The organism is Sphingomonas sp. Leaf67, from assembly GCF_001421965.1.
Taxonomy (GTDB): Bacteria; Pseudomonadota; Alphaproteobacteria; order Sphingomonadales; family Sphingomonadaceae; genus Sphingomonas.
This window is the reverse complement of the sequence record NZ_LMLP01000021.1, coordinates 228,960-285,689: the sequence shown is the minus strand read 5'-3', so window position 1 is coordinate 285,689 and position 56,730 is coordinate 228,960. Positions and strand designations below refer to the sequence as shown.

Here is a 56,730-nt window from a genome sequence, read left to right as displayed (position 1 = left end):
AATGTTCACCCCCTCCTGCCAGTTATTCGGCAACACTACCCTTTTGATTTCATGCTAGATTCCGCCAATTCGCAGCAGCTATTACTAAATGTTACACGGTCCTATCACAGTCGTAAAACTTATACGTTCAACTTGTATACCGGGTACAACATCGGCATTACAGCCTGCCTTACAGCGAAAGTTTTTGGGGAACCTGCGGTGTTTTACAGGTAACATAAGTTTTAATTAAGTCACCTTTCTGGCTAGTCAATCTCCAAGCGACCGAAGAAATGGCAGGGATGGCATAAAAAAGTACTCGCCGCCCTTCATTGTCACTGCCTGCGCAATCGGATCTACCGACTTGAAGTGTTCCGACATGCCCTGCTTCGCATCCCATAGTGTCGGACACGATATGGACGGGCGCTTACCTTGGCCGATGACCAGGTCGAGCCCGGGCGCGTGAGATCCGATATGAAGGGGAAAAGCAGCATTGTTGGCCCAGTTTTTTTGCACGAACTCGAATTGCTCGACAAGGTTAGCATTGAAGGCCATGAATAGGAGACCAACGCCGCTAGTCGGCTTCCTGTCGGGATCCTCGTCATTCAGGTCGTCGGAACGTTCGCCATACGTTTGACCCCGCCGTGCCATGACGTGAAGCCGTTCGTCCTCGTGCGTCTCGAAGCCGCCACTGCCGCGCGGATTCATCTTCCGGATGTGACCAAAAAACGGGCATTTACCTCCGTCCAGGTCGGCAGCGTAGTCAAAGTCGTTAAGTACCGGATCGCTGCCGCACGGTGGCAGCGCGACCGGCCTGCCGTCTTCGAAGCGGCCTACGATCATGGCTCCGGCCAAGGCGCGAGCCGTCGGCTTCAGACCGAGCGCGGTTGCGAGAACGTTCTCTTGCTGCTTGAAGAGTTTGACGTTCTGTTCAAGCTTTCGGAATACGAAATAGCTTCCGAAATGGACCGACGGATCAGGCGCCGCAGGGTCTGGAACGATCGCACGTCCGGGTCCGAAAGCCGGATCCCACACCTCGATAGATTCCTCCGCCTGGACATCCTCCTTAAAGAACAGTGGCTGACTACGCCCATCGACGTAGCCGAAATGCTCGATACCCTCGCCCACCAAGTTAAGCTGTTCCTTACCCGTCTGGTCGCCAAGCAACACGAGTAGCGGATGTGCGGCGATCATCATCTTGACCCTTCTCACGGTGACGTCGTGCACATTCTGATCGGCATCGCCTACGAGGATTACGGCATCGACGATCTGGCGAAAGTGCCCGTCCCACCCGTCAACGTCCGCGTCCTTAAGCTCCTCTTGAGTTATATGGCTGGTCATGCCGCGCTGAAACGCTTCGTCGTCCGGTTGCGACGCCTTGGGTATGCCCAAAGCCTCGTAACCTGCCGCGCTGAGGCCGACCCCGACGTACGGTGTGCCGCCGGGCCCCCCTGCCTTGAACGACGCTATTTCAGCAAGATGGTCCTTGGCTGATTTCATCAAAGCGGCGACGATGCCGTCGCGTGCGAGCTCAGCGAGCAAGCTTTGAGCTTGCTCTCGATTAGACAGTTTCAAAAATAAGGCCGTGAAGGCTTTGCGCGCATGGGCCTTCAGGATATTCGGCTGGAGGGCGTCGAGCATAGACGCGTCGTCGCCGCTGGCGGCTTTCCAAGAGATCGGCTTATCCAACGTTACAGTCATACCACCCCCAATATAGTTGCGAACTAACTTCGCCCCGTTAGTGGGGTCACCACTTTGGGTTTTTACAGGGCAAACGTTTGTTGTAAGACACGAAATTTTGCGATAATCACGTAATACGAATTATACTCGCAACAAAACGTGCGCATACATCGAAGATCCTATTTTGTGTGATATACTTCAATATAGCGCTATATTACCTTGTGAATATCGAGATGTAAACATTTTTTCCAAGTATTTTGTAATACTACGTTTGAAGTATAACCATCTATCGCCCGTTTAATCAATAATACCTCATTTGAAGTATCGATTCTGGCGGCGAGATCGAAGGTCGTGAACAAGCCCCTAATTTGACAAGTCGATTCTGAGCCGAGGGTCAGGTCTCGTTGATCACAGTCAGAAGTTGACGGTTGCGGCGAGCGCGACGGCAGAGAAGGAACGGTCGGGCAGCGGTCGTAGGGGGTGGCGACGCGGCGCCAGTCCTTTACCCTAAGGCTGCCGAACATGATCTCCATGCGACCGCAACGCCGGTAGCGGCGCTTCGCCGAGCTAGTATCGGGCGAGACGCCCGAAATGGTGCCGAGCCGGGCGGATCAGGCGTTTCACGCCGCTAAACACGCAGGTCGAAACACCGAACGATAGGCGAACTACGAGCGCGACGAATACGTGACCCAGTTGCGGCCACTCAAAGCCCCGTATCGGCTTCCGAACTTCTGCCACTCGTTCATCACATCAGCAGCATGCGGGCACAGGCCCACCGGAAGTGGATGACCTGCATAAAATCGGTAGTTGGAAGTTGGTCCGCTTCACCGACGTTTACTCTAGCCTGCCGTCGTCCAGGCTGTTCGTCGTAACCGAACAATCAACATTGATTACGCTCAAGCGTCTAGCTTCAGCAGCAGCTACCGGGTAAACAGGAAGCCTACGCCGATCAGGAACACTGTGCCTTCAACAAGGCCGAGAAGAACGTTTCCGGCGGCACGCAGCACGCCGACATCGAGCGCGCTTGCGAACCATCGGACACCCACCAGCCAGTAGTTCACTATAGCAATGGCGACTAGCCAATGGCCTATCAGGCGTGCGGTTGGATGTGTGTCGATGCCGAGACTGGTGCCGATGCTGATGCCGAGAGCGAACACGGCGGCGGGGTAGCATTGCTCGTAGAAAGGCTGCTGGAGCGAGACGCGGTCGAGCTTGTCGCCTCTACGCCTTACGAGGCGCGCTGCGAGGAAAAGCGGGAAGGCCGCAAAGACGATCACGCGGAGCACCAGCGCGCTGGCATTGTCATTGATCAGGTCCGCGAGCCCGTGGTGGCTCGCGATGATCTCGTCAGTCTGCCCCAGCGCCGTGGCGACGGCATGCCCGAGCAACAATGCCAGGGACAGGAAGAGCGGCGGGCTCAGCACGGCACCATAGCGTTGATCGTCCGGGAGAACTGCCTCGCGCTGGATCTGCTTCATCGTGCTGACGGGACGGAAGGCAGCGCGCCACAACGTCAGTGGAAAAAACAGCAGCCAACTCATGACCTCGTAGAGAAGCTCGTCCAGCGAGTTGAGCCACTTCATAAAGTCCATATCGCATCATGAGCGACTGTCCGGGACGGCGCAATATCGGCTTGCAAGGCGACGTCAAACCGTCTCAGACTGATGCCGTTAAAGGGGATAGCGAGATGCCACACCCTGTGTGCAAGGCGATGCTAGCTGGCACTGCTCTGGCGTTCGCGCTCCCGGCGTGCGCTCAAGGCGCCCGCGCGAGTTCGCCAACCGAGTTCGTGCACATGGCCGAGCGGCTCAAGCCCGGCGAGTGGGTGTGGGCGCCGGGTGTCGCGCCCGACGGCCAGGTCGTCGTCTACGTCGACCTCTCACACCAACTGGCGACCGTCTATCGCAACGGCGTCCGCATCGGAGTAAGCTCGGTCTCGTCCGGAAAACCGGGGCACGAGACACCGACCGGCGTCTTCACGATCCTCCAGAAAGACGCGCGACACCGGTCGAGCAAGTACAACAACGCGCCAATGCCGTTCCAGCAGCGGCTCACCTGGGACGGTGTCGCGCTACATGCTGGCGGGCTGCCCGGCTATCCGGAGAGCCACGGCTGCGTTCACCTCCCGTACGGCTTCTCGCGCGAATTGTTCGGCATCACCTCACTCGGCGCAACCGTGGTGATCGACGGCAACGCCGCGAGCCACATCCGCAGCACCGAGACTAGCCTGCTCGCTCCCGTCGATGGGAAGGGCCGCCGGGTAGAGCGCACGCTGCTCGACCAGCAGCAGTTCAGCTGGCAACCCGAACGATCCACGACTGGTCCGATGACGATCATCGTTTCCAAGTCGGACCGGCAGGTGGTCGTGATGCGTGGTGGGGTCGAGATCGGGCGCAGCGTCGCGGCGGTGAACGACGACGATCCCGGCAGCCACGTCATAACGCTGACGAGCGCACCCGATGGAACGCCGCGCTGGGCGTACATCGGTCTCCCCGGACACGAGGAAGAGGCAGGACGCCCGCTCGACGAGGGGGTGATCAACCGGCTGCGCTTGCCGCGCACCTTCTACGAGCAGGTACGCGCTGCGCTCCGGCCTGGCACGACGATCCTCATCACTCAGTCGCGGGTAGGCTCGAGCGGCGGGGAGCCGCTGACCGTGATGGACGCGGTGGTGCCGCAGCCGTGACGTGCGATGAACCGGTCGAGACCAGGCCGGCAAACAGGGGAAATGCCATGTCGATGACCAACGTCTCACCGCTTCTTGCCGCCGCACTGCTGCTACCCGCGCTGCCGAGCGCCTCCGCGGCGCAGACGACCGGACTTGAAGACATGGTCGGTACTCGGGCGGGCCAAGGCGAGTTAGAAGTACGGCGCCGCGGTTACGTCGATGTGCGCACAGAGCAAGGCGATGATCGCGCCTATACCAACTGGTGGAACGCCGAGCGCCGACAGTGCGTCACCATCGCTACCATGGACGGGCGGTACAGCTCGATCCAACCGACGTTGCCGCCCGACTGCGGCAAGTCCGCGAAGGTTCGTCCAAACGCCAGTTACACTGGGCAACCCGCCAGTCGGCCGCCTGCGGGCTACGAGCCAGATCGTGGCTACTCGCGCCCTCCTGAACGCCAGCAGGCGGCCCCGAGCTACGTCGGGAATGATGCACCGGTGGTCGATGGCCGCAATGTCGCGCTCGGCCTCGTCTGCTTCGGCGACGGGAGCAAGGCGGGTATCGCCAGCGGCACCACCTGGACGTGGAACCGCGACAAGAACCGCTACGACTACGGCCGCTACAACGAGACGACCACCGAGGTATTCGACGCCTCCCTTATGGTTCAGACATGGGAAGGCGGGGGTCGCATTCGGCTGCCCAAGTCCCTCATCCCGCCGATCAACTCGCGCGGCAATAACGGATGGTGGGACCTTTACGATGTCGTGGAGGGACCGGACATCATTCGTGCGAGCTACCGCCTTAACGGCCTGAACAAGCCCAAGCTGGTGATCGATCGCCGCACCGGACGGATCACCGTGGATGGCGCTGCTTCTTACAGCTTCCGCGGGACATGCGACACGATCGGTCACGAGGCACGACGGTTCTAGCGGGCTGCTCGTGTCACCGTCTTTGTGGGTCGAACTGGCGCTAGCGACCATTCTTGTTCTCGCGACCGCGCTCTTCCACGGTTTCGGCCTGCTCGTGATCGGGCGTGCCCTGAGCGCGCTTGACCGCGGCACGACCGAGTTCGAATTGAACCCGCTCTCGCTTCGCGGCGCTGCCTACACGAGCGCGGTCGTGCTCGGCTTATTGACGCTGTCCGGTCTCGAAATCTGGTTCTATGCCTTCGTGTATCTCCTGATCGGCGCGACTGCCACGCTTCAGGACTCGCTGTACTTCTCTACGATCACCTTCGGCGCCATCGGCTTCTCCGATGCGCCGCTCGCGGTGCCGTGGCGGATCGTGGGGGCGATCGAGGGCATCAACGGTGTCCTGCTTCTAGGATGGTCCGTGGCGTTCCTCGTCGCCGAGCTGCAGCGTGTTCGGCACCGGTGAAACCCTTCGCATGTCCGTGACATTGAGGCGTTTGGAACCGGGGCGCGGGTCAACAAGAGGCGGAGGTCGGCAGCGCGGTACCTCCTGAAATCGTCCAGTTGATGGGTAAGGTAGGGCCCTCCCGCCCGTGGTGAAGACCCAATTCCGGTCATTCGCGGCCCCTTTAAAGCCCCCCAACTTCTGCCGTCCATTCATGTTGGTAGCGGAGGAGTGCTGAACCAATGACAACTCGATGTCCGGCCGGCTTTCTCAATGGGGACGGTATTCTGGGAGTATTTTAGAGTTAGCTGGCCGGCGTTGAGCGGTAACCCGGACGAAAGGCGGAACGGCGCGCGGCCAGCGCGATGAGGAAGGCGATCAGGGTCAGCGCGACGACAGCGGGCGGCAGCAGCTTAGTCCCTCCCGTCGTGAGGAGCACCCCGCCCAGCGCCCCGCCGACCGCGATCGCCAGGTTCCAGGCCGTGGTCACCATCGCCTGCGCCAGATCTACGCCGTCCCCTGCTGCGTCCGCCGACGCCGTCTGCATCATCGCCCCGGCACCACCGAAGCCAAGGCCCCAGACGATGGCTGCTGCATAGACGGCAAGGCCTTGGCCACCGGCAAACGTCAGAAGAAAAGCAATGGCCGCAAACGATCCGATCGCGAGCAATACCAGCATGCGCAGCATCCGATCGATTAGTTGCCCGATGATCCAGATGCCGACGAGCGAACTGATGCCGAACGCCAGCAGGACGAGATCGACCCGCGCGGACGCAGCGGTCGCGAACGGCGCGATGTAGGTGTAGAGGATGTTGTGGCCCGTCATCCAAGCAAGGATGACGAGCAGGATCGGCATGATACCCGGTGTCCCGACGACGCGGCGCAGAGAAGGACGATCGTCACCCTTCCGCCCGGGGGCATCGGGCACCTTGACGATAATCCAGCCGATCAGCACGACACTCAGTGCCGAGAGGATTAGGAACGATCCGCGCCACCCAACCAAACCGCCTAGGAAGGTGCCTATGGGAACACCGAGTGAAAGCGCCAGCGGCACGCCGACCATGGCGAGGGCCATTGCCGGGCCGGTCTGATCGGCACGCACGATGCTGCGCGCGTAACCCGCAACGATACCCCAGGCGAGACCTGCCGCGCATCCGGCGACGAACCGCGCGACCAGCACGACCGTGATCGATCCGGCCAAAGCGGTCAGCGTGTTGCCCACAACGAAGCAGATGATGGTGACAAGCAGTACCGGTCGTCTGCGACGGCCTTGGGTCAGGCTCGTGAGCGGGATCGCTGCGAGCAAGGACCCAAGCGCATAGACGGCAACGAGTTGTCCCGCGATCGCCTCGGAGATTCGCAGGCCGGATGCGATCTGCGGAAGTAGGCCAGCGGGCAGCGTCTCGGTGACGATGCACAGGAAGCCACTGGCGGCGAGGCCAGCAAGGGCCGCGATCGGGAGTGCGGCGCGTTCCGCTGAGCCCGCTTGAATGCCAATTTTGTTGGAGGAGGGCGACATGGGTGTCCTTGTTCGTCGATGTGATGCCCGCCTCTGCACCGTGACAATCCTGAGGCATCGCTATTTCCGTTAATACCCACTATATAAACACGACTCTCAGAGGCAAGTGGTTTGTGTAATGGACGTTAACGTAAATAAGCGATCACGCGGGCGCCCCCGTGGTTTCGCGCTTGAGGCTGCGATCGAGGCCGGGCAGCATCTGTTTCATGAGCACGGCTATGAGAACGTCAGCGTGGCCGCGCTGACCGAGGCGATCGGGATTTCCCCGCCGAGCTTTTATGCAGCGTTCGGCAGCAAGGCCGCATTCTTCAAAGAGAGCCTAAGGCTTTACTCGGCCACCGTGGTGCCGCTGGACCACTTCCTGATGCCGGGTGCAGCGCCGATGGCGGCGCTTGGCAACATGCTGCGTGCTGCGGCGCACGCTTATACCACTAGTCCGCAGCGGCGTGGTTGCCTGATCCTTGAGCACGCAAAAGCGGGCACAACGGATTGGGGCATCGCAGCCAAACAAATTGCGGGAGAAAACCGCAGCAGGGTGACAGAATTTCTCAACAATGCGGGAATTGAAGCTTCCGGACGTGTCGGAGATTACGTTGCTACGACAATGCTCGGCCTATCGGCTGCAGCGCGAGAGGGATGGGACGAGCCAAGACTGCTTGCCGTCGCCGACGCGGCAGCCGAGGCTCTACTTTGTCGCTCAGCCCTTGGGGAGTAAACAGGTTTCTGCTTGAGCCGGCTTTCCTAGGTGGGGACCTGTGACCCACAATCGGTCGTTCCCGCCGCCAATGCAGCTTACCAGCTTCGGCCGCCCGTTCATCTAAGCCAAGTGTGAGATTGGAATACCGGGGCATTTCGCCAGATCACGCGCGAATACGTACTCCTTGGCGCAGTCGAACATGCTGCGGTTCAGGTCGGCGAGGTCGTCCCTCATGATCCGACCTGATGGTGAGCCGACCCTCAGCGCCAGCGAGGGTGTCAACGGCAGAACGCCATGCGTTGGCTTATCCGGCACGCAGAACTCGCCATCGCAGGCCTTGATCAGCCCCCATGACACCGCCGGAAGCTCCGCCTTGGGTGCTGTCAGTCTAACGCGAACCGCTCTCTACACGATGCAGGTCGGTCTATGAGGGCAGGGAGCTAGCTCGCGAGGACCTGCCACTCCGCCAGCGCGGCGGAGCGTCGTTCACGGTAGGTCTGACGATCGGTAAGATGACGCTCGAGGCTGAAATGGTTGTGGACGTTGGCGTGGACCGAAGCGAACTTCTGCAGGGTATGCATCCGCCTGAATCTGAGCATTGCCCGCTCCCTTCGTCGGAACGGCAGATGACTGTTCTCGACCCGGTTGTTCGCCCAGCGGCCGACCTCCTGTTTGTCAGCGTTGCCAAGCTCTTTCATCGCTGCGCGGTAGGAGCGCAGGCCATCGGTCGTGATCGCTTCGGGTTTGCCATGGCGTCTGAGCGCCTTCTTCATGAAGGTTAGTGCAGCGTCCTTGTCGCGGGTTCTCGTGATATAACTCTCGAGGATCTCGCCTTCGTGATCGACCGCGCGCCACAGATAGACCATCTCGCCGTTCAGTTTCACGTACATTTCATCGAGATGCCAGCGCCAGTGCCGGAAGCCGCGCATCCGTGAAACGCGCTGCCGGCGGATGTCGCCGGCGAACATGGGACCGAACCGGTTCCACCACATCCGCACCGTCTCGTGACAGATGTCGATACCCCGCTCGAACAGCAGGTCCTCGACGTTGCGCAGCGACAGCGGAAACCGCACGTACATCATCACCACCAGCCGGATTACCTCCGGCGACGAGTTGAACCGACGGAAGGGGCTGGGCGGCTTGGCTCGCGAACGTCGGCTCATCGGCGCGCCGTAACCCACGCCACACTGGCATGCCACATTAGTCTGACAGAGCCGGTGCAAGGCTCTGGCATTGTCGCAGCTCAACTGCGGTGATGCAGATCAGCGTTCCACGACGTCGCGGTGCATGGGGGCGAGCTTCGACAAGAAACGGTTTTGTGCGGCGAATGGCACATGCTCGGCGCGCATGACGGCCTGCAGATTCTCGACCAGAGCGGCCATGTCGGCGCGCTGGATACCCATATCTTTATGCGCCGACTTCATTTCGCGGCCGGTATAGGTACATCCGCCGCCAAGAACGAAGCAAAATTGCTCTTTCAAGGTCCGGCGCAGACGAACCATATCTTGGTTCCGGAAGATATCGCTGATCCGTGCATCCTTTTCGCTGCGCGCGACGAGGTCGTCGACGATCCGCGAGACACCAGCACTGCCGTGGAACGCCTGCCACAGGCGGTCGTCCGGGAACGGCTTCGCGCCTGCGTTCGCGTCGGATTGCACATAAGGCGCGACCGGCTCCTCGCCGGCCCGCACAGCGGCGACCACGTGTAGCAGCATGACGGCGACGGTCAGCATGTCAGAACGATCCTTGTACTGATAGAAAAGCACCGCGCTGACGGCGGACGGTAGCGATGTCGCCAAGGTCCACAAAGGCGGCGGTGAGCGATAGCTTGCGGGCAGGCGCCCAGATTGCGAACGCGTCCACCGCCTTCTGCTCGCGCGCGAAACCGAGATTGTTCGGTTTCGTCCGGCCCTCTACACCAATTACGAAACGCGGCGAGATCATCAGTCCAGCGGAACCCTCGAACTGCGGGCGGTAGCGATTCTGGCGGTCGCCGCCGAACCCCAGCAAGCCGAACTGGTTCGCTTTGGTCGCGCGCATCGTGGCGTTGAGTACCAGGCTGCGTGACAGCACCACCTTGGTCGCCGCCACATAGAAGTCGGTTCCGCTGTCATGCCGGCCCCCGATCGCACGGATGATCGCGCCATGGTTCGCGCGCTTGTGCTGCACGCCGATCGCGATCTGCGGCAGCCAGCTATCCTGTTCCCACACCGCATCGCCCATCAGACGCATCTTTACGCCATAGATGCTCTGTCGAAAGGTGAAGCCGCGACCTAGGCCGAGCGCCGCGCCCTTGGTTCGCGTGTCGAAACTCTGTTTGGTATAGGACAGTTCGATGCGGTCGTTCACCCCGATCGCCGCGCCATAACTTTCGAGGTCGAAGTCCGGAAGTGCAACGAGCGTCGCATTCGCCTTGCCACCGATACCGTCGCGCGTCTCGTTTCCGGCGACCACCGCCCAAGTCGCCAGCCCGCCGCCAGCGGCACCCTCGACGGAAGTGACACCATTGGTAAGCAGGAGTTTGCCGCCTGCGCGACGGCCCCCCGCCGACGCAGGCTGGGCGGCGAACAGCAGCGCGATCGCCGCAACCAAACAATAGCGGATCATGCACGAATAGTACCGATCCAACCGACAATAGTTTATTAACGCCGACGTTCACAGGTTCGAAACCATCGCACGCATACGTCTCTGTAATGCGAATTTTCTGTGCTCTCGCGCTTGCCGGTGTCGCCATATCGACCGCCGCCATGGCCGCCCCGGTCAACATTCAGGTGATGGGTGTCGACGGACGTCCGCTTGCCGGCGCAGTCGTCGTCGTCACCATGCCCGGTGAGAAACCGCCGGCTCCGAAGGGCCCCTATACAGTGGCACAGCGCAACATACAGTTCGATCCGCAGGTGCTGATCGTCCCCGTTGGCGGAACCGTAATCTTTCCGAATCTCGACCGGGTACGGCACCATGTCTATTCCTTCTCGAAGACGAAAAAATTCGAACTGAAACTGTTCGGCCGTGAAGAGAGCCGCAAGGTAACCTTCGACAAGCCGGGTGCCGTTGCGCTAGGCTGCAACATCCACGACGGCATGAATGGCGTGATCTATGTGACCGCCAGCCCCAACACCGCGATGACCGACGCCAGCGGTCGGGTGCGGATGAATGTTGCCGCCGGTACCGGCCGGGTCGCGGTGTGGCATCCGACCATCCGCTCACCCGGCAATACGCTCGAGCAACCGGCGTCGATCACGGCGGCGGGGCTGGAGACTGTTTTGCAGCTGCGTCGATGAAACCCTTTTTGCCGTCATTCCGTACTCTGCGTACCCGCATGACGGTCCTCTACGCCGGGCTGTTCACCATCGGCCTGATCGCGCTCTCGATCTTCGCGCAGGTGATGATCGAGCGGAGCGCGCGCAACTCGGCGACCGATGAGCTTGCCACCAGCGCCTCGGTCTATGATCGGTTGTGGCAGGAGCGGGAACGCTCGCTAGCGGGTGCGGCCGACGTCGTCGCCCGCGACTTCGGATTCCGCAGTGCGGTCGCCAGCAACGATAACGGCACGATCGAATCCTCGCTCGAAAGCCTGCGAACGCGCGCCGGGGTGCCGCATGCCTTGCTCGTTACCAACGAGGGCGCGGTGATCGGCGATGCGGGGAAAATGGGAAGCGGGCTGACGGGCATCGTGGGCGGGTTGCAGAGCGACCGGCGCGACGCCGTGGTCGCGGTGGGGAACAGGGTCTATCGCATCGTTACCGCGCCAATCATGGCCCCGAACGAAATCGGGCGTATCGTGTTCGCGGTCCCGCTCGACGCATCCGAGATGCGCGGCCTTGAAAAACTGTTCGCGATCCCGCTGACCGCGGAGATACTGACCCGGACCCGTACCGGCGCCTGGAGCAACGGGCGCCTCACCCTGCCGGCCGATATCGGGCCAGCGGTGACGAACATCACCACCCCTGCCGGGCCGAGCTTCGCGATCGTCCGCCCGCTCGCCGCACCCAATGGGGCCGCGCAAGCGGCGCTGGTGCTGCGCTATCCGATGGCCCGCGCGATGCAGTCCTACCGTTCGATCCAGCTGGGGCTGGTCGTGGCCGGGCTCGCCTGGCTGGTGATGATTGTCATCGGCACCGGGCGACTGGCCAGCGGTATTGCCAGACCCATCGCCGCCCTCGACGACGCGGCGCGGCGTCTGGAACAGGGTGACCGCTACGAAGTACCGATCGAAAGCCAGGATGAGGTCGGGCGGCTCGCGTTGTCGTTCAACCGCATGTCGCTCGGCATCAAGCAACGCGAGCAACGCATCTCGCACCTGGCCTTTCACGACGGGCTGACCGATCTGCCCAACCGCGTCTTCTTCCAACAATCGCTGGATCAGGCGGTGGCCCGTGGCCGGCGGCTTCACGAGCAGGTCGGCGTGCTGTGTCTCGACCTCGACGGTTTCAAAAGCATCAACGATACCTTCGGACACCCGGTCGGCGACGCGTTGCTCCGCCATGTCGCGCAGCGCCTGTTGCAGATCGCGGATGGTGCGATGGTCGCTCGCCTCGGCGGCGATGAATTTGCGATCATCGTGCCCGAAGCGGGCGACCTCTGCCGCTCGCGCCGTCTGGCGCAAGCGATCGTCGACATATTTTCCCAACCGTTGCAGGCCGAGGATCAAACGATCGCGACCGGTAGCAGCATCGGCATCTCGATGTATCCGGCGGACGGGCGCGACGCGGCGACATTGCTGAAGAACGCCGACCTCGCGCTGTACCGCGCCAAGCAGGACGGACGCGGCAAGTTCCGCTTTTTCGAACAGTCGCTCGACGAGGCAGCGCGCAAACGGCGCCAGATCGAGACCGACCTGCGCGTCGCGATACACAATGGACAACTTCAGCTCGCCTTTCAGCCGATCGTCACCAGCCAAGGTGAAATCATCAAGGGGTTCGAGGCGTTGCTGCGTTGGCCACACCCCGAACGCGGGATGATTCCACCGGTCGAATTCATTCCCGTTGCGGAAGAGACGGGGCTGATCATCCAGGTCGGCGAATGGGTCATGCATGAGGCCTGCCGCGTCGCGGCGACATGGCCCGAACACGTGCGGGTCGCGGTCAACGTATCACCGCTGCAATTCCGCGCGCAGGGTTTCGGCTCGATCGTGCTTCAGGCGCTGTCAGCCAGTGGGCTTGCCCCCAACCGGCTAGAGATCGAAATCACTGAGTCGGTGTTCCTAGAAGGCGAGACGGGTGTCCTGCAAATCCTGCATATGCTGCGCGCGCTGGGCGTACGCGTGGCGCTCGACGATTTCGGCACGGGCTATTCGTCGCTCAGCTATTTGCGATCGTTCCCCTTCGACAAGATCAAGATCGATCGATCGTTCGTCACCAATGTGGCAAGCGACGTCAGCGCGGCCGCGATCGTCAAGGCCATTGTCGACCTTGCCACGGCGCTGAGCATGGAAACGACCGCCGAAGGGGTAGAAGACGAAAGCCAGTATGCGCAGCTGCAAGCACATGGATGCAGCACGCTACAGGGTTATCTGTTCAGCCGACCGATCGATGCAATGGCGGCGGCGCATATGCTAGCCTCAAACAAGATCGCGCGTGCGGCCTGATAATTAGTCGGAGATTGTCAAATAAGTCGGCAAACTCGACCCAGTTGCGGACGTTTACACCCCATCCATCGCTTCCCAACTTCTGCCACTCGTTCATACCAAAAGCGGCAGATAGGCTACCTCAGCCCGGTGGACATCTAGATGCAAGCGCAGGTAGCTTAACCTGGTGTCTACGAAACCGGCAGTAGCTCAGATCAATGCTGTGTCTCCTGGTTGGATTATGACCGAAGCCACGGGCGACTTCCTCGCCATGCTACAGGCAGCTAATGGTGGCACGGTCGAAGACGCCCGTCAGTCCGTTCTTGATGCTTTGGGTGGAATTCCAATCGGCCGCGGAGCTGAACCCGTAGAGGTTGCCGACCTGATTGCCTATCTCGCCGCCGACCGCGCCGCCGCGATCCATGGCGCTGAGTTTGTGATCGACGGCGGGACGATCCGCACCGTCTGACCGCTCGGTTGCTCGCCCTTCATGGCGAGCGACTTCCTACACTTTTGCCGCTTTGACCCAGAAGCGGTTACTCAGCCCCCTTTGGCGTCTGCCAGAGACCCGACCATCGTTCACCGCGGGGATTTGGCATAAGCGCCTTCCTCTCGTTTGCACGATCCGAGCGTGAGTAACAGGATGCTAAAACCTGACGGGTACGGCCAAAAGCATGTTGTCGTCACTTTCAGCACGGATCGCCGCGATCGGCCTCGTTGTCCTAATCGCACTGGCTTCGTTAGCAGGGCTCCTCGTGGATGCCTCACGACAGACCAGCCAAAGTTTTGAATGGGCTGGACACTCGGTAGAGGTGATCGAGACGACGGAAGCAGCGTTAGGGGATTTACGCGAGGCGGAGTCGGGTCAGCGGGGCTTCATCATCACCCGCAATCCAGCGTACGCTCGGTCGTTTGCCGAGCGGGTGGAAAGCTCAGCGCGCAATATGGCCGTTGCGGTCCGGCAGACGAGCGATAACCCTATGCAACATGCAAGAGCTCGTGAGATCGCGGTTCTGATGGCGCAGCGGGCAACCTTCCTTCGGCAGCCCTTGCTCCTCGCGCGTCATGGCGATTTTACTGGCGCGGTAGCCATCGTCGCCAGTGGTCGCGGACGTGAGCTGATGGATGCGATCAGCGCCCGGGCTAGTGGCTTTCTCGACGAAGAGCGGGCTTTGCAGACTAGCCGTCAAGACGCTGCGGACAAGCGGCTCGCCAGCGGGCGGAGGCTCGCCATTATCGGAGGGGTCGTGGTTGCGCTGCTGGTTGTCTGCAGCTTCGCACTATTGATCCGCGGAATCCGCCGGCCGTTGGCGACGATGATGCGTGCCATGACGGCGTTGGGTGACGGTGAGCAGGATGCGCGCATTGATACGGCAATGGGATCCGAGGAGTTTAACCGACTTGCTGAAGGCTATAACGCCATGGCGGAGAGGCTGAGGAACGCCGTCTCCGATCAGGCGAACAGCGAGCGTCAGCTGCAAACCGCCAACGCCGAGTTGCAGCGTAACAGCGAGACCCTGCGCGAACGCAGCTCTGTAATTGGGCTTCTGGGCGGCATGTCGCACCGCATGCAAGCGGCTCGCACCGACGATGAGCTAGCGCAGATCATCAAGGTCTTCGTACCGCGCGTACTTCCGAACGTTCCCGGCGCCCTCTACGCGCACAATAACTCGCGCAACTGCCTCGTGCCCATCGCAAGCTGGGGCGGCACGGACGTTCCGATTGAGGGCTTCGCGCCAGATCGGTGTTGGGCGTTGCGCCGCGGGCAAAGCCATTACGTGTCTGGGCCTGGCGGTGACATCGTTTGCGGTCATGTCGGCGAGGACGAGATCTATCACTGCGAACCCTTGCTCGCCGGCGGTGAGGTTATCGGTGTCCTCTACCTTCAAGGCAAGATTGAAAGCGAGAACCGCTTCCGCATGAACGTGCTGACCGAGAACATCGCTTCAGCATTGGTGAACCATCGCCTCCAGCGCTCCCTGCGTGAGCAAACGATCCGCGACCCGCTGACCGGCCTGTTCAATCGCCGTTACATGGAGGAGACGCTGAAACTGGAGATCGCGCGTGCCTCCCGCGCTGGCACGCCGCTGAGCCTCGTCATGTGTGACGTGGACCACTTCAAACGGTTCAATGACGAATTCGGCCATGATGCTGGCGACGCGGTTTTGCAGGTCGTCGCAGCGGAAATGCGCAGCCGTTTTCGCGACGGCGACGTGGTTTGCCGCTTCGGCGGTGAGGAGTTCACTATCATCGCCCCGGGCACGACCGCGGACGCTCTGGCAGGACGCGTGGAAGTCGTTCGACGCGCTATCGCCGAGCTGACCGTTCGGCATGGCAGCCGCAGCCTTGGATCAACCAGCATGTCATTTGGCATCGCGACGTGGTCAAATACGATGGCCCGCGACGGCTCAACCCTCATTCAGGCAGCCGACATGGCTCTCTACCAGTCCAAGCGTGAGGGTAGAAACCGTGCCACGATCAGTCTCATCGCAGCCTGACTGCCAACAACGTAATTCTGGCCGCGCCCAAGGACTCTTGTCGGTTACCGTCTGGTGGCGAGCGGGCGATCAATACCTCACCTGCAAAACTGATGACCCACATGCGGTCATCGGACGCACCTTATCCGCTTTCGACTTCTTCCGTTCGTTCATATTCCAAAAGGCCGGTCGGTTGCTATCACACGGGAGTAAGCGGTCGTTTGGCAGGACGGGAAGCGGAACGGTCGCATTCAGGAACGCCGGCGTACCCTCGCTGCAGCTCGCGCTACTCTCGTGTTAGTTGGGTTGTCATTTTCGGCATTAGGCTTCGAAATGGCGCGCCTCACCTGATCACGGTACAGCGCGGCCACGACATCGCCCCTGGCGAGCTGTTGATTAAACCTGCTCTCGATCAAGCGAAGCGCTGTGCGGTCATATTTGGTTATTCTATGAGAAAATGGCATCGTGTTGGGTGTCGGGCGGCCTGTCGGATTGGGAGTTCGGGGCGCGCCCTAACTGTGTAGGCGGTCGCGTAAAAAGAGGCGGGCGGGCAACAGGGTGGTTAGTCGTATGTTCTCACCACCATGCCTATTGATCCAGCTCACACCGCTACCGTCGTCACTAGCCGGGCAATCCGGGCGGGCCACGAACAGGATTTCGAACAATGGGTGACGGAACTGAATCGCCTTGCCCGCGTGGCGCCGGGATATCGGGCTGCAATCCGGCTCGGCCAGACCGCGGGGTTTCAGCATCTCCTTTTTCGGTTCGATGACCGTGCCGCGGTCGAGGCATGGCATGACGATGCGCAGGTACGCGCACACGTTGCCATCGCTGATGGATTTTCTACTTCGCTCCGCCAGATCGATGTTGGCGAAGGCGTCGCCTTCGAACTGCCGAGCGATGCGAGCGCCAGCAAGTGGAAACGGTTCGTGACGACCTGGCTGACGGTATTTCCCATCCTGCTAACGATCAGCTTAGTGATCCGCACGGCGCTCAAAGATGCACCGCTGCCCCTGCAACTCCTGCCTTCATCACTTCTGCTCACCGCGACGCTGCAATGGATCATCCTACCGCGCCTGCAACGATATACCCGATTCTGGCTGCTGCAGGACGGTTCCGGCCGGCTACAGACGTGAGGGCTTGAAACATGGCTACGAAGTAAAACGGGGTGCGAATAACGTACCTATTACATTTTTCTCCACCTTAGCTGTCGTAGCAGGCGCAGGATCAGACCCGATAACCCACTTGGGGTAGCCTTCCGCTGTCATGATAATGTCCGGATGGCCGACACGATCGTTTCCAGTTTCGATGCAGCCTGCACCATAGCACCGTTCGCAAATGGCCCGCTTGCAGCGGAAACTCACAAGGTCGATTTCGGCATTCCATTGCCCATGCCCGCGACAGACTGGACAGAGTGCATCAAGAGCGCCGTTTCTTGGCTGAAGCGGAATAATGTCAAACGCGTGGGGTTTATCCGGCCCTGCGCAAAGGACAACATGCGTGGCGTGCGGTATATCAGTTCTACAGAAGATCAGGCCGGTCGGTAACTGTCGTACGACTACGTACTCGTTTTTTTGTGTCCTTGCCTCACCTAGCTGATCGCTTTCGCCAGCATGGGCGGCTCTGCGACCTACACAGCTGTCTGATGCGGAGCTTTGATCCTGATCGGGTCCTTTTCGGTGGGGGATCGTTGTGCCACCTTCACCACTGGAGCCTTCCATTGACGTGACCCCAGTCTTTCATCCAACGGCAACCAGAGACCGACCGGTGTTGTCGCGCATGAGCGCGGGTGAAGCAACGGGCGGGGTTAACCCCGCCCGTTGCTTTTCAAGCCCGGCAGCGAATGCGGCCGGGGTAGCGTAGCCCAACGACGAGTGCGGCCGCTCGGTGTTGTAGTCATCGACCCATCGCGCGAGGATCGAGCGGGCCTGGCCGATGGTAAAGAACAGCGTCTCGTTGAGCAGCTCGTCGCGCATGCGACCGTTGAAGCTCTCGACGAACCCGTTCTGGGTCGGCTTGCCCGGCGCGATGTAATGCCACTCGACGCCCACATCGCCGGACCAGGCCAGCACCGCGTTCGACGTCAGCTCGGTGCCGTTATCGCTGACGATCATCTTCGGCGCACCACGTCTGGCAATCAGATCACCTAGTTCGCGCACCACCCGACGGCCCGAGATCGACGTATCGACCACCGCCGCCAGGCACTCGCGGGTCACATCATCAACGACGTTCAGCACCCGAAACCGGCGGCCGGTGGCGAGTTGATCGTGAACGAAGTCCAGGCTCCAGCGCTGGTTGGGAAGCGCCAACACTGGCGCCGGTGCCCGCGCGCCGACGGCGCGCTTGCGTCCCTTCCTGCGCCTGACCGTCAGCCCCTCCTCGCGGTAGAGCCGCTGGGTCTTCTTGCGGTTGATCGTGATGCCGTCACGGCGAAGCAGGATGTGTAGACGTCGATAACCGAACCGCCGGCGCTGCTGCGCCAGCTCACATAACCTCGACCGAAGGTCACCATCATCCGCTCGGCACGAGCGATATCGCATACTCGTGCGATCCGCTCCGACGACAGCACACGCCCGCCGCTCGCTCATCCCCAGCGTCGTCTGGAGATGCACGACTGCTTGCCGCTTCGCGGCGGGCGCTACCATTTTTTTGACAGCAGGTCCTTCAGACCGGCGTTGTCCAGCATCGTGTCGGCGAGCAGGCGCTTGAGCCGTGCGTTCTCTTCCTCGAGCGACCGCAGACGCTTTGCGTCGGACACCTCCAAGCCGCCAAACTTCGCCTTCCACGCATAGTAGGTGGCGCTCGACATCCCGTGCTTCCGGCACAGCTCCGTCACCACCGCACCTGCCTCGGCCTCCTTCAGAATGCCGATGATCTGCTCTTCCGAAAACTGCTTCCGCTTCATTCCGTCCGTCCCTTCGAGGGCCGGTCTCTAGTTCCAAGTGGATGAAGAAACGGGGGTCACGTCACGGCCTAATTGCCCCCTCGTCGATCTCCGCAATGATTGTATCTGCATCCAACGAACTATCAGCCATACCGTATTGGATAGGCCAAAGCGGAACGGCAGCAAACGGGGGCAAGTAGCCATCCCCACAAACGAAGGTACAGCGGGACAGCAAAGGCATGCTCGGTCTCCGATGCGCTTAGGTTGAGCCGTTTTCCCGAAACCTGTTCCCGATTGCATTTTCCCGAAACGGTCGGTTGGGCACGGAGAAACGGGACTGCTGCGAGTTGGTGAGACTGCCGGTTTGGGGATATCCGGATGATTTACCTAGCGGCCGGAATCGGGTTCGAAACCCCCTAGCAGCCGTTCGGCTGAGACGACCCAATTGCGGTCGTTGCAGGGGGCGTGCCCGCTTGCCAGGTTCTACCATTTGTTCATGTCGAAAACGGCAGATGGGCCACTTCTGCCCCATGGACTTTGAGAGGCAGACGCAAGTAGCTTAACTTTATGTCCGGGAAACCGGCAGCAGCCTACCCTTTCCTTCGCTTCCCAGGTTCGGACGCTGGTTGATCTTTTTGATAAAACCAATTTCAACGTCCGACTTTCCACTCACGAATCACGCGAAGGTAAAAGCGGACGTACGCTGCCGAAAGCGACTGCATCGCGCACCCGCAGACGCAATTCAGCTATTTGCTCTGGCGCGTCGCTCCGGGCTAGTGCGCGACGCGCAGGAGATTAATCATGAAAACAGCGTCGGTTGCCATTCTTTACCAAGCGCTTCCGCCACCGTTGATCGATGGACTGCGAAAGGATGCGAAGCCAGGTGGATATTCAGATGGTGGCGCCGACATTGCTTTCGCATTGCGCACGGCCGGCGTGAATGTGGTCACGCCCACCTCCACGCCGAACCCGTCTAAGGCGCTAGACTGGGTATTCCCGGACACGGCCGACGGCATCCATAGCGCAGGCGCCGCAGGCGCATCGGTCCTGTGGGCGAACACCGTCCTGTTCGAAGGACATCCGCTCGAGACGGTAATGGCCGACGTCGACATTGTCGGGCAGATTCCCTCGGCAATGCAGGCATTCGACGACAAGTACGAAACGAACGTCCTTCTTGCCCAGGCTGGCCTGCCCGTAGCGCGATCGTTTCTGCTGTCCGGCACGGGCAAGGAGAACGTCTGTGCGCTGGCCGATGTCGAAGACGCGTGTGCTTCCCGCGGCATGTCCTTTCCGATGATCGTCAAGCCGGTGCGCGGACGTGGAAGCCAAGGCGTCACCTTGGTGGGGAGCCTCAGCGACCTGCGCGATGCCGCGACTGCATTGATCGAGGCTGCCACCTTCGGGGACATGCTGATGGTGGAAGAGTTTCTTGGCGGTGATGAGATGACGGTCACCGTCATGCCGCCCGCGTCTCCGCGTCCGGACGGTTCGCGGGCATCGACGCACTGGACCTTGCCGCCCGTGTACCGCTTCGATCAGCGCGGCGGTGTAGCACCGTATAACGGTGACGTTCCGGTTACCGCCAACAGCATCGCAATCACTCCCGAGCGGCTACGCGAACCCGCTATCATGGCAATGATCGACAGCTGCGTCGCGGCGGCCGCGCTGGTCGACGCCCGCACCGCGATCAGGATCGATTGCCGGGCCGATCGGGATGGTACGTTCAAATTGTTCGACCTTAACATGAAACCCAACATGACGGGGCCGGGCCGCCCGGGGCGCGAAGATCAAGATTGCCTCTCCGCGATCGCAGCCCGAGCCGCTGGTTGGAGCTACGTCGATCTTCTGTTGGCGATGTTTGACGCCAAATGGAGGTTTGAGCCGTCGGACCGGGTTTAGGTGCGGAGGCCCTCTACCAGGCGAGCATGCTGCTGTGAGCTGCTGCCGGTTCCGTGGACACCGAGATAAGGTGTTTTTGGAACCGGAGGATGGAGATGCAACGACGGAAGTTCAGCCGTGAGTTCAAGCTCGAGGCGGTGAAGCTGGTTCGGGAGCGCGGGGTATCTGTATCGCAGGCCGCANCGGAGGATGGAGATGCAACGACGGAAGTTCAGCCGTGAGTTCAAGCTCGAGGCGGTGAAGCTGGTTCGGGAGCGCGGGGTATCTGTATCGCAGGCCGCACGCGATCTGGACCTGCACGAGAACGTGCTGCGCAAATGGGTGCGGGAGCAGGCGGCCGATCCGGGATCAGCGTTTCCCGGGCACGGCGTGATGAAGCCGGAGCAGCAGGAGATTGAGCGGCTTCGCCGCGAGCTTGCCAGGATGAAGGCGGAGCGCGACGGACTCGATATGAGGTTCGAGTTCATCGCGAAGCACCGAGGGATCTGGCCGGTGTCGTGGATCTGCGAAGCGCTCGGTGTTTCGCGCAGCGGCTTTCATGCATGGCTGGTTCGGGTGCCCGGTACCCGTGCCCGGAACGATGAGGAGTTCGGGGCCAGGGTCCGGGCCAGCTTCATCTCCAGCTATAGGACGTACGGTGCACGCCGCGTCTGGCACGACCTTCTGGCCGAAGGCCTCTCATGTGGCTTGCATCGTGTCGAGCGGCTGATGCGTGTTCATGGCCTGAAGGCTCGACCCCGGCGTCGTGGTCTGCCGAAGGACGACGGTCTGCGGTCCATCATCGCCGGCAACCTCCTCGACCGCCAGTTCACGGCCGAGGCGCCAAACCAGAAGTGGATCGCCGACTTCACCTACATCTGGACCGCGGAAGGGTGGCTATACGTCGCCGTCGTCATCGACCTGTTCTCGCGCCGGGTGGTCGGCTGGTCGATGAGCGACACCATGGCAGCCCAGCTCGTCACCGACGCGCTGATGATGGCGATCTGGCGGCGCGGGAAGCCCGACGCCCTGCTGCACCACTCGGACCAGGGCAGCCAATATACGAGCGAGAAGTTCCAACGGCTGATGGCCGACAACGGCGTGACCTGCTCGATGAGCCGGTCGGGCAACGTCTAAGACCGAGCGGGTCGGACGTAAGACCTACCGCACGCGCAATCACGCAAAGGCAGACGTGTTCGACTACATCGAGCGCTTCTACAATCCAACGCGACGACACTCGACCCTGGGCTATCTCAGCCCCATGGACTTCGAGCGGCAAGCGCAGGTAGCTTAACCTCGTGTCTACCAGACCGGCAGCAGCTCACTGACCCACGGCTTCCGGCAGACCCAGTTGCAGTCGCCTCAGCGTCGCTGCCCCGTGCCAAAACCGGAAGTCTCTTCACATAGACTAATGGGCGCGAGCCCGTTCCGTGCAACGAGACGTTGAGGTGGTTCAGTCGCTTTTCCGATCCTGGCGGAGCTCCTGCTCACACGGAGAAGAAACATGCGCGCACTCTGCTGGCACGGTAAGGGCGATGTCCGCGTCGACACTGTCGCAGACCCCGAGATCAAGCATCCGCGCGATGCGATCATCAAGGTCACTGCCTGCGCGATCTGCGGATCGGACCTTCACCTGCTCGACGGCTACCAGCCCACGATGGAGGCCGGTGACATCCTCGGTCACGAGAATATGGGCGAGGTCGTCGCGCTCGGCTCGGAAGTGACAAACCTCAAGATCGGTGACCGCGTGGTGGTGCCGTTCACGATCAGCTGCGGTGACTGCTGGTTCTGCCGCAAAGGCCTGTTTGCGGCCTGCGATCGCACCAACCCCAACGCGGAGATGGCCGCTAAGGCGATGGGTCACTCGCCCGCCGGCCTGTTCGGCTTCAGCCACATGCTGGGCGGCTATTGCGGCGGTCAGGCGGAGTACCTCCGCGTGCCGATGGCGGACATCGGGCCTATCAAGATCCCCGACAGCGTCACCGACGATCAGGCGCTGTTCCTGTCTGACATCTTCCCGACCGGCTACATGGCCGCGGAGAACGCGCAGATCGAACCGGGCGACACAGTCGCGATCTGGGGCTGCGGTCCAGTCGGCCAGTTTGCCATTCGCTCCGCACTGATGATGGGTGCCGGCCGCGTGATCGCGATCGACGAAGTGCCCGAGCGGCTCGCCATGGCGGAAGCCGGCGGTGCCGAGACGATCAACTTCGCCGAGACGGACGTGTTTGACGAACTTCAGGCCCGTACCAAGGGACGCGGACCCGACAGCTGCATCGATGCGGTGGGTTGCGAGGCGGCCGGACACGGCGCGGCCGATGCCGTCATGGACAAGGTCAAGGCGTCGATGTTCCTCGCGACCGACCGCGTCCACGTGCTGCGACAGGCGATCATGAGCTGCCGCAAGGGCGGTACGGTGTCGGTGCCTGGCGTCTACGTCGGCATGGGCGACAAGCTGCCAATCGGTGCGGCGATGAACAAGGGGCTGACCATCAAGCTCGGCCAAACCCACGTCCAGCGCTACACCAAGCCGCTGCTGGAGAAGATCGTGGCCGGGGAGATAGACCCGAGCTTCGTCATCACGCACCCGGCCAGCCTTGAGGACGCTCCCGAAATGTACGCCAGGTTCCGCGACAAGGAGGACGGCGTTATTAAGGTGGTCATGCGCCCGCACGGCTGAGCTGCGCATCCCTCATTGTCGTCGCGGCGTGCGATCCCTTTTTGAGGATCGAGCGCCGCGACGACCGGCGCACGGCAGCTCGCAAATTAAGTGGTACCACGCACGGACGGTGCTCGTTGAGCCGTTCCAGATAACCGAAATGGAATGAGATGCACCAGATCAACCGCGGCTCCGGCCGCAAACTGCTGCTCGTCCATGGGCTGGGCGGAAGCTCGCGATCATGGAGCCCCATCCTGGACTCGCTCGGCGCCAGTCGAGCGGTGATCGCGATCGACCTGCCCGGACATGGCGCGACCCCTGCGGAGCACGATAGCGGAACGTTCAACGGCCTGGTCGGGAGCGTCCAGCGCTATATCGTGGAACACGAGCTGACCGGGATCGACGTCGTCGGCAGCTCGATGGGCGCGCGAATGGTGCTCGAACTTGCCAGGCGCGGCGTCGTCGGCAACGTCGTCGCCCTTGACCCGGGTGGGTTCTGGCGTGGTTGGGAGCGCACCTTCTTCAAAACCACGATCGGCGTCTCGGGCCGCTTGTTGCGGACGATCCGACCCGCCCTGCCGACGCTGAGCCGTAACGCGGCCTCGCGCACTGCCCTGCTCGCCCAATTGTCCGCGCATCCATGGGCACTTGATCCGCAGATGGTGGCGACCGAGTTGACCGGTCTTAGTACGACACAGACGTTTGATGCGCTGGTCCATGACCTTGCGACCGGGCCGGAGCAGACCGGTCCTGCTGCCGACAGCACTGGCCGGATCGTGATCGGATGGGGCAGGCACGACAGGCTCTGCCTGCCGGGTCAGGCGGCGCGCGCAAAAGCTGCGTTCCCGTCCGCAGAGCTGCACTGGTTCGAGTCCAGCGGTCATTTTCCGATGTGGGACATGCCGGAGGAAACAGTCGAGGTCATCCTCAGAGCTACGCTATCAAAGTAGCGGGGTGTAACGCCGACCCAGGAGCGGTCATCCAAGCCCCCTTTGCCACTTTCTGAAACCGGCCGTCCATACTCGTCGCCGGACTCGCGGTTTAGCTCCGTTGCGCGCGCTGCCGAAGCTTCGTAGCGTCCAACGCAACTGCCGCTGTAGCCATATTGGAGATCTAAATCGATGGCCCATTCCAGCGTCCGCTTCGAGAAGAGAGAGTACGAGTGGGTTGCGGAGCGCGACAGCGTAGGATTCGTCGGCATGACGGATTTCGGCGAGGTCGAGTTTCTCATCACCGCCGACGCGCTGGCGGAACTATTAAACCCGCAGCTTGAGGGGGTCGACCCCGAGACGGCATTAGAGGTGTTTGTAGAATTCGAAGCTGACATTCATCGGATCGCGCAGCGAGAGTTCGTCAAGCGGCTCGGCGGAGAGCCGCCAATACTCCTGACTTCGGCAGATCTCGACGGCTGACAACGCTTGGCAGGCGAACTCTGCAGTTCGTATTTCCGCTGCGTGCAGACCACAATAATGCGGCTGACTTGTGAACGTGCGCCTTAACCCACGAAATAGTCGTTCAAAGCACCCTGCCCGCTTCTGGGCTTCTGCCATTCGTTCATGAGCTTAGGCGAGCACCACCTTCGTCTACTAAGAAGCGATCGGAGAACCCTTTGCTGAACAGTACTCGAATTGACGAAACCGGTACGCTCGTCGCCCTCGAAGTTGGTAATGTCGACAGTATCTCTTCGATCTTATCGAGCATTAATGCAGCGCAGTAACCGATTGCCTCGCAGCGAGTGCGATATTTGAACCGTGTGCGACGGACGACGTTCGGCGAGCCGAAAATCGATCGTCCAAGCTCGCCCGAGACACCTCATTCAAAACCGGGTTAAACGACCCGATGATAACTGCCATCCTGATCCTACAACGAAGATCCAAAGACGCTACCTGCGGGGCTTTTACGCTTCATTCGTCAAATCAGGCTTCGGAAAGCAGCATACCTAAATAAGCACCGATGGTCTTATTCCCTTTTTCATGCGTTACGGCACTAAACGGAGATGGATATGGACTCGAACGATGGACACTTCAAAACCGAACCTCCTACCGAAACCAAGGAGAAGCCGTTGAACGAACGGCAACCAAAGCCCGACCTGCCCGATGATGAAGCCGAAAGCCTGGGCGATTTTGCGTAGCTAACATCGGCACGCGCACCGGGCCGTTTACCGGGCGGCTGGCTGCCTTAGATCTGAGAGGATAAGCGCATTCTGTCTGCTACTTCAAATCGGCGTCTCTTGCGGCCTATCCATCCGCTTCATGCGGTGCTGCTGGCCGCGACCGTCCCGCTTTTTCTCGGCGCGCTTCTGAGTGACATCGCCTATGGACGAAGTGAACAGGTCCAGTGGAACAACTTCGCCTCGTGGCTGATCGTCGGCGGGATGGTGTTCTGCGGGTGTGCGCTGTTGTGGGCGTTCATCGGACTTCTTCGACGCCACGGGCGTACCGGACAGGCGCTGCTCTTCCTCGGCCTTTTGTTCGCGACCTTCATAATCGGGTTCGTGGACGCACTCGTTCACGCAAAGGACGCGTGGGCGATCATGCCCGAAGGGCCCATCCTGTCTTTCATCGTGACCGTGCTGGCCATCGCGGCGACGTGGGTAGGGTTTTCGAGCCTGCGTGCGGGAGGAGCTGAATGAAACGCTTCGGTTTTCTTGCAGCCCCGGTATGTTCGATCCTGCTGCAGGGTTGCGGGAGCGACCCGGCGGCGACGCAATATGGCCCGGCGCCCGACCTTCCGGAACGGCAGCGCGGCTTGCTTCCGAGTATGAAGATCGCTGACCCAACAGGTTGGGGGAGCGATCGGCCATCGGTACCCGAAGGTTATACGGTTAACGCAATTGCTACCGATCTGAAGGTTCCACGCCAGACCCTGGTGCTGCCCAACGGTGACATACTCGTCGCCGAAGGGAAGGGTGGCGGCGATGCTCCCAAGCTTCGGCCCAAGGACTTCATTGCGGGCTATATCAAGGCGAAGGGTACGACGTCGGTGAAAGGCGGCGACCGTCTAACCCTGTTGCGTGATGCCGATGGCGATGGCGTATATGAAGGGCGCGCGGTCTTCGCGGAGAATCTAAACGCCCCCTATGGTTTAGCGCTGGTAAACAACGCCCTGTACGTCGCCAATCAGGATTCACTGGTGCGCTTCGTCTACCAGGAAGGGCAGATCCGCGCCGAAGGTTCTCCGGTCAAGATCACCGACCTGCCTTCGCAAATCAATCATCACTGGACCAAGTCCCTCGCCGCCAGTCCAGATGGTCGTTTCCTCTACGTCGGCATCGGATCGAACAGCAACATCACCGAACGTGGCATGGCGGCCGAAGTCGATCGCGCCATGGTTTGGCAGATCGATGCACAGACCGGTGCCCACAAACCATTCGCTACCGGTCTGCGCAATCCGACCGCGCTGGCCATTCAACCTGGCATCGGACAGTTATGGGCTGTCGTGAACGAGCGTGATGAGCTCGGCCCCAACCTGGTCCCCGATTACCTGACGTCGGTCCGCGAAGGCGCGTTCTACGGATGGCCCTACAGCTATTGGGGCAGGAACGTCGATCCCCGGGTACGGCCGCAGCGACCTGATCTGGTGGCCGCCGCGATCCGGCCGGACTATGCGCTTGGGTCGCATGTCGCCGCGCTTGGCGTCAGTTTTTCGAACCCCGCCATGGGCGGTCGGTTCGGCAGAGGCGTCTTCGTTGGTGAGCATGGCAGCTGGAACCGCAACGTTCCCTCCGGATACAAGGTGGCGTACGTTCCCTTTCGCGGCGGTCGACCAAGCGGCGCGCCCGTCGATTTCATGACTGGGTTCATGGGTACCGATGGAAAAACCCGCGGCCGCCCCGTCGGTGTGACCGTCGACCCGCGCGGTGCATTGATCGTTGCCGACGACCTTTCGAACACCGTTTGGCGGGTAACGCCCGTCCGGCGCTGAACTACAAGGGTAAGATCGAACAGTTTCATGGCGCGCAAGCTGAAGGTTTTCCGCACACCGATAGGGTTCCATGACGCCTATGTCGCAGCGCCTAGTCGAAAGGCAGCATTGGAAGCTTGGGGTGCGGACGCCGACCTGTTCGCTCGTGGTATGGCGGAAGAGGTTACTGACGTCACGCTGATGGAAGAGCCGTTGGCGCATCCAGGCGAAGTCATCCGCCAAATCCGCGGAACTCTGGATCAGCACATGGCTGCTCTACCTTCGAACCCACGACGCGAACCGACGGAAAAGACGGGTGCGGCGCTACTCAAAATTAAGCCGCGGCGGACAACGCGGGAGCCCCGCCCAAGTCGTTCGAGGCTCGATCAGGCCGAACAATCAATCAAGGAAGCTGAGCAACGACACCATGCGGCACGGCGTGATCTGGCCGCCCGCGAAGAGGCGCTTCGAAAGGAACGGCAGGCGCTGGAAGTCGATCGTGATCAGGAGCGCGAACGGCTCGAGAAGGCGCGCAAGGGCCAAGAACGAAAATACCGCGATGCTATGGATGCTTGGCGCGATGCTCAGGCTGACTGAAGTGGGCGGGATCGAAGGCGCAAAATGCATCGCACAAGCGGTCGGCGCTCGAACGTCCTACCAACACAAGCCGTGACCCGTTCTCGGTTATTCTCGGCGTGAGCGGCGGTTACACTCATAAGCAAGCAGACCCACTTGTGGACATTCGGATTACGCAGCGCGCTTCCCAACTTCCGCCATTCGTCAATCCGGTAGAGTCACGCCCAGTCGCAATCGTGAACGATAGCTTATGCACTTCGAGCAGGTGTACGGTGCCAATCTAAAGCCGAATTATATTTTCAGAGCGCGCAGGACGGCACTGCCATCCATGATGTTTCGTTCGACATTGCGCAGCAGTTCGTCCGATAGCGACCGCGTGGTGTCCGCGGCGTGCGGCAAGGCTTTGCCTAACGCATCGAGTACCTTGCGCGTCCGGATGACGACCTCCTCCTCTCCCGCTCCTTCGCGGATGAGGGGGACAAACCCGTCGCGGATCAGTTCGTCAGCCGTCGGCCGTCCCATATAGACCGGGGGCAGGTCGGCGTCGGGCGGCGGGGCATCCGCAGGCAGTAGTGAGAGCGCCCGGAACAGCGCGTTCACGACCTCGATCGCCGTGCCGGGATCGTTTGTCGCTGGCGCGAGCGCCCGTCCGGCGATCTCGCCAAGTGCGATCAATCCCAACCGCGGATCGTGATCGAAGCGGCGGTGGCGCTCGACCGTGAACGCATTTGCCAATGCCTGAAGGATCTTATCGAGCGATGCTTCACCGACAATTCGAAGCAGGGGGCGATCGGGATGGACCAACGTTCCGGCCAGAACCTCGACGTGAATTACAAGGCCATGTTTTTCCGCCAGCAACGCGAGCGCCTCGACATCAATATGGGTAACGTACCCGATGTCGGTCGAGAACACGGCTTTGGTCGATGCCGGCACTGTGATAGCCGGGCGGGCGCCGGCATAAGGATTGCGCGCGAAGGCCGACATGGCTGTGCAAGCTGCATCCTCCACCCGGTCGATGACATCCGCCATTCTCCCGAACGCTGCCAGATGCGCGATCCACCGCAGCAACGTCACCACGACGAGAACGATCAGAAGGATCGTGGCCAACAACAGCACTACCCTGCCCTGTCCGCCGTAGAGGTGCGTCTGAAGGCCGATGATACCTACGACCGAAAAGATGAACGCGCCGAGAAACGTCGACAGTGCGTTCTGCGACGTTCGGTCGGAGATCATCAGTTGCGTCGCACGGGGCGTGGCAAGTTGCGTGGCAGACGAATACGCGCTCACCATCGCGGTCAGCGAGAAGGTGGTGACCGCGAGCATCGAGGACGCAATGATCTCCAAAATCGTCCCGACGGCGTTCTGCCCGACGTCGCCCGTGAATTCATAGGGTATCGTCCGCGCGATGATGCCCGCCAGCGCAGCGATCACGACGCTGGCGACGCTGATGACCGCGGCCCGGAACCATATCTGCCGACCTGCATGGTGGAGGAACCGGCCGATACGCGCTGTCGAAATCAAGGCAGCATCCGCGTCATCGCCATGCTAAAACTACTCAGCTGCATAAGCTGCTCCCAATCAAGCATCGGCATTCCCCATTTCCGGTGGGCGCTTCCGCCACGCTACCATGGCAGCGAATGCGATCGCCAGGATACCCACGGGGCGTCCGCGACGTAGCATCGCGAAACCGACTGTCGCTATCGCACCGTTGCCCGCAAAATCGATCAGCGTGCTAACTGGTGCATGTCGCTTCCCGGCTACAGGTTCAAACTGAGGGATTTCTGGTGATTGGACCGCGGTGGGCACGAGTTGATCGTTGAGCGCAGGATCGACATTCGAAGCTTTCCCTTCAACCTGTCGTTCGAGCTCCGCGTTCAGTTCCGCGCCCAACAGAAACACGTAGGCCGTAAGCCAGAGCCATGTCAGCGTCACGATGACTGCGCTCAGCGAGCCGTACGTCGCGCCGTAGTTGCCAAAATTGGATACGTAGAATCCGAACCCTGCCGTGCCTGCCAACCAGAGCAACGTCGCGCCCCCGGACCCTGGCGATAGCCATATCCAGCGAGGTTGCCGGTGGTCTGGACCGAACCGGAATAGGATCGCTGCAGCTGTCACAACCAGTACGGCCAAAAGCATAAAACCGACGACCCTTATGACTGCCAGCACGGCAACCGGTGCATTCGGTATGAGCCCGCTAAGGAATGCGAGGAGCATGGTCGTGCCGATTGCCGCAAAGATCATCAGGACGCCGCCGGCGACGACGGCGAACTTGAGCAGGTTCAAACGGACGAAGCCTCGGCTCTCATCCGTATCGTAGGCGACGTTGAGACCGGTGATGATCGCTGCAGAACCCTTTGTCGCACCGTACCAAGCCAGCAACAGGGCAACTACCAGCCCAATTCCTTGCTTGTCGTTCGAACTTTCCACGACCGTCAGCAGCTGGTCCGAGATGATGGATGCCGCATCCTTGGGCAGCGAGGCGAAGACGCCCTCGATGTTGCGCCGTACCGTTTCCGCCTCGGCGAACAGACCATAGCTCAACACGACGGCACCGAGCGTCGGGACAATGGCGGCGAAGACGTAGAAGGCGATACCGGCAGCAATGATGCCGATATTGTCGTCCCCCATCTCCTTCCATGTACGCTTCAGGATTGCCAGCCATCCCGCCGGCGGTACCTGTAAGGGGGAGCTCGCGCCGGTACCTGCGCCATGATCAGCGACGTTCATGCCGCCTGCTCCCGTGCGGCGCCTGCATATTCCAGACATGCCTCCACCGCCGCACCCAAGCTGCCAACGTAGAGGTCCGCACCCAAAGTGCGCTGTATCTCCCGATCGGTGAGCGCCGCCTCGCCCTCCGGCCATAGCCCGACCAATATCGGCACATTGCCTACGCGGGACCGAACGCGACGTACGAGATATCGGAGATGTGACGGTGATCCGCCGATCTCCAAGTAGGAGATGCATACGAGACGAGTCCCTGAAGCGTCGAGACGGTCTATGTTCGCACGTGATCCGACGTCATGAGAAACCCGTTTTGCGCCGAACCCGCGCTTCGCGAGCAATTGCTCAAGCATGGCGCTTACCGCATCGTCGAGCACGCCACGTCCAGCAATGCACAGAACGCTCCCGTCGGCCTTCCATTGAGCCGGCGCTGCTGGAAGTGTGGCCGGCGCCGTTTCTTCGAAGCCTACGCCTTCTCCGACCAGCGGATTTAGCCGGCCCTCTCGTACCTTGGTTGCACTGGCAGTGTCTTCCTGCCCGTGCAGTTCGCCTACGAGCACCAGCATAGAGTCGACGACCCTCGTTGCCCGGTCGCGTGTGATGGCACCTCGTTCGACGTCTGCGGCTGCGAGTTTCAGCGCGGCCAGTGCCACCTCATCATAATAGGCCGTCAGCGACCGTTCCGCGAGCTGACCCTCGGCCTGATCGAGTGCTTCGTCCGGATCCTCTGCCAGCATCCGCTGGTAGAAGCTTTCGACCGGGGTAAGGGCGGGCCGGTCGCCCAGTAGAACGTCAAGGAATTCCAAACTTGGGATGTGCCGGCCCAGCACGACCAGCAGCAGCGTAAGTGGCATCGACAGCACCAGACCTACGGGTCCCCAAATCCAGGTCCAGAACACCGCTGCCAGCACAACCGAGAGTGGAGACAGACCGGTCGAATGACCGTAGAGCAACGGCTCGATGACATAACCGATCACCGGCTCGAGAACGACGAAGAGCGCTGCGACCATCAGCATCGTCGACCAGCCTGGATCCGCTCCGGCCGCAACGATCAACGGTAGAGCCGCACCGAGTAGTGCGCCGATATACGGTACGAAGCGGAGCACGCCGGCGAGGATGCCCCATAAGGCAGGAACCGGCAGGCCAATGATCCAAAGGCCGATACCCACGACGGTACCGAAGCTGGCGTTTACGGCCAACTGAGACAGGAAGTACCGACTGAGCCGCCCGCCGGCGTCATCCATGGCGGCCGTCGTGCGGTGAAGGTCGGACGAGCCGAAAAGGCGGATCATTCGATCGCGCAGGTCTTCCTTCTGCATGAGTATGAAGATGGCCACGACCAGCACGATGACGAACGTTTCGAACGGTGCGACCACCGGTTCGAGGTAGCTGCCCACCTGTTCCAGTACCGGGATCTGTTTGTCGATGACCCGGACGTTCAAGGGATGGGTCCTGGTGCCCCGCACGATATTCGGATCGGCGATCACGGCCGGAGGCGGAGTGTCCGGTCCGATAAATGGGAGCTTCTTCGTGATGAAGCCGGTCGCCCTATCGATCTTGGACTGAATGGTCGTGACGTAGCTTGGCGCCTTGTCCGATAGCGATGCGGCCTGCATCCCGACCAACGTCCCTATGCCGCCAAGGACGCCCAAGGCGCTCATCACTGCCACGAAGATTGCCAAGCCCTTCGGCAACTTCAGGCGTCGCAGAAACAGGACGATTGGCGACAGGACGAAAGACAACAGCACCGCAAGCGTGATGGGTATCAACACGTCCTTGGCCAGGAATAGCCCGGCAATCACGACCACGGCTACCGCAAGGCCGAGCAATCCATCCCTGCTCGGCACCTTGGCGGCCGCTACTCCGGTGGCCGACGCTCCTCCCAGTTCATCGTTCATTCGCTTTCCCTTCGGGAACAGCTAACTCACGCTGGTCGCGTTTGGTCCGTTCACCCGTACGCTACCAATCCGGTAGAAAAGTATTACTGCGATAGAAGACGTTGCAGCACCGGGCGTCGAGGTTGCCGAGGCATACGCTGGCAAACGCAGGACGCCGTCTTCACGTAGCGTCAAAACCCTATCGAGAGCATGTGCGGACGCAGGACATCTCGGCAAGCCATTGACGCTACGCCGCCCGCGGCAAACCGTCTGGCGGACGAGGGTACTGGTATAGTGACTGAATGTTGTCAACTTGAGGAGAACGAGGTCGAGGCTTGTCCGCTCCGAGTCCGTTGTCCGCACCCCAACTCCAACATTCGTTCATATCGATCTTTGCGGACAGTAATGGCCTACGTCAGCAGGAGCGCCTCCCGTCGCGCCGCCGCCGATTCGAGGACGTTGACAATCAGGCGCGTTGATAGAGAACGCCAGCGCTAGCACGAGGGAACGGCTGCAGCAGAACAGCCGGGGCGCCGAAAGCCGACGCGGACGCGACGCCTCACTTTCGCTTTGTCGGAAGGCGTACCGTATCATGCAGTACGGCATCGCTGCCGTGATCCAACCACTGGCGGTTCCACGAACCGGACGTACACAAGTACGACCAGCCGGATCACCTCCGGCGACGAATTATAGCAGCGAAAAGGACTGGCTTGCTTGCGGCCACGAAGCATGCCCCTGCCCTACCCGCTCGCAGCCGCATTGACAGCCGGTGCATTTGCTTTGACCGTGCCCTGAACACAGATGATGCGATATGTGCGACCGCGCCTTACGGCAAGTTCAGCTGGACGAGGATCTGCTGAAAGCGTGGCAGCGACCGCAGCGGCGCGAACATCGGATCGGCCTTGATCGCCGGGATATCGGGGCTGCGTTGCGCCAAGGCGTTTTCGATGATCGCCATCGCCTTGTCGCGCTCACCGCGCTGCGCGTGAACGGCACCGATCACAATTGCCTGATCGTCCGCCACCTTCACCGCTTCCCGCAGCTCCGCGTCGGATGTCGCACGGTCGCCGCGTCGGGCCGCGAGCACGGCCTCACCCACATTGCGGAACTTGTCGTCGGCCGGCATCGCCTGAAACTCGGCCAGCGCCGCATCCGTTCGCCCCAGCCACATGAGCGAAAGGCCGATGTAATAGCGCGCGTAGAACCGCTCGGGTGCCGCCCGCAGCATACGCCGCAGCGCCGTAATCGCCGCTTCATAGTCGCCACCCAGATAATAGGCATTGCCCTGCGCGGATATGGCGCTGGCGTTGAGCGGGTCGAGCGCAACCGCCCTGTTGGCCTGTGCGAGCGCGTCGCGCGTATGGCCTATTTCGGCGAGGAAGAAGCTGTAGCCGATCAGCGCCCCGGCATCGGCACCAAGGGCATTGGCGCGGCGATAGGCGGTGAGGGCGTCGGCGAAGCGAAGCTGGTTCTTGAGCAGGAATCCAAGCACCCTGTACGCGCGCGGCAAGTCCGGATTCAGGGCGATCGCGCGGCGCGCCACGGCGATCGCCGCGTTCATCGCCGCCGGCTGTTTTTCGGCGACGGTATAGAAGGTAGCGATATCTGCCATCACCCCCGCCTTGGCGGCGAGCGCCTCGGCATAGTCCGGGTCCAGCGCCAGCGCGGCGTCCAGCAGACCGAGCACCTTGCGGGACACCGCCTCGCCGTCCTGATTCGTGCCAAGTTCGGTTGCCTGCAGCACCAGGTCGTGCGCCTTGACGTTGGTCGTGCCGACATCGACGACCGCCGCCAGCTGGGCGGGGGCCAGCGAATTGCGCAGCGCTGTCGCGACCCGCGTGGCGATATCGGACTGCACCGACAGAACGTCCTGGTTCTGGCGGTCGTAGCTTTCCGACCAGCGTTCGACCCCGGTGCGGCCGTTGATGAGCTGCGCCGTCACGCGCACGACGTCCGCCGATCGCCGGATGCTGCCCGCCAGGATGTCGCTGACGTCCAGCCGGGCCGCCGCCGCCCCGGCGTCGAGGTCGCGGACGGTTTCCGACGACAGCCGCGATACGATCTGGAAACCGGGAATGCGCGACAGCGCGGTGCGAAGCTCCTCCGCCATCCCGTCGCCCAGATACGCCTGTGACGGATCGCCGGACAGGTTGGCGAAGGGCAGCACCGCCATCCGGTTGTCCCCGGAATCGGTGCCGCGCGTCCACCACCAGCCGCCCGCGCCGGCCGCCACCACGGCAGCCGCGCCACCGCCGATCAGCAGGCGACGCTCGATCCCGCGTTTCGGCAGCTGTACTGGCGGGGCCGGCCGTTCTCTGCCCGTCAGGACCGCCTGCACCGCTGCCAGAACCGCCAGATAGCGGGGATCGCTGCGATTGCCCTTCCACCCGATCAGCGGCAGCGCCTGGGTTTCGCCGAAGCCGAGCGGGGGTTCCACCGGATCGATGCAGACCGGCATATACGCGCCGCGCCGCAATGCGCGCGTCGCCTCGTCGCGGACGAAGCTGCCTTCCGGCCCGGTCGAGCGGTTGCTCCACACCACCAGTACGCAACGCGCGGCGGCCAGTTCGCGGCCGATCGTCTCGCGCCATTCGGTGCCGCCGCCGATATGCGCGTCCCACCACACGCCGATCCCGTCGGCTTCAAGCGCCGCGACCAGGGGCGCGACCCGCGGCCGGTCTTCCGACTTGTACGACACGAACAGATCGGTCACGGCCTACCCCCCGAATGCCCCGCAACGCTTTTACTGGTATAATTCGTTAAGCATAAGGGGCTTGTTGCTCGTGCGTACTTGGCGCACGCCGGGAACAACTCTACCGTTCCACATCGGGCAAGGGCGGTAAGGGGCGGCGGATGAGTGGCCAGGACGGACGGACGCGCGCAGTGCCGGAACCTGCCGGCGGCGCGGGACCGATCGATCGACATTGGCGATCCGATGCAGCCACGCCGGGCATTGGAACCGGCGACGCTGCGCCGATCGCGGTCGGCATCACCGGGCATCGTCCGGCGCGACTAGCCGGGGTCGACCCCGTCGTGCTGCGCGCCCGGATCAACGCGGCGCTGGCGGCGCTGGCCGCCGCGGCGCCGAACGACCGCTTCCGCCTGGTCGGCAGCCTTGCTGAAGGGGCCGACACCATGGCCGCCGATGCCGCGTTTGCCTTGGGATGGCAGGTCGACACGGTCCTGCCCTTCGCGCGCGAGGAATATGCGCAGGACTTCGACGGAGCCAAGGCCGGCGAACTGACCGCGCGGATCGATCGGTCTGCCAACGTGCTGGAATTGCCCGGACGGCGCGACGGTCCGGTCGGCGCGGCCGCCGCCTATGAACGGGCGGGCCGGGTCGTTCTCACGCAGAGCGACATCTTGCTGGCGATATGGGACGGTGAACCGGCGCGCGGACGCGGCGGCGCGGCGCAGATCGTCGCCGAGGCGGTCGCCCATTCGATCCCGGTCGTGGTGCTCGAGCCCGATGCATCGCGATCGCCGGTGCTGCTTTGGAGCGGCCTGAACGACCATGATGCCGGACCGGAGGCGGTGGACAGCGTCGCGCGCGGCGGGCTGGACGCCCTGCCACGGCTGATGACCCGGCTGGCGTCGATCCCGCCGAACGGCGAAGCAGAAAAAGGACGGCGTTCCGGGGCAAGGACGCCGCCGCTGTTCGCGATTGCCTATCCACTGCTGCTGGCCTGCACCGGCGTCCGCAAGTTCCGCTTCGCCGATCTGCGCCGGCCGTGCCCGACACCTCGGGCAGTGCAGGACGCCGCGGCGACGACGTTGCGGATGCGGATCGATGGCCTGTTATGGCCGCGCTTCGACCGGGCGGATTGCGAAGCGAGCCTTGCCGCGCAACTGTTTCGCAGCGCCTTCGTCAGCAGCTTTGCGCTGGCGGCGCTCGCCGTCGTACTGGCGCTGCTCGGTCTGGTCGTCCCGGTTGCCGTGAAACCGCTGCTGGCGGCGGGTGAATTCGTGTCGATCGCCACGATCCTGCTCGTCATCCGCTGGGGATCGCGAGCGGGGTGGCACGATCGGTGGCTCAACCAGCGGACCCTTGCCGAGGAACTGCGCTGCCTTGCCGTATCCGCGTCGCTCGGCGACCTGTTCCTTCGCGGCGTGCGCGCCGAAAATGGCGATGTGGCGGGACGCGAGCGGCGCGACATCGCGCGCCGGATCGGACTGCCCTCGGCCCGGATCGATGCCGCCTATCTCGCCGAAACCCATGCGAGCCTCGTCGCGCTGCTCGACGACCAGATCGCCTATGTCCGCCGCGAAGCCGGTCGGATGCACAAGCTCGAACACCGGCTGCACCGCGTGGGCGGCGCTTTGTTCGCGATCACCGCCATCGTCTGCGCCGGCGTACTCGGGATCGAACTGGTCTGGACCTTTTTCGCACATGGTGAAGGCGGCGATCACCATATGCCGGTTGGCGTGACGATCGTCAGCGCCGCGCTGCCGGCGATCGGTGCCGCCATCTACGGCATCCGCATGCAAGGCGACTTTGCGGGTTCCGCCGAACGCAACGGGGCGCTTGCGGTACACCTAGGCGAATTACTCCGGATCGTACAGGACGAAGCGCCGGGGTTCGACGGACTGCGCCGACTGATCCGGCGCACCGCGGAACTGCTCACCAGCGACGTTTCGCAATGGTCGAGAGCCACGCGCGCGCGTCCGTTGAGCCTGCCGGGGTGACGCCGACGCGCGTCGATCAGCGGGCTCGCTGTTTCCTGGTCTGACGCTAGTCGCGTGGCGATGCGGCGGATCGGCGGATCGGCGGATCGGCGGATCGGCGGATCGGCGGCTAATAAGTCGATTTTGCTTCTCCGACTGCGGGAACTGGCAGCCGAAGGACTTTTTGCCGTTCTACCTCCGTTCCCCGAGTAGTTGCGCCATATGGGGAATTAAAGGTGCCTTGCCGCAGTTCGCGAACCTCGCGTTCCAGCGCCTTCACTTTGCCAGCAACCTCAGTGGGGACACCAGCGCCGCCCACCGCGAGAGGTGATCGCGCTCATCATCGGATACCATCCGCACCGCACGCTCGCGGACCTTTAACGCAAATTTGTTCGTCGTGTTGCTTGTCATGGCTCCACCTTCTCTGGAGTTGGAGCCTCCGACAAACCCGGCGCGGCTCAAAGATGCAGTAACATTGCCAGCCAAGCAATCACTTGGTTCAGGAGAAGTGGAAGAATTCGCCTGCTTCAGCCGCCACAAACCGCTCGGGCGCGACGCCAGCTACCTCTAGCGCTGCGGACAATTCCTCGACCGGTGCTCCACGCGCCTCGTCGGTGAGTTGGAACGTCCCCCAGTGAATGCCGAGCGCTCGATCTGCACCAACATCGCAGAAGATCCGCACTGCCTCGACGGGGTCGACATGCTGCGCCGCCATGAACCAGCGTGGCGCATAGGCACCAATCGGGATCAGCGCGACATCGGGTGCCCCGAGGTGCCCACGGATCTCGCCGAAGATGCGACCATCGCCATAGCCGGTGTCGCCGACGAACCAGATCGCGCCGGCGGGTGTCTCCAGGTAGTGGCCGCCCCACAGCATCATTCGCGTGTCGCTTGGCCAGCGGTTCGACCAGTGATAGGCGGGCGTCACGGTCGTCGCGATCTCGTCACCGAGCGCCAAGCGGTCCCACCAGTCGCCGGTGACGCAGCGGGCCGCAGGCACGGCCGCCCGCACGACGGCATCGTTTCCGAGCGGCATTACCATCAGCGGATCGTGGACCGCGTGCAGCCGCTGCAATGTCGCGACATCGAGATGATCGTAATGACCGTGGCTGAGCAGCACGAAATCGATTGGCGGCAGGTCGTTGAACGCGATGCCCGGCGCTGTCACCCGCTTCGGTCCGATGCGGCGGAACGGGCTCGCCCGCTCTGACCAGACCGGATCGGTAAGGATGTTGCGGCCCGCGACTTGGATCAACAGCGAGGGTGCTGTCAGTCTAATGCGAACCGCTCTCTACATGATGCAGTTCGGTCTTTGAGGTCAGCCTTCAGCTGACGAGCGACTGCCACTCCGCCAGCGCGGCGGAGCGTCGTTCCCGGTAGGTTTGACGGTCGATAAGGTGGCGTTCCAGACTGAAGTGGTTGTGGATGTTGGCGTGGACCGAGGCGAACTTCTGTAGCGTCTTCATCTGCCGGAAGCGCTGCATCGCCCGCTCCCGTCGTCGAAACGGCAGGTGGCTGTTCTCGACCCGGTTGTTGGCCCAGCGGCCGGCCTCCTGCCGGTCGGCGTTGCCCAGATCGTTCATCGCGGCGCGGTAGGACCGCAGACCGTCGGTCGTGATCTTGTCCGGCGCTCCATGGCGTTTCAGCGCCTTTTTCATGAACGTCAGGGCTGCAGCCTTGTCCCTCGTTCTGGTGACATAGCTCTCCAGCACCTCGCCTTCTTGGTCCACCGCACGCCAGAGGTAGACCATTTCGCCGTTCAGTTTTACGTACATCTCGTCGAGGTGCCACCGCCAGTGGCGGAACCCGCGCATCCGGCTGACCCGCTGCCGCCGGATATCGCTGGCGAACATGGGCCCAAAGCGGTTCCACCACAGCCGCACCGTCTCATGACAGATGTCGATCCCGCGCTCGAACAGCAGGTCCTCCACGTTGCGCAGCGACAGCGGAAAGCGCACGTACATCAGCACCACCAGCCGGATCACCTCCGGCGACGAGTTGAAGCAGCGAAACGGACTGGCTGGCTTGCGGGCACGGGGCATGCCCCTGCCCTACCCGCTCGCAGCCATATTGCCAGCAGGTGCATTTGCTTTGACGGTGCCCGAACTGGTGTTCGTCTGGAAGGTTGGCGAGGCACCGCACCTCAACACCGTGCAGCTCGGCAGGAACGGTCGTTACCGGACCAACATCTGGAACTACCGGGGAGCGACCAAAACCGGCCACGATGCCGAGCTTGCCCTGCATCCGACGGTCAAGCCGGTTACGATGATCATGGACGCGATCAAGGACACTTCGAAGCGTGGAGAGATCGTCCTTGACCCCTTTGGTGGCTCGGGCTCAACGCTGATCGCCGCCCACAAGACGGGCCGGCGCGCCAGACTGATCGAGTATGAGCCGACCTTCTGTGCCGTCACCATTCGCCGCTGGCAGAAGATTGCGCGCGGCAAGGCCGTTCTGGAAGCGACCGGTGAAACCTTCGCCGATGTCTACGCGCGTCGCAACGCCGAGATCGAGCGGCTCGGTGAACTTGCACTGGAGGACGCGGCATGAGCGAACAGATCAGGCGCAGGCCCGGCGGTCAGTTTGCTGAAGGACAGTCCGGGAACGCCGCTGGTGCGAGGCTGAGGAAGCCTGACCCGCTGCTTACCCTGAGAGATATACTTCGGACTGACCTTCGGGTGGCGTCCGAAGTGGTCGGCTTCAAGGACGGCAAGCCGGTCACCCGGTATGAGAATGCTGTACGGACGCTGGCGAAAGGCGATTCGGCGTACCGGCTGGCGACCCGTGACTTCGTGGAGCACACCGCCGACGCGGCCCGTGATCTCGAGGCACTTGAACGGAGCGAGGCCCGCCGGGAGCAGGACCGGGCTCGCAGGGACCGAGGCCGTTAACGATGGAACGCAACGTCATTGGCGGATCTGCCGTGAAACCTCCCTGCGAAGACAGCCCCGGCGAACGTCCGGCGTCGGTGGGTCCCCTGCGGCAGGAGGATGTTTTCCGGATCGTGCTGGCCACGGCCAACGTCCCGGTTTCGATCCCGCGGGGTCGTGGGCGGCGTGTGGTCACCCTGTACGAAGCCCAGGTCCGCCGGCTTGCTGCCGGGCGGGTTTACCGGCGGGCAGCGGTGATGGACTTTATACGGCTTGTCCACAGGGCTGCTGCTGCCAGTTCGGACCCCGCACCCGATACGCCACCCTTGCCTGCAGTTACGCGACTTGAGGAGAATCTCGAACGGCTGCGGGTGGTCGCGGCGTCGGCTGAGGCCGGCGAACTCGATCGCCGCGCCACGACGTTCTACGAAATGTTGCTCGATACTCTCGACGACAGCCCGCCTGAATAAGCCTCGTCCGGGACTGACAGCGGCAAATTCAGGGTATCGGTTAATATCAGTACAACACCTCTGGAAACGCCCGGAAAACCGGGACGAAACACTGGAAATGCGTCATTTGACGCTGCAGGGCGCTGCAGGCCTGAACCCTGCCTGCAAAACTGCATGGAATACCTGCAAGCGCCCTGCTCTTGTGCAACCGAAATCATGTCATTGTTGGCGTAAAAGTGGTTCCAGTGCAGGTACTTGGAATGCAGGAACGCGTTCTTCGTCATCAGAAATCTGCGCAGAAAAATTGAAATGCGGAAACGCTCGTCGAAAGAGGCCAGATGCCGTTTACCGGGGAAACACGGTCTGATCCTGAAGGACAACACAACGCGAAGATTTCGTCCGCTACCGCCGCATAACCGAAGCCTTTGATCCGGGACGTTTCCGGTGCGGCAAGACGGGAACCGGCGGCCCTGCAGACGCGGATGCGATCAACCAATATGAAAATGCATCAGGACTGGAACCGTACTGCATGCGACTGCCGCAGAGAAAACCTCCCCCAAACCCCGTATCGATGGGTATCGGACGGCTCTCCGCACTACCGAACTGAACGGGAATGGCGCGGAAAGGCGCGCCTTCCGGCTGAGTTATCCGATTTGGTCAGTTACTTACGAAGTCTTGGCGGAGCCCATTACATTTCGAACGATCGATATCGGTTCTTGTAAGTCACCGAAATCGCGAGAAATTTACTTGTAAAGCGTACCGCTGGAGAAAAGGCCCTCGAATCTCGTGAATTAGGTACCGAGAGAGGCCAAATTCGTACAATTCGGAACCTAGGTTCCGGAATAATTTTAATTAAAAACAACGACTTGGTGGCGGAGCGGGAGGGATTCGAACCCTCGATACGCTTTTGGCGTATACTCACTTTCCAGGCGAGCGCCTTCGACCACTCGGCCACCGCTCCGCATTGCCGGAAGGTGGGTTCCCTAGGGCGCGGCGGGGTTTCGTGCAAGCGGGAGTTGCGGGGACGGCGCACGGTGGGCAGGATGGCGCGATGCATTTCGTCTCGCTGATTGCCGCGCTGCTTCAGGCCGCCGCCCCCGCCGCCCCGCCGACACCGGCCGATCCGGTCGACAGCGACTGGCGGACGATCCCCGACGACGAACTGCTCGTGATGACGCTGGCCGGGGACAAGCGGGTCGTGATCCGGCTGGCGCCGCGCTATGCGCCGGTCCATGTCGACAATCTGCGCAAGCTGGCACGGGCGCATTGGTGGGACGGCAGCTCGGTGTACCGCGTCCAGGACAATTATGTCGCGCAGTGGGGCGACGTCACCGAGAAGAAGCCTTTGCCGGCCGGCGTCGTCGCCAATCCCCCGGCCGAATATGTGACCGGCCGCTATGATGCGGTCACGCAGATGACGCGGCGCGATCCATATGCCGCGAAGAGTGGGCATAGCGCCGATGGCTGGCCGGTGGCGAGCGATGGCAAGGGGGCGTGGCTGACGCACTGTTATACGATGGTCGGCGTCGGACGCGATATGGCGCCGAGCACCGGAAGCGGTGCCGAACTCTATGCGGTAATCGGCCATGGCCCGCGCCATCTCGACCGCAATATCGCACTGGTCGGGCGCGTGGTCGAGGGGATGGAGGTTCTGTCGTCGCTGCCGCGCGGCACCGGCACGATGGGATTTTACGCGCCCGATCAAACGGCGACGCCGATCCGGTCGGTGCGGCTGGCCAGCGAGATTCCGGCAGGGGAGCGGCCCCATTTCCAGTATCGCGCTGTCGACAATATCCGCTATGCCGCATGGGTAAAAGGGCGCGAAAATCGCGAGCCGCCCTTTTTCGAAGTACCGGCGGGCGGGGCGGACATCTGTAACGCCATGCCGCCAGTCCGGCCGACGCCCGCAAGATAGCGATCAGACGCGCGAAACGAGCAGCGCCGCGCCGAAGCCGATGAAAATGCCGCCGGTCGCGCGGTCGAACCAGCGGCGGACGCGCGGACGGGTCAGATGGCGCGCGAGGGAGCGACCGCCCACCGCATAGGCGGCGTACCACAGGCATTCGACCACCGCGAACGTCGCGACCAGAATGGCGAACTGCACCGGCTGCGGACCCTCAGGATCGACGAACTGCGGAAGGAAGGCGGTTGCGAACAGCAACAGCTTGGGGTTGCTGATCCCGACCAGAAAACCACCGCGGAACAAATGGCCGGACGGTATGGTGTCGGGTGCGACGTCCAGCGGTGCCGACCGCGCCGCGATCGCGCGGAAACCGAGCCATGCCAGATAGGCGGCACCGGCATAGCGCAGCATGTCGAAAAGTCCCGGTACCGCCGTCAGCAGCGCCGCCAATCCCGCCGCCGACGCCATCAACACGCCGATGAGCGCGGTCAGGCAGCCTGCCATCGCCGGCAGGCTACCGCGCCAGCCGAGCGTCACGCTGCGCGTCAGAACATGGAGCATGTTCGGTCCGGGCGTGCCGCACAGCACGACCACCGCCGCGACGAAGAGCAGCCAGCTATGCAGTGCCATGCCGGGCCGCGATCAGCCCCGGACCCAGTCGGCGACGGCGGTCGCAACGGTGTTCGCGGCCTGATTGATCGCCGGACCGACGCTGTTCGCGTCGATCGTCGCGACCGGCGCGCGCGCCTCGAAGCGGCGCTTTTCGAACGTGGTCGACCCGGCGCGCTGCAGGGTCGCATCATAGACGACCACCGCTTCGCTGCGCCCGGCATCGATGCCGAATTCGCGCAGTTCGCCGTTCAATTGCGCACCTGGATCGGCAAAACCCTGCCGCGTGCTCAGCACCACCATGTTCGCGCGCGACGTCAGCGTATCGGACAGCAGCCGTGCGAACAGGCGCGCGGGCGGTTCGACCCATTGCGCTTCCTTGACATAGGCGATGCTGGTCGCGCTCGACTGCACCGGCACGCGCGTCACCGCCAGTTCCTGCGGCACGACCGGTACCTGCACGGTGATCGAACGCGCCTGTGCCGAACTCTGCGTCGCACCGGCCGCGATCGGGGCGGCGGGGGCCAGCGTCAGCAGCGCGGGCGGCGGTTCGGCACCGAAGCGGATGCACCCGGCAAGCGGCAGGAGCAGCAGAACCGACAGCTTCTTCATGGGGCGCATCCTTGTCTTCCGCGTCACTTCTTGGGGTCGTAGTCGGGCAGCTTCGAGCGGCCGACCAGCGCGGTCGCGCCACCCTGATCGACCTTTTCCGCGACCGAGGCGAGCGCGCCGGTCATCGCGCGCAGATCGCCGACCAGCTGGTTGACCTGCGGGATGGTCTGCTTGCTGAACGCCTGCAGCCCCGGCTTCGCATCGCCGATCGCGTCGTTCAGCGTGTCGGCGCTCTTCTGCGCGCTGGCGATGGTGCGATTGAGCTGCTGGATCGTCGGCTGGATGTCGTTGGCCAGCACGCCGTTGGTCGTCGCCGCCAGGTCACCAATCTGTTGCGAGGCAACGCCCGCGCGCTGGATCGCGATCCTCGTTTCCGCCAACGTCGCGGCGATTTCCGGCCCGCGATCGGCCAAAGCATCGGTCAGCCGGTTGGTGCTGTCGAGGATCGCGGCGATCGAATTCTGGTTGCGGTCGGACAGGACGTCAGCCAGCCGCTCGGTCAGGGTGGTGACGCGTTCGAGCAGCTGCGGCGCGGAGCTGAGCAAGGCCGCGACGCCGCCGGCCTTGGGCGGAATGACCGGCACGCCCATCGGGCACGACTGTTCGGCGTTCGCTGCAGGACAGGTGATCGGCGGCGCGCCCTTGACCGCGCCGTCCAGCGTGATCGTCGACACACCGGTGAAGCTGCCGACGATCGTCGCGGTCGTGCCGAGCAGGACCGGGGTCTCGTCCTTCACCTTGATCCGGACGCGGACGAATTGCGGGTCTTTCGGCCACAGGGCGATATCCTCGACCTGCCCCGAGGGGACACCCGAAAACGATACCGGCGACCCCTTGGCAAGGCCGTCGACGGCCTGTTTGAAGAAGACGTCATATTCCTTTTCACTGCCACCGCCGATACGGGCGAGCCACACGGTGAACAGCGCCAGCATGACCAGCAGGATCAGCACCACCGCGCCGACAAGGACATGGTTCGACCGGGTTTCCATCAGCGCCTCTGGGCTTGCAGCGAGGCCGGCTCTGCGCCGGCGTCGCGGTCGTGGTTGCGGGCGGCGATGCGATCCTGCGCATCGGTCGCGGCGCGGCCACGGGGTCCGTTGAAATATTCCTGGATCCACGGATGGTCCAGCGCGAGCAGTTCGTCGATAGTGCCGACGGCAATGACCTTCTTGTCCGCCAGCACCGCCACGCGGTCGCAGATGGCATGCAGCGTGTCGAGGTCGTGGGTGATGAGAAAGACGGTCAGCCCCAGCGTCTTCTGCAGCGACGCGGTGAGGTCGTCGAACGCCGCCGCGCCGATCGGATCGAGGCCGGCGGTCGGTTCGTCGAGGAACAGCAATTGCGGATCGAGCGCGAGGGCACGGGCGAGGCCGGCACGCTTCTTCATCCCGCCCGACAGTTCCGACGGGTATTTCGGCCCGGCATTGGCGGGGAGACCTGTCATCACGACCTTGTACCCGGCGATCTCGTCAAGCAGTGCAGGTTTGAGCTTCGGGTAGAATTCCTTCAGCGGCACCTGCACGTTTTCGGCGACGGTCAGCGTCGAGAACAGCGCCCCGCCCTGAAACAGCACGCCCCATTTCTTGCGGATTTCGGTCGCTTCGGTCTCTTCGCGGCCGATCGTGTTCTCACCGAACACCTCGATCGTGCCGGCGGCGGGCGTCTGAAGGCCGATGATCGATCGCATCAGCACCGATTTGCCGGTGCCCGACCCGCCGACCACGCCGAGGATTTCACCCCGCCGCACGTCGAGGTCAAGATCCTCGTGGATGACCTGGTCGCCGAACTGGTTCTTGAGACCACGGACTCGGATGAGGGATTCGTGCTCGCTCATATCCACCCGATCCATGCGAAGAAGATCGCGAAAAACGCATCGAGCACGATCACCAGGAAGATCGCCTGCACCACCGCCGCCGTCGTACGGCTGCCGACCTGTTCGGCATCGCTTTCGACCTGCATGCCATGGAAACAACCGGCCATGCCGATGATCGCGCCGAACACCGGTGCCTTGATCAGGCCGATATACAGGTCGGTGATCGGCACTACTTCGCGGATGCGGGTGACGAAGGTGATCGGCGGGATGCCGAGCTGTGCCCAGCTGAGCAGTCCGCCGCCGATGATCGCGATGATCGACGCATAGAAGCCGAGCAACAGCATCATCACGATCGCGGCGATGACGCGCGGCAAAACCAGCGCCTCCATCGGCGACACGCCGATGGTGCGCATCGCGTCGATCTCTTCGGTCAGCTTCATCGTACCGAGCTGCGCGGCGAACGCCGAGCCCGAGCGACCCGCGACCATGATCGCGGTCATCAACACGCCCAGTTCGCGGAACGTCAGGCGACCGATCAGGTTGATCGTGAACACCTCCGCACCGAACTGTCGCAGCTGCACCGCGCCCTGCTGCGCGATGACCATGCCGATCAGGAAGCTCATCAACCCGATAATGCCGAGCGCCGAGACGCCGACGACCTCGAACCGCTGTACCGTCGCATTGAAGCGGAAACGGCGCGGATGACGCAGGATGTTGAGGAACGCGATGACGGTCGCGCCCATGAAGCCGAGCAGGCCCAGCATTTGCCGCGCACTGCCCGACACCGCTTCGCCGATTTCCTCCAGTACCCTAAGCGGCGGGCTGAGCGCCTTGCCCTTGCGGACGACCGGATCGTCGGCGGCCGCGACCTGATCGAACAGGTGCTGGCTGTCGGTGTTCAATCCCTCGATAGTGACATCGCGGTCGCGTGCGAAGCGGTGGACCAGCCACGCACCGACCGTATCGATCCGATCGACCTGCGACAGGTCGATCCGGCTGACCGGTCCGTCGACCTCGTTCAGTCGTTCGGGCAGGTCGCCGACATGGGCGAGCGACAGGTTGCCGGTAAAGCGCAGCACGCCACCGCCATCGGCCCGGTCGTGCGAAAAATCGGCGGAAGCGCTCATCGCAGCCATCCATCGGCGATTTGCGGCGTCGCGGCAAGATGGTACGCGCTTGGCGCATGCGCCACCGCGACCTCGCCATCTATGACATGGACAAGACCATCACCCGCGTCGCGACATGGACGCCATTCCTGCGCCATGCGCTTAGGGAACGCGGACGAGGTGCGTTGTGGCTGCTGCTGATCGCGGGAGTGGCCGTCACCGGCTATGTCCTGCGCCTGTACGGGCGCGACCGGTTGAAGGAGATGACCCACCGGCTGGTGCTGGGCCGCACGGTGCCGGGCGAACGATTGACCGATACGGCTCGCGCCTTTGCGCGGGCGACGGTCGCCACCGGCCTGCTCGACGGCGCGCGGGCACGAATCGAAGCCGACCGTGCCGATGGTCGGATGCTGGTGCTCGCCACCGCATCCTATCGGTTCTACGCACAGGAGATTGCGGAACTGCTCGGCTTCGATGCGGTCATCGCCACCAACTGCGCGCAGGAGCATGGCGGGAACGTGCTGGCGCGAATCGACGGCGAGAATTGCTACGGCGCGGCCAAGCTGCGCGCGATCGAGGCATGGACCGCCGAACAGGGGATTGCGCGCGGCGATGTAGCGGTCCGGTTCTACAGCGACCACGTCTCCGACGCGCCGGTATTCGACTGGGCCGACGAACCGTTCCCGGTCAACGCCCATGCCCCGCTGAAGGCGCTGGCGCGCAAACGGGGCTGGCCGGTGCTTGACTGGCGCGACTGACGCTGGGGCGGATCGGGTCGAAATGGGGCGGCTCGTCTTCCGTGCGGTTCGACCGCTGTAAACGTTACGCGGCCTAAACGGTTCAATGCCCGCGGCGGACCCTTCTCCGACATGCTCCCCTTCCTGATCGGGGAGGGGAAGCCTTCATCGCTTCGACGTCCCCAGCCGCTTCGCATTCGCCGTTGCCTTGGCATGGATCGGGGTCAGCGCCCGACCGCCGGCACCGATAACGCCCGCGGTCAGCCGCATCGCCCGGTCCTGCCCTGCCGCGATCCTGCGCGCGGACGGCATGCGGCCAGCGGTCCCGAGCGACCACGCGTCCTGCATCACCTGCATCCACAGCCCCTGCATCGCCGCCATGTCTTTTGCCAGCGAATCGCCCGCCTTCGAAAAGGCCTGCGTCTTTTCGGTGACCATGCCGGTCAGTTCGACATGATCGGCGGTCCATGGATTGCGCAGGCCGGCATCGATCATCGGCATCCGCCGGTCGATCACCACGGCGGAGGCGGCCATCGTTTCCCACAGGCGCAGGCTGGTCTGGGCAGCGTCGGTCCACATCTGCCACCACAGGGTCATGGGCATCGTCATCGCTGGTTCCTTCGACAAGGTCCGCCGCGGATCGGGTGCAGCGCCGCCGCCTTACCCGATGGCCATTCTTTATACCATGCGCGTCATCGTCGCTTGACCCGCATCCTGCCGCATTGCAGCAAGTGTGGCCATGACGACTCTGCCCCCGATCACGAACAATCCCGACATCCGCTTTCTCGGCCGGCTGCTCGGTGACGTCATCCGCACCTATGGCGGGGAGGCGCTGTTCAAACGGATCGAGCATATCCGATCGACGTCGGTCGACCGGCATCGCGGCGTGGCAGGTGCAGATACGATCGACCTGGGGCTCGACAGCCTCAGCCTCGACGACACGATCGCGTTCGTGCGCGGGTTCATGATGTTCTCGATGCTCGCCAATCTGGCCGAGGATCGGCAAGGCATCGCCGCCGAACCGGGGGCCGATGTCGCGACCGCGATCGAGAAGTTGCAGGCCGAGGGCATCGGGCGCAATGCGGTGCTGGCGCTGCTCGACCATGCGCTGATCGCGCCGGTACTGACCGCGCACCCGACCGAGGTGCGGCGCAAGTCGATGATCGACCACAAGAACCGTATCGCCGACCTGATGCTGCTGAAGGATCAGGGCGCCGAGGAAACGCCCGAGGGCGACCGGGTCGACGAAGCGATCCTGCGCCAGATCGCGCTGCTGTGGCAGACCCGCGTCCTGCGCCGCGAACGGCTGTACGTCGCCGACGAGGTCGAGACCGCGCTCAGCTATCTGCGCGACGTGTTCCTGCCCACCCTGCCCGCGCTGTACGCGCGCTGGGAACGGGTGCTGGGCCAGCGCCCGCCATCGTTCCTGAAACCCGGCAGCTGGATCGGCGGCGACCGCGACGGCAATCCGTTCGTCGATGCCGCGGCGCTCAAGCTGGCGCTGGCGAAGGCGGCCGAAGCGGTGCTCGGCTATTATCTCGACCAGCTCCACAGCCTCGGTGCCGAACTGTCGATCTCGACCGAGCATGTGACCGTCGACGAGGCGATCGCGGCGCTGGCCGACAAGAGCGGTGACAATGCCGCATCCCGTGCCGACGAACCGTTCCGCCGGGCGATCAGCGGCATCTATGCGCGCCTTGCCGCCACCCACCAGAAGCTGACCGGAAAGGTCGCGCCGCGCCCCGGCAATTTGACCGGCGAACCCTATGCCGATCCGGCGGCGTTCCGTGCCGACCTCGCGTCGCTGGCGCGCGGGTTGGTGCAACAGAATAACGGTCCGCTGTCGACCGGCGGCGCGCTCGGGCGGCTGATCCGCGCGGTCGAGACGTTCGGTTTCCACCTCGCCACGCTCGACATGCGCCAGAACAGCGTGATCCATGAGGGCGTCGTCGCCGAACTGCTGAAGGTCGCCGGGGTCGAGCCGGACTATCAGGCGCTGGACGAGGATGCGCGCGTCGAACTGCTGCGCCGCGAACTCGAAAGCCCGCGCCCGCTGACCAGCCCCTATGCCGAATATTCGGAGCAGACCGCGTCCGAACTGGCGATCCTGCGCGCCGCCGCCGACGCCCATGCCCGCTACGGCCGCGAATGCATCCGCCATTACATCGTGTCGATGGCACAGTCGGTATCGGACCTGCTCGAAGTACATCTGCTGCTGAAGGAAAGCGGCCTGTACGTGCCGGGCGAGACCCCGCAGGCGCATATCATGGCGATCCCGCTGTTCGAGACGGTCGCCGATCTGGAGGCGGCACCGGCGATCATGACCCGCTGGCTGGCGCTGCCCGAGGTCGCGGCGATCGCGCAGGCGCGCGGCCATCAGGAGGTGATGATCGGCTATTCCGATTCGAACAAGGATGGCGGCTACCTCACCTCGACGTGGCAATTGTCGAAGGGCTCGACGGCGCTGGCGCCTGTGTTCGAGGAGGCGGGGATCGGGATGCAGTTGTTCCACGGTCGCGGCGGCGCGGTCGGGCGCGGCGGCGGGTCGTCGTTCGCCGCGATCCGGGCGCAGCCGCACGATACGGTGCAGGGCCGCATCCGCATCACCGAGCAGGGTGAGGTCATCGCCGCCAAATACGGCACCCGCGACAGTGCGGTCACGAACCTCGAAGCGATGACGTCGGCGACGTTGCTCGCCAGCCTCGAACCCGATTCGCTGAACCCAGCCGATGCGGCACGCTTCGCCGCTGCCATGGACACGCTGTCGGATACGGCGTTCAAGGCCTATCGCGGCCTCGTCTATGGCACCGACGGCTTCACCACCTTCTTCCGACAGGCGACGCCGATCGCCGAGATCGCCGGCCTGAAGATCGGATCGCGCCCGGCGAGCCGCAAGAAATCCGACGCGATCGAGGATCTGCGCGCGATTCCGTGGGTGTTCAGCTGGGCACAGGCGCGGATCATGCTGCCGGGCTGGTACGGGGTAGGCGCGGCGCTGCAATCGTTCGAGGACAAGGGGTTGCTGCGCGAAATGGCGACCGCATGGCCGCTGTTCGCGGCGACGCTGGCCAATATGGAAATGGTGCTCGCCAAGTCCGACATGGACGTCGCGGCGCGCTATGCCGGGCTGGTCGAGGACAAGGCGCTGAGCGAAGCGATCTTCGGCCGGATTCGCGAAGGCTGGCAGGCGACGCATGACGGGTTGCTGTCGGTCACCCGCCAGACACGGCTGCTGGAAAAAAGCCCCGCCCTCGAAGCGTCGATCCGGCTGCGCACACCCTATATCGAGCCGCTGAACCTGCTCCAGATCGAACTGCTCAAGCGGCACCGCGCGGGCGAGGCCGATGCGCGGATCGGCGAAGGCATCCTGCTGTCGATCAATGCCATCGCGACGGCGCTGCGCAACAGCGGCTGACGGCGGCGCCCACCACAGGACCCGATCCGGCGCAGTTGCACCGGATCGGGCGCGTGGTTATTTCACGGCGGCCGTCGTGCCGGCAGCGGCGATACGCGATCCGTCGGCATTCAGCCCCAGGTCGCGCAGCAGCGGCCCGACCTGCGGATCGGCCCCGTTGAAGTTGCGGAACATGACCGCGTAATCCTCGGTATGGCCCTTCGACAGGATCATCTCGCGGAACCGCTGGCCATTGGCGCGGGTCATGCCGCCGTTGCGCTCGAACCAGTCGAACGCGTTCGCGCTCAGCATCTTGGTCCAGCTGTACGCATAATAGCCCGCGGCATAGCCGTTGCCCCAGATGTGCAGGAAATAGGTCGATCGATAGCGCGGCGGCACGTCGGCGACGTCCAGCCCGGTGGCGGCCAGCGCCTTCGTCTCGAACGCATCGGCGTCCTGCACCCCCTGTGCGGCGGTCAGCGAATGCCAGCTCATATCCATTTCGGCGGCGGCCAGCGCCTCGCCGAACGAATAGCCTGAATTGAACGTGCCGGCGCGCTTGATCTTGTCGATCAGGGTCTGCGGAATGACCTGTCCGGTCCGGTAATGGACGGCGTAATGCGGCAGGACCTTGGGGTTCAGCGCCCAGTGTTCGTTGAACTGCGACGGGAATTCGACGAAATCGCGCGCGGTGTTGGTGCCCGAGATGCTGGGATAGGTCTGGTTCGCGAACAGGCCGTGCAGCGCGTGACCGAATTCATGGAACATGGTCGTCACGTCGTCGAAACTGATCAGCGCGGGCTGACCGGCGGCGGGCTTGGTGAAATTGCTGACATTATAGATGACCGGCTTCGTCCCCAGCAGCTTCGACTGGTTGACGAAGTTCGACATCCACGCGCCGCCATTCTTGTTGTCGCGCTTCCACAGGTCGAAATACATCAGCCCGACCGGGGTGCCGTTCGCCTCCAGCACCTCGTAGACGCTGATGTCGGGATGATAGACCGGAATGTCGGTCCGCCGCTTGAACGTCAGCCCGTATAGCTGGTTGGCGGCATAGAAGACGCCGTCGGTCAGCACCTTGTCGATTTCGAAATAGGGCTTCAGCTCGTCCTGGTTCAGGTCGTAGCGCGCCTTGCGGACCTGTTCGGAATAATAGTCCCAGTCCCATGGCTTCAGCTCGAAATCGCCGCCGGTCGCGGCGATCCGCGCCTGTAGTTCCGCCGCCTCGCGCCGCTGTTCGGCGGCGACGGGCGTTCCCAGTTGCTGCATGAAGCCGAGCGCGGTCTTCGGATTCTGCGCCATCTGGTCCTGCAACACGTAATCGGCCCAGGTGGCGAAGCCGAGCAGCTTCGCCTTTTGCGCGCGCAGCGCCGCGATCTTCACGATCGTCGCGCGGGTGTCGTTCGCATCGCCCTTTGCCGCGCGGGTCCAGCTGGCGTTGAACAGTGCCTCGCGCGTCGCGCGGTTCTTCAACGTCGCCAGTTCGGGCTGCTGCGTCGTGTTCTGCAACGTCAGAACATATTTGCCGGCCAGCCCGCGCGCCTTCGCCGCATCGGCGGCCGCCGCGATCTCGCCCTCCGACAAGCCGTCCAGCTTTGCCCGGTCGTCGATCACCAGCGCGCCGGCCTTTGCCGCCGCCAGCAGCTTTTGCTGGAACGCCGTCTCCAGCGTCGACAATTGCGCGTTATAGGCGCTCAGCGTCTTCTTGTCGGCCGGCGACAGCAAGGCACCGGCACGGACCATCCCCTGATAGGTCAGGGTCAGCACCTGCAACTGTTCGGCGTTCAGCCGCAGCGACTGGCGCTGGTCGTACAGCGTCTTGACCCGGGCGAACAAGGCGGGGTCGAGGTTGATCGCATCCTGATGCGCGGCATAGGCGGGGGCCAGTTCGGCCTGCGTCGCCTGCAACGTATCGTCGGTATTGGCACCGACCACCCCGTAAAAGGCGAGGCTGGCCCGTTCGAGCAGACGGCCCGACCGCTCCATCGCGGCGATGGTGTTGTCGAAGGTCGGTGCGCTGCGGGCGCGGGTGATCGCGGTGATCTCGGCACGTTGTTCGGCCATGCCGGCGCGGATCGCGGGGCCGTAATCGGTGCTCTTGATCCGGTCGAACGGCGGCGCTTCGAACGGCAGCGTGCTGGCGCGCGCGAACGGATTGGTCGCGGGCAGCGGCGCGGCGAGGGCGGTCGTCGACAGCATCAGGAAGGTAGCGGCGGCGGTAACGGGAAACAGGCGCATGAAAGCTCCGTCGATACAGGGAGAACCACCTGTGTCGCACCCCCCGCCCCGCCGGGCAATGCCCCGCCGGTCAGCGCAGCATCAGCCAGCCAAGGACGGTCAGCGCTGCCAGCGCCTGCCACCCCCCCTCGGTCCGGATCAGATAGACCATGCCGATCACCCCGGCGGCGGCCAGCGCGCCCGCCGCGGCCTGTCGCGTGGCGATACGGTCGAGCACCACGATCCCGGCGACGACGTTCGCCGCGATGTTGACGACGATCCATCCGTAGGACGGGATCACGCCGATCGATCCCCATAACGGCAGCTTGATGGTCGCAAAGCCGCGCATCGTCCGTGGAAACAGATCGGCGGCGAGATGCAGCCCGATCCCGAACGCCAGCCCCGCCGCCACCGGCCAGGTCCGCGGGTCGAGCAGCGCGATACCCGGCGGCAGGATACTGTGGAGCAGCGCGCTGCGATGGCGCAGTCGCAACGGGGTATCGAGATCGGGCAAGGTGCTGCCCGACGCCATCGCGAGGGTGACGGTCGCGATCAACGTCCAGTTCCCGGTACCCCCGACAAAGGCCAGCACCACCGCACACAGAAGAAACAACGCCGCCGCCATCGACGCGCGTTAATCATTTGTACCCGGTTTGTCCACAGGGATACACCAAAGCCCGATCGTCCAACATGTTGTAAACGATGCGACTCCCGATGCGATCGGTCAGGACATCAGATAGCGGTCGCGCGGCACATCGGCCGGGACATCGATCGCCGGCACCGGCCGCGATGCCGCCCGGGCCAGCCACGCATCACCGCCGTCGCGGTGGCGCGTCGATCCGTCGCCCCGTGTGGCGACCCGCCCATAGACCGGCCGTTCGCGGTCGCCGGGCGAACCGCCGAACATTGCCGCGATATTGCCATAGGTCGCCGGATCGCGCCCATCGAGGCTGAGCCGGTCGTTCAGATAGCACGCCGTTGCCCATGCCGTTTCGGGGTCGGGTGTCATCGCGATGATCCGTTTCGCCCAGTACATGCGCAGATTATTGTGCATCCAGCCGAAGCGCAGAAACTGGCGCTGGCAAGCATTCCAGCTTTCGTCGCGCGTCTCGCCCCGCGCCATCGCCGACAGGCTTTCAAGATCGGGGCGCGGATCGCCGGCATGATCGGCCAGCGTCGTCCGTGCCCATGCCGCGACCCGGTCATAGCGTTCGGGCGCGGCCAGCGCGCGCGCCTGATAGTGAAACCATTCGCGCCACCCGAGCAGCTCGTCGGCGAATTTCGTGCGGTGTTTGGCGCCTGCATCGCTGTCCCCGACCGCGCGCATCACCTCGCGCGGGCCGAGCACCCCGAAATGGAGATAGGGGGACAGGCCGCTGGCTCCCTCGCGCCGGGTCGCGTCGTTGCGCGCGGCGGCATAGCCCGGCAGCACGTCGCGGACCAGCCGCGCCAAGCGTTCCTCCGCCGCCATCCGCCCGGCGGGAAAGGCGGCGCTGACCGGCAGGCTGTGGTCGATCGCCAGACCGGCGACGACGGTGTCGAGGTCGATCGTGTCGAGCCGGTCGGGTGCGAATGGCAGGTCTCCGGCATAGGGCGCGACCATCGGCTTTTCGACATCGGCATCGACCCAGTCCCCGCGCGCGGGTTCGTGGCGACGCAGGAAGCCCGACCGGCCGCTGATCCCGTCGCCGATGACGGCGGGCGGCACCAGACAGGCTGCATTCACCGCATAGACCGCGACCGCCGCGCGGTCGGCGACGCGATCCACCTGCCAGCGCGCGACGAAGGTCGGCTGATCCTCCACCACCAGCGCGGCGGCATCGGCGGCGAGGCGGTGGACCAGCCCCTTCTCGCGGTGGCCCGCCCGGTCGATATGATGGACGCAGGTCAGCCCCCGTGCGCGGCACCCCGCCGCCAGATCGCGACCGGCGCCGAGGATGAAATGGTGCAGCCGGTCGGAGGCGTAAGGGTAATCCTCGCGCACGCCGTGATAGACCAGCACCGGCAGCGCCAGCGCATTGCCGAGGCGGATCGCCGCGTCGATCACCGGATTGTCGTCCGCGCGCAGCGCCTGTTGCAACCAGCACAGCACATAGCGTCCACCGTCCGCGACGCCGGACGCGTTGCGCGCGCGGACGCGCGGTGCCTCCCGCCAGTCCGCCAGTGCCGGGGGCAGCGCGACGCTCACCATGCGATGCCGCCCGTACCCGCGCATTCGGTACCTTGCCGGCGGCGGGGGGAAGCTGTGATCGGACGGGGGCGGTGCATCGGGCAATCTCCTGCGCACCGCATAACGATTGGGGACGGCTTCGGTCGCGCGGTCGGACGCGCCTTGAAAACGAACGTACAGTCGGTAAGCCGGTGGCAACGGCGGCGACGAAGCACGCCGATCGACAGGAGAATCCGCATGCGCACGGCACTCGGCATCGGCTTGGCCATGGTGATGCTCGCATCGCCGCTCGCCGCCGGACCGGTTCGCGACAATGTCCTGAGTGCGCAGGAACGCGCGCAGGGCTGGCGACTGCTGTTCAACGGGCGCGACCTGTCGGGATGGCGATCGTTCGACGGCGGGACACCGCCCGCGACGTGGACGGTCCGCGATGGCGCGCTGACGCTGATCAAGGCCGACGGACAGATGAGCGGAACCGATCTGGTGACCGCCGATCGCTATGGCGCGTTCGAACTGACGCTCGACTGGAAGGTGGCGCGCGGCGGCAATAGCGGCATCCTCTATCTCGCGCGCAAGGTGCCGGGCGCGCCGCTGCTGTATCAGACCGGGCTGGAGATGCAGGTGCTCGACGATGCCGGCCATTCCGACGGCAAGATCCCGACGCACCGCGCCGGCGCGCTGTACGACATGACGGCACCCCCCGCCGGCGCGGCGCGACCGGCCGGCAGTTGGAACCATGCCCGCCTGCTGGTGGAGCGCGGCCGGATCCGGCAATGGCTGAACGGGACGCCGACCGCCGACGTTTCCTATGGCGACGATGGCTGGCGTCGCCGGGTGGCGGGATCGAAATTCGCCGGGATGCCGCAGTTCGGCACCTTCCCCAGCGGGGTCATCGGCCTGCAGGACCATGGCGAACCGGTCGCGTTCCGCAACATCAAGCTGCGCCCGATCGGGCCATCGGCCACCGGGGCGGCCAAGTGACCGGCGCGGCCGACGCCGCGATCGACGTCGTCATCGTCGGGTCGGGCGCGGCGGGCGGGATGGCGGCGTACAGCCTGACCAAATCGGGCCTCCGCTGCCTGATCCTCGAGGCCGGGCGCGACTATGATCCGCAGAAGGAGGTGAACATGTTCGCCCCCGAAAGCGCGGCACCGCTGCGCGGCACGGGCACTCCCGACAAGCCGTTCGGCTATTTCGACGCGACGGTCGATGGCGGCTGGCAGGTCGATGGCGAGCCGTACACGATGCGCGAAGGCACCGATTTCCGCTGGTATCGTCCCCGGATGCTGGGCGGCCGCACCAATCACTGGGGGCGGCACGTGCCGCGCTTCGGTCCGTACGACTTCAAACCCTTTTCCCGCGACGGGCTGGGGGTCGACTGGCCGATCGGCTATGACGATGTCGCGCCGTTCTACGACCGGGTCGAACGGATGATCGGCGTCAATGGCGGGCCGATCGGACTGGAGAACCACCCGGATTCGCCGGCGGACTGCCTGATGCCGCCGCCCAAACCCCGCGTGCCCGAAATGCTGATCACCGCGGCGGCCGAAAGCCTCGGCATTCCCGTGCGCGCCGCGCATACCGCGGTGCTGACGCGCGACATGCCGGACCCGGTCGCACCGCGCAGCGCGTGTTTCAACGCGACGCCGTGTACGCGCGGCTGCACCATCGGCGCGATGTTCCAGACCACGACCTCGCTGCTGCCGATGGCGAAGGCGACCGGGCGGCTGCGCGTCGTCACCGATGCG

49 protein-coding genes, 1 tRNA gene and 4 pseudogenes (1 of these 54 cut by a window edge) are annotated in these 56,730 nt (G+C 63.2%); 29 read left to right on the top strand and 25 right to left on the bottom strand.

From position 1 onward, the window contains the following. Positions 1–246 precede the first annotated feature (246 nt). From ASE90_RS13485 to ASE90_RS13480, 3 genes and pseudogenes are all read right to left on the bottom strand, one after another. On the bottom strand, positions 247–1,677 hold the full coding sequence (locus ASE90_RS13485) for a Dyp-type peroxidase (RefSeq protein WP_056001589.1): 1,431 nt from the start codon (positions 1,675–1,677) through the stop codon (positions 247–249). Between the two features lie 393 nt (positions 1,678–2,070). Beyond that, positions 2,071–2,216, bottom strand: a pseudogene (locus tag ASE90_RS19310) (IS5/IS1182 family transposase); the annotation flags it as partial. A 360-nt stretch (positions 2,217–2,576) separates the two neighbouring features. Further along, positions 2,577–3,239 carry a hypothetical protein gene (locus ASE90_RS13480; RefSeq protein ID WP_162235098.1) on the bottom strand — a complete coding sequence of 221 codons (663 nt, stop codon included), beginning with the start codon at positions 3,237–3,239 and terminating at the stop codon, positions 2,577–2,579. A 104-nt stretch (positions 3,240–3,343) separates the two neighbouring features. Between ASE90_RS13480 and ASE90_RS13475 the strand changes: the two genes are divergently transcribed. Genes ASE90_RS13475 through ASE90_RS13465 form a run of 3 tightly spaced genes read left to right on the top strand, consistent with a single transcriptional unit; the run spans position 3,344 to position 5,701 of the window. Continuing rightward, positions 3,344–4,342, top strand: a complete 999-nt coding sequence (locus ASE90_RS13475; protein WP_056001584.1) for a L,D-transpeptidase family protein — start codon at positions 3,344–3,346, stop codon at positions 4,340–4,342. Between the two features lie 47 nt (positions 4,343–4,389). Next, positions 4,390–5,253: a hypothetical protein gene (locus tag ASE90_RS13470; RefSeq protein WP_056001581.1), complete on the top strand. Its 864-nt coding sequence runs from the start codon at positions 4,390–4,392 to the stop codon at positions 5,251–5,253. Continuing rightward, positions 5,186–5,701 carry an ion channel gene (locus tag ASE90_RS13465; protein WP_235531818.1) on the top strand — a complete coding sequence of 172 codons (516 nt, stop codon included), beginning with the start codon at positions 5,186–5,188 and terminating at the stop codon, positions 5,699–5,701. The genes ASE90_RS13470 and ASE90_RS13465 overlap by 68 nt, the downstream gene beginning before the upstream one ends. Before the next feature lie 283 nt (positions 5,702–5,984). Here the strand turns inward: ASE90_RS13465 and ASE90_RS13460 are convergent, their stop codons facing one another. After that, positions 5,985–7,199 carry an MFS transporter gene (locus ASE90_RS13460; protein WP_056001575.1) on the bottom strand — a complete coding sequence of 405 codons (1,215 nt, stop codon included), beginning with the start codon at positions 7,197–7,199 and terminating at the stop codon, positions 5,985–5,987. Positions 7,200–7,317: 118 nt separating this feature from the next. On the opposite strand from ASE90_RS13460, the gene ASE90_RS13455 reads away from it, so the two are divergent. Beyond that, positions 7,318–7,914 (top strand): TetR/AcrR family transcriptional regulator, encoded by a 597-nt coding sequence (locus tag ASE90_RS13455; RefSeq protein WP_056001571.1) that lies wholly within the window; start codon positions 7,318–7,320, stop codon positions 7,912–7,914. Positions 7,915–8,336: 422 nt separating this feature from the next. Here ASE90_RS13455 and ASE90_RS13450 read toward each other — a convergent pair whose 3' ends face one another. From ASE90_RS13450 to ASE90_RS13440, 3 genes are all read right to left on the bottom strand, one after another. After that, a complete protein-coding gene (locus tag ASE90_RS13450) occupies positions 8,337–9,059 on the bottom strand; it encodes an IS6 family transposase (protein ID WP_056001568.1) in 723 nt (240 codons plus the stop codon). 99 nt (positions 9,060–9,158) lie between these two features. After that, positions 9,159–9,629, bottom strand: a complete 471-nt coding sequence (locus ASE90_RS13445) for a group I truncated hemoglobin (protein ID WP_056001565.1) — start codon at positions 9,627–9,629, stop codon at positions 9,159–9,161. A 1-nt stretch (position 9,630) separates the two neighbouring features. Further along, positions 9,631–10,503, bottom strand: a complete 873-nt coding sequence (locus tag ASE90_RS13440) for a DUF3034 family protein (RefSeq protein ID WP_056001562.1) — start codon at positions 10,501–10,503, stop codon at positions 9,631–9,633. 86 nt (positions 10,504–10,589) lie between these two features. Between ASE90_RS13440 and ASE90_RS13435 the strand changes: the two genes are divergently transcribed. From ASE90_RS13435 to ASE90_RS20005, 6 genes are all read left to right on the top strand, one after another. After that, positions 10,590–11,177 carry a hypothetical protein gene (locus tag ASE90_RS13435; RefSeq protein ID WP_056001559.1) on the top strand — a complete coding sequence of 196 codons (588 nt, stop codon included), beginning with the start codon at positions 10,590–10,592 and terminating at the stop codon, positions 11,175–11,177. Positions 11,178–11,215: 38 nt separating this feature from the next. Next, positions 11,216–13,483 carry a putative bifunctional diguanylate cyclase/phosphodiesterase gene (locus ASE90_RS13430; protein WP_056001556.1) on the top strand — a complete coding sequence of 756 codons (2,268 nt, stop codon included), beginning with the start codon at positions 11,216–11,218 and terminating at the stop codon, positions 13,481–13,483. Between the two features lie 166 nt (positions 13,484–13,649). Further along, complete coding sequence (locus ASE90_RS19305) at positions 13,650–13,931, top strand: SDR family oxidoreductase (protein ID WP_268795020.1); 282 nt, start codon at positions 13,650–13,652, stop codon at positions 13,929–13,931. A gap of 205 nt (positions 13,932–14,136) precedes the next feature. Beyond that, complete coding sequence (locus ASE90_RS13425; RefSeq protein ID WP_082449801.1) at positions 14,137–15,960, top strand: diguanylate cyclase; 1,824 nt, start codon at positions 14,137–14,139, stop codon at positions 15,958–15,960. 563 nt (positions 15,961–16,523) lie between these two features. Then, positions 16,524–17,075 (top strand): hypothetical protein, encoded by a 552-nt coding sequence (locus ASE90_RS13420; protein WP_156356206.1) that lies wholly within the window; start codon positions 16,524–16,526, stop codon positions 17,073–17,075. 144 nt (positions 17,076–17,219) lie between these two features. Further along, positions 17,220–17,486 (top strand): hypothetical protein, encoded by a 267-nt coding sequence (locus tag ASE90_RS20005; RefSeq protein WP_156361585.1) that lies wholly within the window; start codon positions 17,220–17,222, stop codon positions 17,484–17,486. Positions 17,487–17,678: 192 nt separating this feature from the next. On the opposite strand, the gene ASE90_RS13415 is transcribed toward ASE90_RS20005, so the two are convergent. After that, positions 17,679–18,844 (bottom strand): IS3 family transposase gene (locus ASE90_RS13415; RefSeq protein WP_156361584.1). Its coding sequence is split into 2 segments (ribosomal slippage): positions 17,679–18,592 and positions 18,592–18,844, totalling 1,167 coding nucleotides; the frame shifts between segments, so codons are not numbered across the junction. A gap of 780 nt (positions 18,845–19,624) precedes the next feature. Between ASE90_RS13415 and ASE90_RS13405 the strand changes: the two genes are divergently transcribed. The 10 genes and pseudogenes from ASE90_RS13405 (at position 19,625) to ASE90_RS19290 (ending at position 27,860) form a co-directional block, all read left to right on the top strand. After that, positions 19,625–20,722, top strand: a complete 1,098-nt coding sequence (locus ASE90_RS13405) for a biotin carboxylase (protein WP_056001545.1) — start codon at positions 19,625–19,627, stop codon at positions 20,720–20,722. Between the two features lie 89 nt (positions 20,723–20,811). After that, positions 20,812–20,904: pseudogene (locus tag ASE90_RS21025) on the top strand (transposase); the annotation flags it as partial. A gap of 13 nt (positions 20,905–20,917) precedes the next feature. After that, positions 20,918–21,995, top strand: a pseudogene (locus tag ASE90_RS13400) (IS3 family transposase). 210 nt (positions 21,996–22,205) lie between these two features. Then, complete coding sequence (locus ASE90_RS13395; protein WP_056001542.1) at positions 22,206–23,381, top strand: zinc-dependent alcohol dehydrogenase; 1,176 nt, start codon at positions 22,206–22,208, stop codon at positions 23,379–23,381. Between the two features lie 149 nt (positions 23,382–23,530). Beyond that, positions 23,531–24,310, top strand: a complete 780-nt coding sequence (locus tag ASE90_RS13390; RefSeq protein WP_056001538.1) for an alpha/beta fold hydrolase — start codon at positions 23,531–23,533, stop codon at positions 24,308–24,310. 171 nt (positions 24,311–24,481) lie between these two features. Further along, positions 24,482–24,772: a DUF1488 family protein gene (locus ASE90_RS13385; protein ID WP_056001535.1), complete on the top strand. Its 291-nt coding sequence runs from the start codon at positions 24,482–24,484 to the stop codon at positions 24,770–24,772. Positions 24,773–25,362: 590 nt separating this feature from the next. Then, complete coding sequence (locus ASE90_RS20890) at positions 25,363–25,491, top strand: hypothetical protein (RefSeq protein ID WP_268795019.1); 129 nt, start codon at positions 25,363–25,365, stop codon at positions 25,489–25,491. Positions 25,492–25,590: 99 nt separating this feature from the next. Continuing rightward, positions 25,591–25,992 (top strand): DUF2231 domain-containing protein, encoded by a 402-nt coding sequence (locus tag ASE90_RS13380; protein ID WP_321163785.1) that lies wholly within the window; start codon positions 25,591–25,593, stop codon positions 25,990–25,992. Then, entirely contained in the window at positions 25,989–27,284 is a 1,296-nt protein-coding gene (locus ASE90_RS13375) for a PQQ-dependent sugar dehydrogenase (RefSeq protein ID WP_056001529.1), read from the top strand. The genes ASE90_RS13380 and ASE90_RS13375 overlap by 4 nt, the downstream gene beginning before the upstream one ends. Positions 27,285–27,311: 27 nt before the next feature. Continuing rightward, on the top strand, positions 27,312–27,860 hold the full coding sequence (locus ASE90_RS19290; protein WP_082449800.1) for a hypothetical protein: 549 nt from the start codon (positions 27,312–27,314) through the stop codon (positions 27,858–27,860). Positions 27,861–28,130: 270 nt separating this feature from the next. Here ASE90_RS19290 and ASE90_RS13365 read toward each other — a convergent pair whose 3' ends face one another. From ASE90_RS13365 to ASE90_RS13350, 4 genes are all read right to left on the bottom strand, one after another. Beyond that, on the bottom strand, positions 28,131–29,360 hold the full coding sequence (locus ASE90_RS13365) for a DUF2254 domain-containing protein (protein ID WP_235531816.1): 1,230 nt from the start codon (positions 29,358–29,360) through the stop codon (positions 28,131–28,133). 57 nt (positions 29,361–29,417) lie between these two features. Continuing rightward, positions 29,418–30,566 (bottom strand): YihY/virulence factor BrkB family protein, encoded by a 1,149-nt coding sequence (locus tag ASE90_RS13360; protein ID WP_162235097.1) that lies wholly within the window; start codon positions 30,564–30,566, stop codon positions 29,418–29,420. Further along, positions 30,563–32,458, bottom strand: coding sequence for an AI-2E family transporter (locus ASE90_RS13355; protein WP_056001520.1), 1,896 nt, complete (start codon positions 32,456–32,458; stop codon positions 30,563–30,565). The genes ASE90_RS13360 and ASE90_RS13355 overlap by 4 nt, the downstream gene beginning before the upstream one ends. Before the next feature lie 805 nt (positions 32,459–33,263). Next, complete coding sequence (locus tag ASE90_RS13350) at positions 33,264–35,150, bottom strand: TIR domain-containing protein (RefSeq protein WP_056001517.1); 1,887 nt, start codon at positions 35,148–35,150, stop codon at positions 33,264–33,266. A gap of 140 nt (positions 35,151–35,290) precedes the next feature. Here ASE90_RS13350 and ASE90_RS13345 point away from each other — a divergent pair, with 140 nt between their 5' ends. Continuing rightward, positions 35,291–37,123 (top strand): hypothetical protein, encoded by a 1,833-nt coding sequence (locus ASE90_RS13345; RefSeq protein WP_056001515.1) that lies wholly within the window; start codon positions 35,291–35,293, stop codon positions 37,121–37,123. Positions 37,124–37,343: 220 nt separating this feature from the next. On the opposite strand, the pseudogene ASE90_RS20700 reads toward ASE90_RS13345, so the two are convergent. The 3 genes and pseudogenes from ASE90_RS20700 to ASE90_RS13335 all read right to left on the bottom strand — a co-directional run. Next, a pseudogene (locus ASE90_RS20700) lies at positions 37,344–37,513 on the bottom strand (IS3 family transposase); the annotation flags it as partial. Positions 37,514–37,601: 88 nt separating this feature from the next. Further along, positions 37,602–38,357 (bottom strand): MBL fold metallo-hydrolase, encoded by a 756-nt coding sequence (locus tag ASE90_RS13340; RefSeq protein ID WP_235531813.1) that lies wholly within the window; start codon positions 38,355–38,357, stop codon positions 37,602–37,604. 70 nt (positions 38,358–38,427) lie between these two features. After that, positions 38,428–39,144: an IS6 family transposase gene (locus tag ASE90_RS13335; RefSeq protein WP_056001512.1), complete on the bottom strand. Its 717-nt coding sequence runs from the start codon at positions 39,142–39,144 to the stop codon at positions 38,428–38,430. Here ASE90_RS13335 and ASE90_RS13330 point away from each other — a divergent pair. The 3 genes from ASE90_RS13330 to ASE90_RS13320 are packed head-to-tail and all read left to right on the top strand — an operon-like array spanning position 39,143 to position 40,442. Further along, a complete protein-coding gene (locus ASE90_RS13330; protein WP_082449798.1) occupies positions 39,143–39,652 on the top strand; it encodes a DNA-methyltransferase in 510 nt (169 codons plus the stop codon). The genes ASE90_RS13335 and ASE90_RS13330 overlap by 2 nt on opposite strands. Continuing rightward, the gene (locus ASE90_RS13325; RefSeq protein ID WP_056001506.1) at positions 39,649–39,993 is read left to right on the top strand and encodes a hypothetical protein; all 345 of its coding nucleotides are present in this window, start codon (positions 39,649–39,651) and stop codon (positions 39,991–39,993) included. Before ASE90_RS13330 ends, ASE90_RS13325 begins: the two co-directional genes overlap by 4 nt. 2 nt (positions 39,994–39,995) lie before the next feature. Then, positions 39,996–40,442: a hypothetical protein gene (locus ASE90_RS13320; RefSeq protein ID WP_156361581.1), complete on the top strand. Its 447-nt coding sequence runs from the start codon at positions 39,996–39,998 to the stop codon at positions 40,440–40,442. Positions 40,443–41,291: 849 nt separating this feature from the next. Here ASE90_RS13320 and ASE90_RS13315 read toward each other — a convergent pair. Beyond that, positions 41,292–41,382: transfer RNA gene (locus tag ASE90_RS13315), tRNA-Ser, on the bottom strand. A 90-nt stretch (positions 41,383–41,472) separates the two neighbouring features. Here ASE90_RS13315 and ASE90_RS13310 point away from each other — a divergent pair. Next, positions 41,473–42,336, top strand: coding sequence for a peptidylprolyl isomerase (locus ASE90_RS13310; protein ID WP_056001499.1), 864 nt, complete (start codon positions 41,473–41,475; stop codon positions 42,334–42,336). Between the two features lie 3 nt (positions 42,337–42,339). Here ASE90_RS13310 and ASE90_RS13305 read toward each other — a convergent pair whose 3' ends face one another. Genes ASE90_RS13305 through ASE90_RS13285 form a run of 5 tightly spaced genes read right to left on the bottom strand, consistent with a single transcriptional unit; the run spans position 42,340 to position 46,485 of the window. Then, entirely contained in the window at positions 42,340–42,954 is a 615-nt protein-coding gene (locus ASE90_RS13305; protein WP_056001496.1) for a LysE family translocator, read from the bottom strand. A gap of 12 nt (positions 42,955–42,966) precedes the next feature. Next, positions 42,967–43,545 (bottom strand): ABC-type transport auxiliary lipoprotein family protein, encoded by a 579-nt coding sequence (locus ASE90_RS13300; RefSeq protein WP_056001493.1) that lies wholly within the window; start codon positions 43,543–43,545, stop codon positions 42,967–42,969. Positions 43,546–43,568: 23 nt separating this feature from the next. After that, entirely contained in the window at positions 43,569–44,534 is a 966-nt protein-coding gene (locus tag ASE90_RS13295; RefSeq protein WP_056001491.1) for an MlaD family protein, read from the bottom strand. Then, a complete protein-coding gene (locus ASE90_RS13290; protein WP_200910899.1) occupies positions 44,534–45,379 on the bottom strand; it encodes an ABC transporter ATP-binding protein in 846 nt (281 codons plus the stop codon). Before ASE90_RS13290 ends, ASE90_RS13295 begins: the two co-directional genes overlap by 1 nt. Then, positions 45,376–46,485 (bottom strand): ABC transporter permease, encoded by a 1,110-nt coding sequence (locus ASE90_RS13285; protein ID WP_056001485.1) that lies wholly within the window; start codon positions 46,483–46,485, stop codon positions 45,376–45,378. The genes ASE90_RS13290 and ASE90_RS13285 overlap by 4 nt, the downstream gene beginning before the upstream one ends. Before the next feature lie 56 nt (positions 46,486–46,541). Here ASE90_RS13285 and ASE90_RS13280 point away from each other — a divergent pair, with 56 nt between their 5' ends. Then, positions 46,542–47,222 carry an HAD family hydrolase gene (locus ASE90_RS13280; RefSeq protein WP_056001481.1) on the top strand — a complete coding sequence of 227 codons (681 nt, stop codon included), beginning with the start codon at positions 46,542–46,544 and terminating at the stop codon, positions 47,220–47,222. 144 nt (positions 47,223–47,366) lie between these two features. Here ASE90_RS13280 and ASE90_RS13275 read toward each other — a convergent pair whose 3' ends face one another. Then, positions 47,367–47,810 (bottom strand): hypothetical protein, encoded by a 444-nt coding sequence (locus ASE90_RS13275; RefSeq protein WP_056001478.1) that lies wholly within the window; start codon positions 47,808–47,810, stop codon positions 47,367–47,369. 130 nt (positions 47,811–47,940) lie between these two features. Here ASE90_RS13275 and ppc point away from each other — a divergent pair, with 130 nt between their 5' ends. Further along, positions 47,941–50,616 (top strand): phosphoenolpyruvate carboxylase, encoded by a 2,676-nt coding sequence (gene ppc, locus ASE90_RS13270; RefSeq protein WP_056001475.1) that lies wholly within the window; start codon positions 47,941–47,943, stop codon positions 50,614–50,616. Between the two features lie 57 nt (positions 50,617–50,673). Here ppc and ASE90_RS13265 read toward each other — a convergent pair whose 3' ends face one another. From ASE90_RS13265 to ASE90_RS13255, 3 genes are all read right to left on the bottom strand, one after another. Next, positions 50,674–52,833, bottom strand: a complete 2,160-nt coding sequence (locus ASE90_RS13265) for a M3 family metallopeptidase (RefSeq protein WP_056001472.1) — start codon at positions 52,831–52,833, stop codon at positions 50,674–50,676. Positions 52,834–52,903: 70 nt separating this feature from the next. Further along, entirely contained in the window at positions 52,904–53,437 is a 534-nt protein-coding gene (locus ASE90_RS13260) for a hypothetical protein (RefSeq protein ID WP_056001468.1), read from the bottom strand. A 99-nt stretch (positions 53,438–53,536) separates the two neighbouring features. Further along, on the bottom strand, positions 53,537–55,003 hold the full coding sequence (locus ASE90_RS13255; RefSeq protein WP_056002296.1) for a deoxyribodipyrimidine photo-lyase: 1,467 nt from the start codon (positions 55,001–55,003) through the stop codon (positions 53,537–53,539). A 216-nt stretch (positions 55,004–55,219) separates the two neighbouring features. On the opposite strand from ASE90_RS13255, the gene ASE90_RS13250 reads away from it, so the two are divergent. Continuing rightward, positions 55,220–55,963 carry a DUF1080 domain-containing protein gene (locus ASE90_RS13250; RefSeq protein WP_200910898.1) on the top strand — a complete coding sequence of 248 codons (744 nt, stop codon included), beginning with the start codon at positions 55,220–55,222 and terminating at the stop codon, positions 55,961–55,963. After that, positions 55,960–56,730: the 5' portion of a GMC oxidoreductase gene (locus ASE90_RS13245; protein WP_200910897.1), read on the top strand. Its footprint extends 924 nt past the window's final position; only the first 771 of its 1,695 coding nucleotides appear in the window; it begins with the start codon at positions 55,960–55,962; its stop codon lies beyond the right edge, outside the window. The genes ASE90_RS13250 and ASE90_RS13245 overlap by 4 nt, the downstream gene beginning before the upstream one ends.

What these genes read in the sequence shown, in the direction of transcription:
- ASE90_RS13430 (WP_056001556.1), top strand. Translation starts at nt 11,216, where the DNA reads ATGACGGTCCTCTACGCCGGGCTGTTCACCATCGGCCTGATCGCGCTC.
- ASE90_RS13455 (WP_056001571.1), top strand. Translation starts at nt 7,318, where the DNA reads ATGGACGTTAACGTAAATAAGCGATCACGCGGGCGCCCCCGTGGTTTC.
- ASE90_RS13440 (WP_056001562.1), bottom strand. Translation starts at nt 10,503, where the DNA reads ATGATCCGCTATTGTTTGGTTGCGGCGATCGCGCTGCTGTTCGCCGCC.
- ASE90_RS13285 (WP_056001485.1), bottom strand. Translation starts at nt 46,485, where the DNA reads ATGAGCGCTTCCGCCGATTTTTCGCACGACCGGGCCGATGGCGGTGGC.
- ASE90_RS13290 (WP_200910899.1), bottom strand. Translation starts at nt 45,379, where the DNA reads ATGAGCGAGCACGAATCCCTCATCCGAGTCCGTGGTCTCAAGAACCAG.
- ASE90_RS13300 (WP_056001493.1), bottom strand. Translation starts at nt 43,545, where the DNA reads ATGAAGAAGCTGTCGGTTCTGCTGCTCCTGCCGCTTGCCGGGTGCATC.
- ASE90_RS13475 (WP_056001584.1), top strand. Translation starts at nt 3,344, where the DNA reads ATGCCACACCCTGTGTGCAAGGCGATGCTAGCTGGCACTGCTCTGGCG.
- ASE90_RS13385 (WP_056001535.1), top strand. Translation starts at nt 24,482, where the DNA reads ATGGCCCATTCCAGCGTCCGCTTCGAGAAGAGAGAGTACGAGTGGGTT.
- ASE90_RS20890 (WP_268795019.1), top strand. Translation starts at nt 25,363, where the DNA reads ATGGACTCGAACGATGGACACTTCAAAACCGAACCTCCTACCGAAACC.
- ASE90_RS13425 (WP_082449801.1), top strand. Translation starts at nt 14,137, where the DNA reads ATGTTGTCGTCACTTTCAGCACGGATCGCCGCGATCGGCCTCGTTGTC.
- ASE90_RS13435 (WP_056001559.1), top strand. Translation starts at nt 10,590, where the DNA reads ATGCGAATTTTCTGTGCTCTCGCGCTTGCCGGTGTCGCCATATCGACC.
- ASE90_RS13310 (WP_056001499.1), top strand. Translation starts at nt 41,473, where the DNA reads ATGCATTTCGTCTCGCTGATTGCCGCGCTGCTTCAGGCCGCCGCCCCC.
- ASE90_RS13355 (WP_056001520.1), bottom strand. Translation starts at nt 32,458, where the DNA reads ATGAACGATGAACTGGGAGGAGCGTCGGCCACCGGAGTAGCGGCCGCC.
- ASE90_RS13295 (WP_056001491.1), bottom strand. Translation starts at nt 44,534, where the DNA reads ATGGAAACCCGGTCGAACCATGTCCTTGTCGGCGCGGTGGTGCTGATC.
- ASE90_RS13465 (WP_235531818.1), top strand. Translation starts at nt 5,186, where the DNA reads ATGGCGCTGCTTCTTACAGCTTCCGCGGGACATGCGACACGATCGGTC.
- ASE90_RS13255 (WP_056002296.1), bottom strand. Translation starts at nt 55,003, where the DNA reads ATGGTGAGCGTCGCGCTGCCCCCGGCACTGGCGGACTGGCGGGAGGCA.
- ppc (WP_056001475.1), top strand. Translation starts at nt 47,941, where the DNA reads ATGACGACTCTGCCCCCGATCACGAACAATCCCGACATCCGCTTTCTC.
- ASE90_RS13275 (WP_056001478.1), bottom strand. Translation starts at nt 47,810, where the DNA reads ATGACGATGCCCATGACCCTGTGGTGGCAGATGTGGACCGACGCTGCC.
- ASE90_RS13330 (WP_082449798.1), top strand. Translation starts at nt 39,143, where the DNA reads ATGCCCCTGCCCTACCCGCTCGCAGCCATATTGCCAGCAGGTGCATTT.
- ASE90_RS13445 (WP_056001565.1), bottom strand. Translation starts at nt 9,629, where the DNA reads ATGCTGACCGTCGCCGTCATGCTGCTACACGTGGTCGCCGCTGTGCGG.
- ASE90_RS13345 (WP_056001515.1), top strand. Translation starts at nt 35,291, where the DNA reads ATGAGTGGCCAGGACGGACGGACGCGCGCAGTGCCGGAACCTGCCGGC.
- ASE90_RS13485 (WP_056001589.1), bottom strand. Translation starts at nt 1,677, where the DNA reads ATGACTGTAACGTTGGATAAGCCGATCTCTTGGAAAGCCGCCAGCGGC.
- ASE90_RS13480 (WP_162235098.1), bottom strand. Translation starts at nt 3,239, where the DNA reads ATGAAGTGGCTCAACTCGCTGGACGAGCTTCTCTACGAGGTCATGAGT.
- ASE90_RS13305 (WP_056001496.1), bottom strand. Translation starts at nt 42,954, where the DNA reads ATGGCACTGCATAGCTGGCTGCTCTTCGTCGCGGCGGTGGTCGTGCTG.
- ASE90_RS13420 (WP_156356206.1), top strand. Translation starts at nt 16,524, where the DNA reads ATGCCTATTGATCCAGCTCACACCGCTACCGTCGTCACTAGCCGGGCA.
- ASE90_RS13260 (WP_056001468.1), bottom strand. Translation starts at nt 53,437, where the DNA reads ATGGCGGCGGCGTTGTTTCTTCTGTGTGCGGTGGTGCTGGCCTTTGTC.
- ASE90_RS13250 (WP_200910898.1), top strand. Translation starts at nt 55,220, where the DNA reads ATGCGCACGGCACTCGGCATCGGCTTGGCCATGGTGATGCTCGCATCG.
- ASE90_RS13390 (WP_056001538.1), top strand. Translation starts at nt 23,531, where the DNA reads ATGCACCAGATCAACCGCGGCTCCGGCCGCAAACTGCTGCTCGTCCAT.
- ASE90_RS13470 (WP_056001581.1), top strand. Translation starts at nt 4,390, where the DNA reads ATGTCGATGACCAACGTCTCACCGCTTCTTGCCGCCGCACTGCTGCTA.
- ASE90_RS13375 (WP_056001529.1), top strand. Translation starts at nt 25,989, where the DNA reads ATGAAACGCTTCGGTTTTCTTGCAGCCCCGGTATGTTCGATCCTGCTG.
- ASE90_RS13325 (WP_056001506.1), top strand. Translation starts at nt 39,649, where the DNA reads ATGAGCGAACAGATCAGGCGCAGGCCCGGCGGTCAGTTTGCTGAAGGA.
- ASE90_RS20005 (WP_156361585.1), top strand. Translation starts at nt 17,220, where the DNA reads ATGGCCGACACGATCGTTTCCAGTTTCGATGCAGCCTGCACCATAGCA.
- ASE90_RS13265 (WP_056001472.1), bottom strand. Translation starts at nt 52,833, where the DNA reads ATGCGCCTGTTTCCCGTTACCGCCGCCGCTACCTTCCTGATGCTGTCG.
- ASE90_RS19290 (WP_082449800.1), top strand. Translation starts at nt 27,312, where the DNA reads ATGGCGCGCAAGCTGAAGGTTTTCCGCACACCGATAGGGTTCCATGAC.
- ASE90_RS13335 (WP_056001512.1), bottom strand. Translation starts at nt 39,144, where the DNA reads ATGCCCCGTGCCCGCAAGCCAGCCAGTCCGTTTCGCTGCTTCAACTCG.
- ASE90_RS13460 (WP_056001575.1), bottom strand. Translation starts at nt 7,199, where the DNA reads ATGTCGCCCTCCTCCAACAAAATTGGCATTCAAGCGGGCTCAGCGGAA.
- ASE90_RS13395 (WP_056001542.1), top strand. Translation starts at nt 22,206, where the DNA reads ATGCGCGCACTCTGCTGGCACGGTAAGGGCGATGTCCGCGTCGACACT.
- ASE90_RS13360 (WP_162235097.1), bottom strand. Translation starts at nt 30,566, where the DNA reads ATGAACGTCGCTGATCATGGCGCAGGTACCGGCGCGAGCTCCCCCTTA.
- ASE90_RS13405 (WP_056001545.1), top strand. Translation starts at nt 19,625, where the DNA reads ATGAAAACAGCGTCGGTTGCCATTCTTTACCAAGCGCTTCCGCCACCG.
- ASE90_RS13280 (WP_056001481.1), top strand. Translation starts at nt 46,542, where the DNA reads ATGCGCCACCGCGACCTCGCCATCTATGACATGGACAAGACCATCACC.
- ASE90_RS13450 (WP_056001568.1), bottom strand. Translation starts at nt 9,059, where the DNA reads ATGAGCCGACGTTCGCGAGCCAAGCCGCCCAGCCCCTTCCGTCGGTTC.
- ASE90_RS13320 (WP_156361581.1), top strand. Translation starts at nt 39,996, where the DNA reads ATGGAACGCAACGTCATTGGCGGATCTGCCGTGAAACCTCCCTGCGAA.